Origin of the sequence: Chitinophaga ginsengisoli (assembly GCF_003014595.1) — a bacterium.
Classification (GTDB): domain Bacteria; phylum Bacteroidota; class Bacteroidia; order Chitinophagales; family Chitinophagaceae; genus Chitinophaga; species Chitinophaga ginsengisoli.
Map to the genome: position 1 here is coordinate 1 of NZ_PYGK01000028.1, position 44,532 is coordinate 44,532.

Annotated in this window: 23 protein-coding genes and 1 tRNA gene; 14 read left to right on the forward strand and 10 right to left on the reverse strand. The window is 45.9% G+C overall.

What is annotated here, in order from left to right; translation table 11 throughout:
- Positions 1–304: 304 nt before the first annotated feature.
- A complete protein-coding gene (gene eat / locus CLV42_RS33160; protein WP_106606250.1) occupies positions 305–1,633 on the reverse strand; it encodes an ethanolamine permease in 1,329 nt (442 codons plus the stop codon).
- A 101-nt stretch (positions 1,634–1,734) separates the two neighbouring features.
- On the reverse strand, positions 1,735–2,739 hold the full coding sequence (locus CLV42_RS33165) for a GlxA family transcriptional regulator (RefSeq protein WP_106606251.1): 1,005 nt from the start codon (positions 2,737–2,739) through the stop codon (positions 1,735–1,737).
- 402 nt (positions 2,740–3,141) lie between these two features.
- On the opposite strand from CLV42_RS33165, the gene CLV42_RS33170 reads away from it, so the two are divergent.
- The 4 genes from CLV42_RS33170 to CLV42_RS33185 all read left to right on the forward strand — a co-directional run bounded on the left by CLV42_RS33170 (position 3,142) and on the right by CLV42_RS33185 (position 7,667).
- Positions 3,142–4,302 carry an alginate lyase family protein gene (locus CLV42_RS33170; protein ID WP_106606252.1) on the forward strand — a complete coding sequence of 387 codons (1,161 nt, stop codon included), beginning with the start codon at positions 3,142–3,144 and terminating at the stop codon, positions 4,300–4,302.
- A gap of 128 nt (positions 4,303–4,430) precedes the next feature.
- Positions 4,431–4,832, forward strand: coding sequence for a BlaI/MecI/CopY family transcriptional regulator (locus CLV42_RS33175; protein ID WP_106606253.1), 402 nt, complete (start codon positions 4,431–4,433; stop codon positions 4,830–4,832).
- A gap of 15 nt (positions 4,833–4,847) precedes the next feature.
- Positions 4,848–6,521, forward strand: a complete 1,674-nt coding sequence (locus CLV42_RS33180; RefSeq protein ID WP_106606254.1) for a M56 family metallopeptidase — start codon at positions 4,848–4,850, stop codon at positions 6,519–6,521.
- Between the two features lie 258 nt (positions 6,522–6,779).
- Positions 6,780–7,667 carry a cell envelope integrity protein TolA gene (locus tag CLV42_RS33185; protein WP_106606255.1) on the forward strand — a complete coding sequence of 296 codons (888 nt, stop codon included), beginning with the start codon at positions 6,780–6,782 and terminating at the stop codon, positions 7,665–7,667.
- A gap of 144 nt (positions 7,668–7,811) precedes the next feature.
- On the opposite strand, the gene CLV42_RS33190 is transcribed toward CLV42_RS33185, so the two are convergent.
- On the reverse strand, positions 7,812–11,051 hold the full coding sequence (locus CLV42_RS33190) for a S41 family peptidase (RefSeq protein WP_106606256.1): 3,240 nt from the start codon (positions 11,049–11,051) through the stop codon (positions 7,812–7,814).
- 105 nt (positions 11,052–11,156) lie between these two features.
- The gene (locus tag CLV42_RS33195) at positions 11,157–12,593 is read right to left on the reverse strand and encodes an amino acid permease (RefSeq protein ID WP_106606257.1); all 1,437 of its coding nucleotides are present in this window, start codon (positions 12,591–12,593) and stop codon (positions 11,157–11,159) included.
- 637 nt (positions 12,594–13,230) lie between these two features.
- On the opposite strand from CLV42_RS33195, the gene CLV42_RS33200 reads away from it, so the two are divergent.
- From CLV42_RS33200 to CLV42_RS33220, 5 genes are all read left to right on the forward strand, one after another.
- Entirely contained in the window at positions 13,231–15,579 is a 2,349-nt protein-coding gene (locus tag CLV42_RS33200; RefSeq protein WP_106606258.1) for an ABC transporter permease, read from the forward strand.
- A 22-nt stretch (positions 15,580–15,601) separates the two neighbouring features.
- A complete protein-coding gene (locus CLV42_RS33205) occupies positions 15,602–16,591 on the forward strand; it encodes a hypothetical protein (RefSeq protein ID WP_106606259.1) in 990 nt (329 codons plus the stop codon).
- Between the two features lie 45 nt (positions 16,592–16,636).
- The gene (locus tag CLV42_RS33210) at positions 16,637–17,077 is read left to right on the forward strand and encodes a winged helix-turn-helix transcriptional regulator (RefSeq protein ID WP_245901801.1); all 441 of its coding nucleotides are present in this window, start codon (positions 16,637–16,639) and stop codon (positions 17,075–17,077) included.
- A gap of 13 nt (positions 17,078–17,090) precedes the next feature.
- Positions 17,091–17,885 carry a helix-turn-helix transcriptional regulator gene (locus CLV42_RS33215; protein ID WP_106606260.1) on the forward strand — a complete coding sequence of 265 codons (795 nt, stop codon included), beginning with the start codon at positions 17,091–17,093 and terminating at the stop codon, positions 17,883–17,885.
- Between the two features lie 63 nt (positions 17,886–17,948).
- Positions 17,949–19,784, forward strand: coding sequence for a tetratricopeptide repeat protein (locus tag CLV42_RS33220; RefSeq protein WP_106606261.1), 1,836 nt, complete (start codon positions 17,949–17,951; stop codon positions 19,782–19,784).
- A gap of 6 nt (positions 19,785–19,790) precedes the next feature.
- Here CLV42_RS33220 and CLV42_RS33225 read toward each other — a convergent pair whose 3' ends face one another.
- On the reverse strand, positions 19,791–22,187 hold the full coding sequence (locus tag CLV42_RS33225) for an ABC transporter permease (RefSeq protein ID WP_106606262.1): 2,397 nt from the start codon (positions 22,185–22,187) through the stop codon (positions 19,791–19,793).
- Between the two features lie 245 nt (positions 22,188–22,432).
- Positions 22,433–25,663, reverse strand: a complete 3,231-nt coding sequence (locus tag CLV42_RS33230) for a TonB-dependent receptor (protein ID WP_106606263.1) — start codon at positions 25,661–25,663, stop codon at positions 22,433–22,435.
- An 892-nt stretch (positions 25,664–26,555) separates the two neighbouring features.
- On the opposite strand from CLV42_RS33230, the gene CLV42_RS33235 reads away from it, so the two are divergent.
- The 3 genes from CLV42_RS33235 to CLV42_RS33245 all read left to right on the forward strand — a co-directional run bounded on the left by CLV42_RS33235 (position 26,556) and on the right by CLV42_RS33245 (position 32,524).
- The gene (locus tag CLV42_RS33235; RefSeq protein ID WP_146154554.1) at positions 26,556–26,933 is read left to right on the forward strand and encodes a hypothetical protein; all 378 of its coding nucleotides are present in this window, start codon (positions 26,556–26,558) and stop codon (positions 26,931–26,933) included.
- A 102-nt stretch (positions 26,934–27,035) separates the two neighbouring features.
- A complete protein-coding gene (locus tag CLV42_RS33240; RefSeq protein WP_106606265.1) occupies positions 27,036–31,385 on the forward strand; it encodes a CusA/CzcA family heavy metal efflux RND transporter in 4,350 nt (1,449 codons plus the stop codon).
- Positions 31,386–31,396: 11 nt separating this feature from the next.
- The gene (locus tag CLV42_RS33245; protein ID WP_106606266.1) at positions 31,397–32,524 is read left to right on the forward strand and encodes an efflux RND transporter periplasmic adaptor subunit; all 1,128 of its coding nucleotides are present in this window, start codon (positions 31,397–31,399) and stop codon (positions 32,522–32,524) included.
- Positions 32,525–32,590: 66 nt separating this feature from the next.
- On the opposite strand, the gene ung is transcribed toward CLV42_RS33245, so the two are convergent.
- Positions 32,591–33,265 carry a uracil-DNA glycosylase gene (gene ung, locus CLV42_RS33250; RefSeq protein WP_106606267.1) on the reverse strand — a complete coding sequence of 225 codons (675 nt, stop codon included), beginning with the start codon at positions 33,263–33,265 and terminating at the stop codon, positions 32,591–32,593.
- Between the two features lie 100 nt (positions 33,266–33,365).
- Between ung and CLV42_RS33255 the strand changes: the two genes are divergently transcribed.
- Together CLV42_RS33255 and CLV42_RS33260 are read left to right on the forward strand one after the other, a co-directional pair.
- Positions 33,366–33,439, forward strand: a tRNA-Arg gene (locus CLV42_RS33255).
- A gap of 217 nt (positions 33,440–33,656) precedes the next feature.
- Positions 33,657–35,225 carry a site-specific integrase gene (locus CLV42_RS33260; RefSeq protein WP_106606268.1) on the forward strand — a complete coding sequence of 523 codons (1,569 nt, stop codon included), beginning with the start codon at positions 33,657–33,659 and terminating at the stop codon, positions 35,223–35,225.
- A gap of 245 nt (positions 35,226–35,470) precedes the next feature.
- On the opposite strand, the gene CLV42_RS33265 is transcribed toward CLV42_RS33260, so the two are convergent.
- The 3 genes from CLV42_RS33265 to CLV42_RS33275 are packed head-to-tail and all read right to left on the reverse strand — an operon-like array spanning position 35,471 to position 44,271.
- Entirely contained in the window at positions 35,471–36,220 is a 750-nt protein-coding gene (locus CLV42_RS33265; RefSeq protein ID WP_106606269.1) for a hypothetical protein, read from the reverse strand.
- Between the two features lie 3 nt (positions 36,221–36,223).
- Positions 36,224–40,705 (reverse strand): DUF6443 domain-containing protein, encoded by a 4,482-nt coding sequence (locus CLV42_RS33270; protein ID WP_106606270.1) that lies wholly within the window; start codon positions 40,703–40,705, stop codon positions 36,224–36,226.
- 23 nt (positions 40,706–40,728) lie between these two features.
- Positions 40,729–44,271: a hypothetical protein gene (locus CLV42_RS33275; RefSeq protein WP_146154555.1), complete on the reverse strand. Its 3,543-nt coding sequence runs from the start codon at positions 44,269–44,271 to the stop codon at positions 40,729–40,731.
- Positions 44,272–44,532: the final 261 nt, after the last annotated feature.

Sequence of the window (44,532 nt, forward strand, 5' to 3'; positions counted from 1 at the left end):
CAGTGATTGCCTTATATGCGGTTTCTGTTCGTCAGACCGGGATTTTGCCGCCGACTTCCTTCAGATTCCACCTCACGGTGGACACCCTTGTCTTGAGCTAGCGATTCCTACTATCAAGGCTCGCGGAGGACTTACACCTCCTAGTTTATGAACATGCCAGGCGCACAACAAGGGGACTCCTAACGGAGTCCTATTGTGTTTTGTTATTACGTTCACGTTGTTCCGGCCATATCGTTTGTTCACATTTCCCGAGGTCGTCGCGGTCTGTATTACGAAAGCCCTAACGGAGTCCTATTGTGTTTTGTTATAAAACCATTTTTTGTTGGGCGACGGTGACCGGTTCTCGGTGTTTTCCCATCGCGACGAAAATAACCACTGCGATGATCAATCCCGAAAAGAACAATAGCGCCAGTAGTTGATTGTAATAGACGATTGCTATTAATGATACGATCGATAATATCAGTGCGATAGCAGGGAACCAGGGATAGAGCGGCGCTTTAAATGGACGTTCTAATGCGGGTTCTTTTTTTCGCAGAATGAACAGGCTGATCATACTGAGGATATACATCACAACTGCACCCATTACAGATAAGATCACCAGCTGATCTGTTTTACCAAGATAGAGGGCAATTACGCCGAGCAGTCCTCCCGCTATCAATGCAATGTAAGGTACCTGTCTTTTAGGACTGAGTGCCGCCAGTGCACCGGGCAGATAGCCGGCGCGAGCCAGCGCAAAAAGCTGACGGGAATAACTGATAATGATACCATTGAAAGATGCGATCAATCCGAAGAGACCAATGCCTGCAAAGACCTTTGTGATACCATTCTGTTTGCCCAATACGATGCCGATCGCTTCCGGTAAAGGATAATCGATGCCGGATAATGCTTTCCAGTCGGTAATCCCACCTGTTAATACCATTACGCCCACTGCCAGTAGTGCCAGTGTTAACATGGCAGAGATATATCCCTTGGGGATATTCCGGGAGGGGTCTTTTACTTCCTCCGCTACCATGGCAATTCCCTCAATACAGACATACAGCCAGATCGCAAAAGGAAGGGCTGCAAATACGCCGAGCCATCCGGCAGGCATGGCATTGTGCATGAAGTTGGAAGCTTTGAAAGAAGGCCCTACAATGCCCATATATATTAGCAGTTCTACTACTGCCAGTAAGGTGATGATGAGTGAGAAAAGGGCTGATTCTTTAATCCCCAGCAGGTTGATGACGGTTAGCAGTACATAAAAAGCGATACCACTTCCCAATATCGGTAGCGAAGGATGGAGGAAATGCAGGTAATTCCCCAAAGCGAAGGCAATGGCGGGCGTAGCCAGCAGGAATTCCACAGCAGTGGCATACCCGGCTACCAGTCCGCCAAAAGGGCCCATGGCCCTGTGTGTATACGTAAACGGACCTCCTGCCTGTGGTATGGAGGTAGTCAGTTCTGTAAAGCTGAAAATGAAGGTGATGTACAGAAGCGTGATGACGAGTGTGGCCACGAGAAAGCCGATGGTACCAGCTACCCCCCAGCCGTAGTTCCAGCCGAAATATTCACCTGAGATGACTAATCCGACGCCGATGGCCCAAAGGTGTATGGGCCTGATCACTTTCTTTAAAACTGTTTCCTGAGCAGACATATATATACGGGATTGCTGGTAATGCCTGAATCATTACCATTGGTTGATTAAAGTATATTCCCGTTTCCCTCCGTGAAATGTTGTCAAGATACACAAAAAGATCACATCTCAAGCGCCAGCGAAGTATTCGCATTACGGCTGCCTGCAAATTTGAGCCTGTATTCTGTAGGTGTCAGCCCTACCTCCTTTCTGAATACTTTGCGGAAGGCTTTGATGTCGTTGTAACCACAGTCGAGCATTACCGTCAGGATGCTGTTACTGGTCTGTTCCAGCATCTTTTTGGCTGCCTCTATACGGGTCTTCTGCAGGTATTCTATGGGGGTGATACCTGTAGCCAGTTTAAAACGGCGTACGAAGTTGCGGCGACTGGCGGGAATATTCTCCATGAATGATTCCACGTTGCGCGCTTCCTGGAAGCAGGACTCCATGCGTTGCTGTACTTCGGAGATCAGCGGGTCTGCATGTTTCTTTTCCGGCAGGAACATACCGAAGTAGGATTGTGTTTCACGGTCCATATCGATAGCGAATAGTTTTGCGGCCTTTACGGACATGTCCTGTCCGCAGTATTTTTCTACCAGGTACAGCAGCAGGTGGAAGGTGCTGGTAGCGCCTCCGCTTGTATAGACACCCGCTGAAGAGGTCAGCACTTTGTCTGGTTGCAGCAGTACATCGGGGAAATGACCTGCAAATGCGCGGCAGGCATTCATATGCGTAGTAGCGGGCTTACCATCCAGCAGTCCTGTAGCTGCCAGCAGGAAAGCGCCGGTACAGAAACTCGCTATTTCGGTCCCTCCGTGGTGTTGTTGCCGTAGCCAGGGAATAAAGGTGCTGTTAGCGGCAATAGCCATATCCACATCTCCTGCAATAAAAGCAGGGATCAGCACTAAATCCGGTTTGGCAGCTTCCTTTAATGCTACCGTAGTATGACGGCCGTAATGGGGGAACATGTCCACTTCCTTCTGATCAGGCAGCACCAGCTGTATATTGAAGATAGGGGCCTGCTGGCTGGTAATATACATACTGTTTACTGATTCGAATACATCCAAAATGGCGGCCGTGCTTATCAGCCGATGGTTGTAGGTGAGCAACAGTGCCAGGTTCATCATGATTTCAGGTTTTTAAACAAAGTACCGGTCAAGTTACGACATTCGGCTCAAATACAGCCTACCGGCTTCTTCTTCAGTTATGCTAGAAAAGAATACAACTGTGTATCTTCGGGACCAATCCCACTTAAGCTATAAATTTCCGTTATTAATTCTTTATCATTCATTTAGACCGGCATTCCTTTTATAGCAATACCGGTATGTCTACCCTTCCAAAAAATTCTCCGCAATAATGCTTTAAAAGAGTCAGAAATATTATAATTTAACGAGATAATATTAAGTGCATTTTCCACGTTTAGAGTTCCACTGGAACCATATTCCCTCATACCTAATAACATAAATAGCCATATACGTCTATCAGACTACAATACATTCCGCTATAGCCTGATAAAAATCCCTCTTAACATGAAGAAGACCATAAATTCCCTCCTCCTTTGCATGACCACGTTTGCCATGGCAACTTTGTTGCTGATGTGCAAAAAACAAGACGCAAACAGTATGAAGCCGTTATCAGACAAAAGTCTGGTGGCCGCTGCTGCTGCGCCACAGATCGTTACTTTCGTACATCCTGGTGTGCTGAACACACAGGCAAGCCTGGACCTTGTTGGTTCCCAGGTAAACGGTGGTGAAGCAGTGCGTTCTGCTGCCTACCAGAAAGTACTGGATTATGTCAATAACAATGCGCTTCCAACAAAATTCTGGGAAACAGTAACTGTAGGCTCCAACGGAGCCACTACAGAATCAAAAAGCCAGATCAGGAAGGACGCTATACTGGCGTATGCACTGGCGCTGCGCTGGGCAAAAACCGGTACTGCTACCTACGCACAACAGTGTATCGCTATCCTGAACGGCTGGTCCTACACGTTTAAACAGTACGCTGTACTGTCCGGTTCTAACCAGTACCAGCCATCGCTGGAGGCTTCCTGGACCACTCCCAGCTTCGTTGCCGCTGCTGAGATCATCCGTTATTACAAGGCCTTCGGACAATCAGCCGGCTGGTCTGACGCTGATATCAACCAGTTCAACAACTACCTGAACCTGGTGAAGAACAACTACATCAACAATACGCCGGCGTACAACAACAACTGGAATGCTTCTGCCGGTTATGCTAAAATGGCCATCGGTATTTTCCTGAACAGCACTACTGTGTACCAGAATGGTTATAATATCATTACACAGCATCTGCCGATCATTATCAAATCTGACGGCACCATTCCGGAGTATTGCGACAGGAACGACTGCGTACATTACCAGTATTCACTGACTGCATTTGCATATGCGGCCGAGCTGGCAAATATACAGGGCGATAATTCCCTGTGGACATTCAACTCCAACCTGCTGAGCAAAGGCTATGATTATATGAGAAAAGCCTACGCCAGGACCACTTCCTGTACTACCTGTTCTACTTCCAGCCCTGTATTCCCGGGTACCGAAGTGGCTTACAATTATTACAAAACAGCTAATCTGCAGTACCTGCGGGAACTGCAGGATCCGCTGTATGTGCCTAATGACAGAACATTCTTAGGCTTCACTTCATATACACACTTTAACGTACCTGGCCTGTAATAAGCCGTAAACAGACGTCACGGCTATAGCGGATAAAAGACCGTCCCGGATATTCCAGGGCGGTCTTTTTTTTAAAAAAAGACACCCTAGCTATTGTAACGTACGTTTTTAATGCATACCTTTGATTCATGAGCTTATTTAAGAAAGATACATCCCCTGAGATGGTGCCGACGAAAACTGAAATGGACGTGCTGCAGATACTCTGGCAGTACGGTCCTTCTACTGTACGCTTTGTGCATGATAAACTAAATGAGCAGAAAGAAGCGGTGATCTATACCAGCACGCTGAAACTGATGCAGGTAATGAAGGAAAAAGGGATGCTGGACCGTGATGAAAGTAGCATGAAACACGTTTATAGCGCAGCTGTGGAGGAGAGAAAGGTGAAGGGTACGTTGCTGAGCCGTTTTATGGACGCTATGTATAATGGCTCTCCGAGTGACCTGATGGTGGCATTGCTGGGCAACGACAAGACCTCGCCGGAAGAGTTAAAGAAGATCAAGGAGTTATTGAAAAATATGGATGGTAAATAACCAAATTCTACACCCATGTACCCGGACCTCAACTTATATTCAGGCGGCGAACGGTTTCTGCAGGCATTTAGCTGGATGCTCGTCCATTCCCTCTGGCAGGGATTGCTGCTGGCCGTTATAACGGCGATGTTGCTGCAATTCACCAAAAGAGCGTCTGCACGATGGCGGTACAATATTATATTTATTCAGTTTGTATTGTTTATACTGGCCTGTATATGGACCTTCTTCCGTGGCATGAACGGGCCTTCAGAAAGTATTGTACCACTAGCTGGCACCATCGGACAGAATGCGTCACAATTGCTGCAACTCAACGCGATTAACATACAGCAGTTTGCCGACGCAGGTGCGGCTTATATTTCCACCCATGCCTCATTGCTGGTACTCATATGGGCTATCTTTTTCACTTTTCGTTCCTTCAGGATGGTGCAGGGACTGATCTATCTGCAAAAGACAAAACAGCAATACACGCCTGTTACGGCCGACTGGCAGGAACGGCTTGCCCTGCTTTGCAACAAACTACATATCAGTAAACACATCCGGTTATTGGAATCTGCCCGTGTAAAAGTGCCTATGATAATAGGACATCTGAAACCGGTGATACTGATGCCTGCAGGGTTGTTAACCGGTTTACCGGTTGAACAGTTAGAAGCGGTATTACTACATGAACTGGCCCATATACGCCGGCATGATTATATCGTGAACCTGTTGCAAACCCTTTGTGAAACTGTTTACTTCTTTAATCCCGGTCTCTTATGGATCTCCGGATTACTGCGGGATGAAAGAGAACATTGTTGCGATGATATTGCCCTCGGACAAACCGGTAACAAAAAAGAGTTTATACAGGCACTGATCAGTTTCAAGGAACACGCCATGTACAGCCATACCATTGCTGTTGCATTTCCCGGCAAGAAGAACCAGTTGTTACAAAGGGTCAGCCGTATTATCAATAACAAAAATCAACCGCTGGGAACAGCAGAAAAGGTATTCTTCATGGCGGGTGTACTACTACTGACGGCCATCTTATCCACAGCTGCTATCACGCAATTGCGGAGTATGGAACGTACTGTTTCCAGCAAACAACATAACACTGCCAGGAATTATGTGCCACCTAAGCAGCCACAGTTGCCCGTGATTGTCTTGAAGGATAGCACTGCACCATCTGTCGCTCCTTCCCGGCAGAAGGAACAGATAAATGATGTAAAGCCTGCTCCACCCGTCATTATACACCAGGTAACGATAACAAAAGATCCTGTGGATGAGCATTACGAGGAAAAGTTACTGGCTGATGATATGCAGACCTCTCAGCTCCGCCTTATTGCCGATGGCAAAGAGGTAACACTGACAGCATCTGAAGTAACACTACAGAATCGTCAGAAGGGCGAAGCAAGACTGGCCCGCATACAGGCGGATAAAGACAAACAGCAGGCAGACAGGGACAGGGAACAGAGCAGCAGGGACCGCATACAGGCAGATAAAGATCGTGCACAGGCTGACAGAGATCGTCAGCAGGCGCAAAGAGACCGTGAACAGGCCATTCAGGATCACCTGCAGGCAGACAAGGACAGAGAGCAGGCAAGGCTGGACCGTTTACAGGCAGAAAAAGACAGGATGCAGGCAAACCTTGATCGCATACAGGCTGATAAAGACCGGGCCAGAGCAGAGGCGGAAAAAAGACTGCAAACACAATAATCCAATTATATAATAATTCATCGTTTTAAAAAGCCGTGCTGCTGCGCGGATGGCATTGTATTGCCACTACCATTCTAAAAACAATAATATGACCTAAGATTTTTTCGCAGTCCTTACTGCGACAGGACTTTTATTTCCCGCTCATTTCCGGGCATTATTTACAAACATGCATCATTTTTTAACAGCTACGGCTGTAACAGGATATTTATTGCCTGTACATACCAGACGCTATTTACAAACTTTTAAATTCATCAGAAAATGAGAACACATTATTTCAAAAGCAACATACTGCTTGCAATATTCCTGGTACTGGCAGTTTCCCTGAACGCACAGAAGACTACTTCCCAATATAGCAGCAGTCAGAAAAACGGGAAGGAACGTATTGTTACCGACCGCGATGATAAGACCTATCAATTAGAATTTACGGATGGTAAAATGACCTTTCTTTCAGTGGATGGTGTAAGTGTGCCGGAGGAGAAATGGGGCGATTATAAGACCATTATTGACGAGATCCGTGAACAGATGAAGAAAGATAAGGAACAGGCAAGACTGGACCGCATACAGGCGGATAAAGACAGAGAACAGGCTAAACTGGATCGTATACAGGCAGATCGCGACCGCCTGCAGGCGCAGAAAGACAGGGAACAGGCCCAACTGGATCGCATACGGGCAGATAAGGACAGAGGGCAGTCAGACCATGACCGTCTGCAGGCACAGAAGGATCGCACACAGGCTGAATTAGACCGGCAGCAATCTATCAAAGACAAGCAACAGGCGGATAGGGATCGTGAGCAGGCTGAGAGAGACAGAGAACAGGCTGTAAGAGATCGCGCACAAGCAGAGAAAGACAGGGAGCAAGCCGTGAGAGACCGCGCACAAGCGGAGAAAGACCGCGCACAGGCAGAAGCTGACAGGAAACTACTGGCCGACCTGACCGTCGATCTTGTGAACGATAAACTGATCACTGATGCCAGTGACCTGCGTATGCTGACAATGTCTCCCGTTGAAATGACAGTGAATGGTATTAAACAACCTGATGCTGTACACAAAAAGTACCAGGATAAATATAGCCGCTTTGCCAAAGGCAATTTCTCATACATGTCTGATGGCTCGGGCAAACGTATACAGATGCACAGAGACAACTAAAACAACCTGCTTATAAGATAGTTACTTTCTACTATGAGAAAAGCCGTCCCTGTTCTGGGACGGCCATCTTTTATCCTTTGCTGACAATGAAAAGCGGGTGTATCATTGCTGACACACCCGCTTTCATTGTAACATTATCCTGATTTATTTAATCTCCTTCAACATCTCTGTCACCGCTGCTTCCAGCTGATCATCCTTACCACTCAGCGCGTCTTCATAACGCAGCGGCACGCGGATATCCGGCTCCAGCTGCATGTTCTCCAGCGGGTGATCCCCTGTTCTTCCAAACGTTGCTACCATCGGAATACCAAAAACCAATGTAGGATCTATCTGCCGTTCCCACCAGACTGCCGTACCTGTTCCTGCTACCGGCATACCAATCAGTTTACCCAGGTTATCCTGTTTGTAGATGAAAGGGAAGATATGTGCGTCACTGTAGTTTCCCTCTCCTACCAGTACACAGCTAGGCCTTGCCCATCGGGTCTGTGGTTCCCATGCTTTTGTTCTGCGGCTCTGTGGTGCGAAGTTCATATATGCTTTTCCGCTGAGGAAGTTGTACAGGTCATCGTGCAGCCATCCACCGCCGTTGAAGCGGGTGTCTACGATCAGGGCCTGTTTCTCCCTGTTCTTACCCATTACTTCATCGTATACAGAACGGAAGCTGGCATCGTTCATGCCCTGTACATGCACATATCCTACTTTACCACCACTCAGTTTATCCACCATCTTCCGCATGCTGGTCACCCAACGTTTGTACATCAGGTTACCTTCTTCCTGACCGGAGATAGGTTTTACAGATTCATCCCAGCGTTTCTGTGTAGCCGGATCATAGATGCTTACCAGTATGTTATTACCTGTTTTACGGTTCAGCAGGATGGCCCAATCCTGTTGTGCCGTGATCTCTTCTCCGTTTATGCGCTCGATGATATTGCCTTTCTTCAGTTTGCTGAAGGCTTTGTCGAATGGTCCTCCTGCTATTACTTCGTCTATTTTCAGGCCATTGCCGGTGTATGTTTCATCATACAGTAAACCCAGTGCTGATGTATTATCACCATCGGCACGATTTGCGTAGAAGCGGCCACCGGTATGGGAAGCATTCAGCTCTCCCAGCAGTTCGCTGAGCAGCTCCTGGAAGTCGTAGTTGTTACTGATATGCGGCAGGAAACGTGCATAGTTCTTTGCATACATTTCCCAGTCTATCTGTTTTAATTCAGCCGGATTATAGAACTTGTCTTCCACCTGTTTCCAGGCATGTTCATAGATATAACTGCGCTCCGCTTCCTGGTCCAGCAGGAACTCTGTACTAATAGCAATAGGTGTGATCTTGCCGGAGGTGGCATCTACTTTCACCACGCTGCCACGGTTGCTGACAAACAGGGTGTTACCATCCTTGCTCAGTTCAATACTACCCGGACTACCGCCTAATTTGGCCAGTATCTTTGTTTCCCCTGTTCTCGGTTCTGTTACCCAGAGATCATAGCCTTTTTCAAAAGCGGCCATGTAATATACTTTGCTGGCATCGTTGTTCAGCACATAATCGCTGATAGAGGCGCTGTTGATGGTCATGCGGATGATCCTGCTATCCAGGTTGTCGAAGTCCGGATTAAAAGGCTTTTTAGGCGCAGTAACAGTATCTTTTTTCGTGGTAGCGGAATCCTTACCGGATTTCTTTGCGTTGTCTTCTTTCTCTTTCAGGAGATTGAATTCATCTTTGGATAATTTGAACCTGTCGAATGCTTCCTGGTCAAAGAACACACCGAAGATGTCCACTTCAGTGGCGCCTTGTCTTGCCAATCCACGACGACCATCACGGTCACTCAGCCAGGTCATTACCTTACCATCTGCCGCCCATTTGTTGTTATTTTCTCCGAAGCCACTCAGCACAGGATAGATGTTCTGTCCTTTGCCGTCAGCAGCAATGATAGCTGCATTACTTACATTGAAATAACCCTGGTGATCATCGGTCACGATCCACTTCCCGTCGGGGCTCCAGGCAAACTGCCAGTCGCCGTCAGAGTAGGACGAGTTATGACCTGCAGGCAATAGCGTACGGCTCTTTTTAGAGGCGATATTGTATACACGCAATACATTCCTGTCTTCCGTATAGGCAATCTCCTTACCGTCAGGAGAGAACAGGGGCTGGAATTCCTCTGCACCGGTAGCGATAAGCGGTTCTTCCTTCAGAATAGTAGATGCGAAGAAGTAGGGCTCTTCAGAACGGACGATCGAAGCCTGGTAGATATCCCAGTTGCCTTTCCTTTCAGCCGCATAAACGATATGTTTTCCATCAGGCGCCCAGGTTACAGATCTTTCCTGCTGGGGTGTGTTGGTGATACGTTTGGTCATATTACCTTCCACGCTGGTCACAAAGATCTCACCACGGGCTACGAAGGCCATTTCCTTCCCGTTAGGGCTCATGGCAAACTCCGTTACATTACCACTGATGGGCAATGGTTTAGCCACAGAAGAACGGCCGTCGTTAAAGATCTGGACAGGCACCTTCTTTGGCTGCTGACCTTCTTTTAATGTATAGATTTCCCCGTTCCAGGTAAAGCAAAGCAGGTTGTCATCAGATTTGGACAGATGACGTACCGGATGCTTTTCAAAGCGGGTAAGCTGCTGCATTTTATTCTTATCTGTTACAGAACCTTTGAAGAGGTTCTGAGAGATGCCTCCTTTTTCACTCAGGTAAAATACCTGCTCGTTATCTGCAAACAGGGGTTCACGGTCTTCACCTTCATAGCCGGATACCTGTTTGTAGGTTTTAGTGGCCAGGTCGTACACCCAGATGTCCCTCGTTACAGATGATGTATGGTGTTTACGCCAGGGATCTTCATATCCTTTGATGTCCTGGAAGATGATCTGGTTACCTTTCCCGTTGTAGTGGGCCGACTCGGCGCCAGCTGCACTCACGAGGAGAGAGCGGCCACCGGTGACGGACACGGTATACAGGTTGTCAAACAGGCCGGAGCTGAAACGCACGCTGTTGGCCGGTGCATTGCGGGCACTGCCGAAGAGCACCTGTTTATTATCAGGCGTAAAATCGTACGGCACATCGGCGGCACTGTTGTAAGTCAGACGGGCAGGTGTACCTCCCGTGGCCGGCATTACAAATACGTCGAAATTGCCGTAGCGATCGCTGGCAAAAGCGATGGATTTACCGTCATGGCTCCATACGGGCATCATATCATGGGCTTCATGAATAGTGATGGGAATGGCCACACCACCATTGACATCCACCCGGTAGATGTCTCCTTTGTAACCAAAAGCGATGGTCTTGCCATCAGGGGAAATAGCGGGGTATCTGAGCCATAAGGCGTTTTCCTGTGCATAGCCTGTTGTAGCAGCATAGCACATTGTAAGAACGAGTAATAGTTTTCTCATAAATAAAGGCTGCTGTTAGATTCACCATCCAAGATAGTAAATGCAACAACGTCTTTATTCCGGAAATGATAAGTGGCGTTCTTTCCTGATGGCGATTCCCTGCTGTCAGCTATTCCGCAGTTTGCTATGCTTGCGGCCATACCCGAAGTAGATAGCAAAACCGATCAGCAGCCATACAATCAATCTTATCCAGGTATCCAGTGGTAAAGAGAACATCATCAGCAGGCAGGTGAGGATACCGAGTATCGGTACTACCGGCACAAAGGGTGTTTTGAAGGACCTTGGGATATCCGGCTGTTTGACACGCAGGATGATGACACCCAGGCAGACCATTACAAAGGCCAGCAGGGTACCAATGCTGGTCATCTCGCCCACTACATGAATGGGTACGAGTCCGGCGAAAAGACTGATGAAGATACAGAGAACGATATTTGACTTATAAGGAGTGGCAAAGCGGGGATGCAGTGTGGCGAATACGGATGGCAGTAAACCGTCTTTACTCATGGAATAGAATACCCTTGACTGACCCAGTAGGTCTACCAGGATCACGGAAGTATATCCTATCAGGATAGCGGCTATTACCGCCAGGAACAACCACTCATATGGCGTATGTGCAATGGCTACGGCCACGGGCGCAGCATTGTCTTTGAACTCGGTATAGTGTGCCAGTCCGGTCATCACATAACCAAAGAGAACGAATAGAATGGTACAGATGATCAGGGAACCCAGGATGCCTATGGGCATATTCTTTTTGGGATTCTTCGTTTCCTGTGCCATGGTGGCCACGATATCAAAACCAATGAATACAAAGAATACGACACCGGCTCCCCGCAGAATGCCACTCACACCGAAATGCCCGAATTCGCCTGTATTCTGCGGAATAAAGGGCTTATAGTTCTCCGGATTGATATAGTGCCAGCCAAGGGCGATAAAGACCAATACAACGCCTATTTTCAAAGCTACCACGATAGCATTGAACAATGCAGAACCCTTGGTACCGAAGATGATAATGGAAGTAATAAAAACGATGATCAATACAGCAGGCAGGTTGATATAACCATGTATCAGTGTACCATCCGCCAGTTTAACCAGCTCAAACGGAGAGGTGACCAGTTGGGCCGGCAAGTGGATATTAAACCTATCCAGAAAGGTAATAAGGTATTTAGACCAGCTGATACCCACGGTGGCGGCGCCTACGGAGTATTCCAGCACCAGGTCCCAGCCGATGATCCAGGCAAATAGTTCACCCAGGGTGGCATAGGCATACGTATAAGCACTACCGGCAACAGGCACCATAGAGGCCATTTCTGCGTAACACAGCGCACTAAAGGCGCAACCAACAGCTGCAAGAATGAAGGACAATATAACGGCAGGACCGGTATTATTGGCAGCAGCAATGCCTGTCAGGGAGAAAAGACCGGCGCCTATGATCACGCCAATGCCTATAGCAATGAGATTGATACCCCCGAGATTACGTCTTAGTGTGTTGGCCCCACTCTGAGCAGCTTCCTGCTGGAGACTTTCAATTGATTTTTTTATCACAGGTAAAGTTGGTTTGGGGGCAAAGGTACACCTCTTCCTATTACCCTACAAAATTAATAGGTTTTCCGTTTTCCCAGGGACGTAATGAACTATTTTAATTCTGTTAACATCTCATTAACGAGATCATTCATCCTCTTTTATAACTTAGACAATATATTTCATAGGTATAGGGATATCAGACAGCTGCTCTTTATAGGGCGGCTTATTTTTTAAATCTCTTTTTAGCGTGGATTTATCACGTTTTGATGGTGGGAAAACGACTATGCCAGTTCCCGATATACCGATAGAAGGCCCACGGGGCCTACATTAGCAAAATTACCAGTAACAATGATGATATAAATGTGTCTTTGCGGCGCGCAGGAGGAAATGATCAACGCATTTTCATTTTCCGGGAAGCAGGAAAATGGTGTGTGATGATGTGAAGGGAACTGCATCCGTTAAAGGTGCAATTTTGCAATGCGTAATATGCGGAGAAGTACATGGGGCTATAACGGAAGTTTTCTCTCCTGCCCACATATGAACAGCCCTTGTTCCAAAAACGAACACTTTATTAATTATCATCAATCATAAATTACAACTAATTAATATAATACAATACTGGCACTCCCTTAGTAGCTTGTTCTGCAAAATTGCGTTCATGCTTCAGCATTACTTAAAGATCACTTCCAGAAGTTTTGTAAAGAACAGGCTTGCCGCGTTGATCAACATTTGTGGGCTGGCAATAGGTTTGACTGCAGGGATGCTGATCATACTTCTCATCAAAAGTGAATTTGAACAGGACCGGTTCCACAAGAACATCGATCATATTTATATGCTGCTCGCAAACTCCAGGCAGGAAGGCAATATCAGGACAGGTAGCTCAACGCCCGCGCTATTGACAGGAGCTATGCGCAACAGCATACCGGAAGTAAATTACGCAGCTCACTGCAGCTCCAACTCGCAACAGTTACTGACCTATGGTGGAAAGAGTATTTATGAGGATGGCATATATGCGGAACCTGATCTGCTGAACATTATGCACTTCCCCGCAGTACAGGGCAATCCCATTACCACTCTGGGAGATGTCGGATCTATTGTACTTACTGTATCGACTGCAAAAAAACTCTTTGGCGACGAAGATCCGATCGGCAAGATCATCCGGCACAACAACCAGCACGATCTGAAAGTCGGCGCCATTATGCAGGATCTGCCGTCAAACAGCTCTGTGAACTTCCACGTGGCACTGCCTTTCCGGATCTGGGAACAGGAGAATGCAGGAACGTTCAGAAATTGGGACGCCTATGTGCTGGCAACTTATGTAGAACTGAAACCGGGCGCAAATCTCACAGCCGTCAATAAGAAGATAAATGCATTATTTCCTACTCCTCCAACCGATATCAATACCGGAATATTTGTCTATCCTTTTAAAGACAGATACCTCTATAGCAGCTTCAAAAATGGCAAGCCAAACGGCGGAAGGATAGAGCTCGTATTGCTGTTCGCAGTCATCGGCGTATGCATATTGCTGGTTGCCTGTATCAATTTTATGAACCTGTCCACCGCCCGTTCTGCTATGCGATCACGTGAGGTAGGTGTCAGGAAAACGCTGGGCGCCACGAAAAAACAGGTGATTGTTCAGTTCCTGGGCGAAGCTTTGATGATGACCACTCTCGCACTGCTCATCGCCGTTATACTGGCCGTGCTATTATTGCCAAGCGTCAATTATTTTACAGGAAAGAATGTCACTATCAGTTTATCCGACTGGAAACTCTGGCTATTGGTAACAGGTATGACCATACTTACGGGGTTGATCGCCGGCAGCTATCCTGCCTTTTTCATGAGCGCCTTTCAGCCGGTACGTGTGTTGAAGGGAGTGATCACTAACAAAAAAAGCAGCAGCTTGCTACGTAAAGGGCTTGTTACTTTTCAGTTCATTATTTCCATTTTCCTGATCATCACTACCATCGTTATATACAGGCAACAATCATATATACAGCAGCTCCCTATCGGCTATGAACAAAGCAATCTCATAGATATTCCTGCCAGAGGTGATATGAGCACAAAGCTCGGGGTCATGAAAAATGATCTGTTACAATTGCCTGGCGTCATGGCAGTATCTGCCGGCGCTGATGACCTGGTAAGGTTTGGCGGTGCTACGGATGGCATCAGCTGGCCCGGAAAAACAGCCGATCAGAATTTCTATATCAATGTTTCTGATGTAGCATATGACTGGGTGAAAACCGCAGGATTACAGCTGCTTGAAGGAAGGGATTTTAACCCGGCTTTTGGCGCGGACTCCACTGGTTGTATACTCAATGCAGCTGCCGTAAAGAAAATGGGGCTTAAAGACCCCGTAGTGGGCACTAAACTGGGTAACAACACCATTGTGGGTGTGGTAGCAGATTTTTCCTTCAATGATGCCTTTAACGCGCCCGGGCCTTTAATCGTCTATTTGAATCACGGACCTTTGAGCCATTTGTTTGTCCGCCTCCGGAATGATGCCGACTGGCAGAAAAGGCTGACACAGATAGAGCAGATTGTCAAAAAGCGCAACCCGGATTACCCCTTTGAGTTCCACTTTACAAAAGATGTCTACCAGCGGCAATTCAAGGGTATCCGCTCCACCGGTCAGATGGTGAGCCTTACCGGTATACTCGCCATTTTCATATCGTGTATGGGGCTGTTTGGGCTCTCTGCTTTCCTGGCAGAACGACGGAACAAGGAGATAGGTATCCGCAAGGTATTCGGCGCCAATGTCACAAAGATCTGGCTGATGCTGTCGCAGGACTTCCTGAAACCTGTATTGATTGCCTTCCTGATAGCAGCCCCGCTGGCTGGCTTCGCGATGCATTTACTGCTTTCCTCCTTCGATCATCATATCAGCCTTTCCTGGTGGATCTTTGTACTGGCAGGCATACTGGTCTTACTGGTGGCGCTTTTTACCGTCAGCTACCAGGGCATAAAGGCCGCGTTGACCAATCCTGTAGAGAGCTTGCGGGCGGAATAACGTTTTTCTCTACCTTAGATACATGATACAGGAAGAAACCCCTCTTACCAATGAAGACATCCGGCTCCTCAAAACCGCCGGAAGGATTACGGGAATACGGTGGTTACTGCTATTATTGTTCACCGCCATTACACTGGTCCTCGCTGCCCTCTTGCTCATGGCCGCCTGTGGCCGGCAGGCAACACTTTATATTCCTGTTTCCGCTGCCTGGGGAATAGTGATGGGCATCTGCTTCTTTATGTGGCGCAGTGCCCTGAAACAGCGTCATTTGATCAGGGCCGGCCTGCATACCGGAAAAAAACGCATACTACGCCTACGGATAAGATTACTCCATGTCACTCCCAGGGGGGAACTACAGTATATCAGCGCTACTAATGACATCGTTGATGTGAAACCTGCCCTGCCAGATAAAAGCTTCTTTTACGAACAACAAAACACGTATCATCCGGCGATTGTCAAAAGCATCAATGGTCAGCCCGGGCAAGAGGTGGTGCTGCACGTCAGCACATCAGGCAATATCCTGCTGAAAGCAGAATACCCCCATACCCCTTTCAGGGAAAGTACCGCCCGGATCTCCAACGATGACCAATTGCTGATGAAAGAGAAACAGTCCACACTCGTGAAACTGTTTCTGACCAGCTGTACCGGCCTGGCCCTGATATTATTGCTGGGGGGTATTGCCAGGGGATATTATTCCAACCTGTACATCGTCATCGGCGTTATATACCTCGTCTTCTTTTTACTGGCCACTCCCGCTTATTACGTCTATAACAGCTACAGCCAGGCGGAGAGCAAAGTTGTGATCCGCGGTAAGGTCACCGAGATCATCTCCACCATGCGGCCTAACCGGGGTACCGGCGACGTCTATTACAGGGTCGGTGACAAGCTATACCTCGTCCGGCCTATTGAGAACCTGGGTACCAGCGTTCAGGCCGGCAATGAGGTAGAATTACATTTTATACGCAAAAGGAACGGACAGCCCGGCAGGATGTTGTATGACATAAAATGCTAGCCACTAATAAAAAGTTAGTACCTTTAGCTGACTTAAACGTGAAATATGGCTGAAACAGATGTTCAGGAGATACAGCAAACAGCGGAATGCGCTGCAAAGTCAACACCGGTGGGCAGGGCCGTGATGGGCAGGTCGGAATGCTCAGCAGCCTTAACAGCAGTAGGTGATGCCCTGTATGTAATAGGCGGGAAATGGAAGTTAAGGATCATCATCGCCCTCACCGAAGGATTTACCAGGTTCAATGAACTGCAACGCCGGGTAGATGGCATTTCCGCCCGGGTACTGTCCAACGAACTGAAAGACCTTGAACTGAATGGTTTTCTCGTCCGTACGGTACAGGCAGGATCTCCTGTGGCAGTGGAATATATACTAACAGATTATGCCGATACCCTGAAAGATGTACTGCAATCATTACGTGAATGGGGTACTATGCACAGGACCAACATCAAAAACCGTATGAGAGCCGCTTCACAGGCAACATCCTAAACACCATCGCATCATGTTGTTAACCGACGGAAAATTCTATGGCAATACTGTTCGCCGGCTTGAGTTGGAACATTTCAATCTCACCCTGACCGTATATGCCCCCGATGCGGCCATCCCAAGACATCATCACGAAAATCCTTATCTCAGCCTGCTGCTGGAAGGTAACTATATCGAAAAAGACAGCAAAGAAGATACTATTATCGCCGGTGGGTACTCCATCTTCCGGCCAGACGATCATGAACATGCCAACATCTTTGATGAGCAGCCAGGAAAATGTTTCAATCTTGAGCTTAAGAATAACGTCAATGATCTATTCAACCGGCAACGGAAAGCACAGCATACAATGATCTTCAAACAGTCATTCCTCGATCTCTTCCTGCTGCATTACCGTTTCCTCAAAGGACATGCTGCTGATACGCTGGATATGCTGTCTTTTGAGATCGTTACCAATCTGTTTGAGCAGGATCCTCTTTCCAGGTATGGTCAGGCGACATGGATCAAAACAATTACAGACCGTATCAATGATATGCCCGACGATCCCCACCTGGTGGACGTACTCGCGGCGGAAGTGAATATTCACCCAATTTACCTGCTGCGGAAGTTCAAGGAAAAAACAGGCCTGCGCCTGTCAGAATATATTACCCGGGTAAGACTGGAAAAGGCCGCCAACAGCATTGTATCGGGTCAGGAGAAACTGACTGGCATCGGCTACAGCAGCGGATTTTACGATCAAAGTCATTTCAGTCGCAGCTTCAAAAATTACTTCGGTGCTTCCCCCCGCGATTTCAGCAAAACGCTGAAAGGTTAGTTCTGTACAATTTTGTCCTTTACGGGAGTGCTTACTTTGTCAGCAAGTAAGATTCCGTAACATATGAAACGTATCATCACATTATTTTTACTCCTTTACCTGATACCCTCCCCTTCCCGGGCACAACAAACCAATATGCTATGGGAGAAGGCCGCCCGCGCATTCTTCACCTTTGATATGAACGGTGCTGCCGCCATTCTCAGAGACATGCTACGTGACCCGCATACCAATGCGAGCGACAGCGCTAAAGTATACCGCACGCTGGCACTGCGCGACTGGCAATTCCAGCACAACTATGCGCTTGCCACCAAACGCCTTGACAGTGCACTGGCTATCCGGGCAAGCGGCAATGCTGCTCTTGTGGCGCTCAGCAACATCGCTGCGGAAGCGCAACGTTATGCTGTTTCGCTGGAAGCTGCAGAAAAGGCCTTACAGCTTGCCGCTACTCCGGCTGAACGTAGAGATGCTGCCATCGCCTATGCCAACACTGTTTACCTTTCTTCCAAAAGCAGTACACATCCCGATGTACACCAGTTAAACAAAGCAGGCCAGTTACTGATGGAAGTACTGCAACAGATGCCAGGGCATCCGCAGGCTGCAAAACTGCTGGTGGGAACAGGTATCCTTCAAAAGGATGGCCGCTTACTGCTGAATGGCTGGAACGCTTATTTTCATTTTGTAACGGCAGACAGTGCCTATGCCTATCTGAAGGAACCCGCAAAGGTATTAGCCTCAATATTGCCGTATTGGAAAGGCAATACGCTTTCTGCTACGGAGCGGAAACAGATAGCCCAGGCACTGGCAAGATCTGGCTTTTATGAGCATGCTGCATTACTGGCAATACCTTCACAGAAAGACATTCTCATTTATGCACGGTACCTGCAGGCATTAGGTACACTCACAGATAACTATTATCGTCAGATAGCTGTGCATACTGCCAAGGACAGTCTGTTTGAACAACAGGTGATGGCACTATCTGCGGGGGTGCTGAAAGACCTCCATCTATCCGCAGGAAAAGATTCCCTCACCTATGAAAAGTTCCTGGAAGTGATGCAACCACGATTCGGGACGATGGGGTTCCTGGGCGTTACATCCAGTTTCCATGCAAAAGAAGTATGCCTGGGACATATCGTCAATGTTACCCGTAAGGATGTATTGCAATACGGGTATAAGGCATCACTTACTTTTATTGAGATAGACCTGATGACCTCCAATGGATTCATCAGCTGGTTTTCCAACAAAAGATTCGGCAACGGCGGCTGGTCTGTGAATGATACGATTTACAGGGTCAGGGAAGCGTACATGACGGAACCTGTGGAGGCATGGACGCTCATTACCGACAGTACGGTGCGCAAAGAGCAGTTATCCGTTTTTGAAAAGGCCATTGCCAACACCACATCTGACACTGCCACACTGCTTAACGGTATCAATATACGCTTACGGATTAATGCGATGGACAGCGTGTATGCTACCTTATACAATCAGGGATTACGCGGCAGCGAGCTGCAGTTACAGTTCATGAATGCCCTCGAAAGAAAACAGGAAGATGCTTCTATTTTCGCACATGAGGGCCGGCATAGTATTGACCAGATCTATTTTGCGAAAGACTTTGAAAAAGCGCCCAGCAGCGAACGGGAATACCGCGCCAAACTATCTGAAATTGCCTGTGCAGATTTTCCGCAATACATATTCGGTAAGCTTGTTGCCACCGTTGGTCCTTCAGGCCACGGTATGGCCAACAGGATGATACTGGAGAATGCCCTGACCTGGATGGGGCAACATCAACCAGAGATCAGCGGATATGATACAACACTGCCTGCCATAAAACAACTGCATCTCCTTTCCGCCAGCCAGATACAAACATGTTTCCGGGATGTCGATCCTTTGAGTAAACAGTAGATCACTCTACTCTGCTCTCAAACTCTTCACCGGATCAGCTACAGCTGCTTTCACTGCGTGGAAACTTACTGTTGCCAATGCAATAGCAGACACCAGGAAGGCGGCTGTAGCAAACAGCCACCAGTTGAGCGTAATACGGTATGGATAGTTCTCCAGCCATTTGTTACCCGCATACCATGCCACCGGCATCGCCAATACCAGGGAGATAATGACGAGCTTCAAAAAATCCTTCGATAAAATAGTGACCACCGAGGCCACAGAAGCACCCAGTACCTTGCGGATACCGATCTCTTTTGTTCTTCTCTCCGCAGATAATACGGAAAGACCAAACAAACCGATACAGGACACGAAGATCGTCAGCAAGGCGCTCAACAGGATAATCTGCTTCCACCTCGCTTCTGCTTCATACCGCTGCCGGTTCTCAACATCTTTAAATGTATACTCGTAGGGACTCAGCGGAAAGACCTGCTTAAATATCTTTTCTATGTGTGTCAATGCAGCAGTCTCACTATTTGAATGTAATTTGATAAAAGTACTGCCGTATTGGTTAGCATGCTTCATCGTGAACAACTGCGGCCCTATCTTTTGCGCCATTCCGGCGTAGTGATAATCTTTGACCACTCCTATGACTGTATATTTCTCCTGATTGTACCAGAAATTCACCTCCTGCCCTATCGCATTCTTCCAGCCTGCCTCCTTTACAAAGGCCTCATTCACCATCACAGAATGTGTTGAGTCGGACGGAAATGCCTTTGAAAAATTACGGCCCTTAATGATAGGTACCTTCAACATAGGCAAATAGCTTTCATCGACTGTTTCATATACAAAGTCCATAGACGTTTCTCCGCTCACCTTTGCAGATGTAGTCCAGTCGCCACTACTCCTAAAAGAAACATCTGCTACTGCCGGACTTTTCATCAATTCAGCCCTGATATGTTCCGTTTGCTCGTAAGGTATCCTGCTATGGCGGACCGTTACAAGATGTGTATCATCATAGCCCAGTTTCTCATTTGTCAGGTAACTGAACTGACTATAGATAGTGATAGTACCAATGATTAAAAAGGAGGCCAGTGTGAATTGCAAAACGATCAATCCTTTCTGCAGATAGTTCTTTCCGGATAAAGTAAAGCGGTTATACAACACGTTCACCGGATTGTAACCTGATAATATCAGCGAAGGATAAAAGCCAGCCAGCAGACTAGTGGCCAGAAACAACAGGATGTATCCCATTACCAGTCTGCCATCAAATAAATATTGCAGTGCCAATGCCTTATTGGCCAGTTCATTGAAAACAGGTAATGACAACTTTACCATAATCAGCGCCAGCAGGAAAGCAGCAAAACTGAGGATAAAAGATTCTCCCATAAACTGCATCATCAGTTGTCTCCTGTCTCCACCCACTACTTTGCGGATGCCGATTTCTTTTGCACGTTTCAACAAACGCGCTATCGTCAGATTTACAAAATTGATACAGGCTATCAACAGCACAAATAATGCGATACCAGAAAGAATGTAAGAGTAAAGAGGATCACTCGCATTCGTCAATCCATTGTCTGCCCGGTAATCACGACTAAGATGCAGATCTGGCAGGGATTGCAGGTGATATTCAACCGTACCTAAAGGTCCATATTTTTCCGTTTGCCTTTTTAAGGCTTCAGCAGCATCCTTTGCATAAAATTGCCTGATCTTTTGCTCCACCTTTGCAGCATCTGTGCCGGGCTGCAATAAAATGAAAGTATTGAGAAAGAAGTTGAACCAGTTATCATCATTTGCCTCCTCAGCTGCAGAGGGTTTTATCGGCATTAAAACATTGAACTTCAAAGAGGAATTCTGCGGACTTCTTTTCGCTACCCCTGTTACTGTATAGGGCTTAAACGCCTCATCCCCACTTTTCATCATAATGGTTTTACCCAGCGCATCAGTAGTGCTGAATTGTCTCTTTGCCATGTCTTCACTGATCACAATCCCATCGGGAGATGTCAGTGCTGTTGCCGGATTACCACTTAGCAGGGGAAAGGAAAAAACGGAAAAGAAAGCGGAGTCCACACGATGTACACTTTCTGCCTTAATAGCTGTACCCGTTTTTACATCCTGCATATCACTCTGCACACGTACAAAGGTTTTGATACCAGGAATATTTGCGGCAAAGCGCGGCCCCTGCAAATAACCGGTGTATCCACCCTTACCATCCATCTTTCCGTCTTTATCAAAGGTCTTTATACCAATACGGTAAATGCTGCTCAGGTTTTCGTGAAACCTGTCATAACTCACCTCATCCTTCACATATAAAATGATCAGCATCCCGCAGGCCAAACCTATGCTTAATCCGAGCACATTGATAACAGAATAGACCTTATTACGTAAGAGGTTCCTGATAGCGGTCTTAAGGTAGTTTTTGATCATAGCGGATGGACTTATTGTGCTAGCGGTACAAAAATAATGACAGTTTCATTTACATATGATTATCAATCAGTTTCAGATAATCGGGCATAATGATATTGTCCGCTTTTGATACACGGGTTGTCCGTTTTCAATAAGGTCATAAATCCCCTCCGGGAGACCGTTAAGCGATCTGCTGCTGATCACAAAAAAAAAGATGGCGTCTTTCCTGTAAGAAAAACGCCATCTCTATCATCACAATCAGATCATCAGAAAATATATCTTGCGCCTACCTGCAACTGCCATCTCGATATCAGGTCAGGACTGGTGGTAAATGTTTGTTTCTGTGAAGGATCGAATTGATAAATAGCTTTACCAGTGCCATCTTTACCTGCAAAACCGACTGGCTGATAATAACCGGTGGTACTTGCATATTTACGCAATCCCCATTTGCTGCTGATCAGGTTACCGAGATTCACGACGTCGAGGCTTAACTGTATGGTGCTGGTCTTTTCTTTACCGCGGAAGTTAAAGTCCTGTAACACGCGCATATCTACCTGGCTAAACCAGGGCGTAGTACCAGCGTATTTCTGTGTAAACTGACCACGGTGTTTGCTCAGGTATTTATCCTGATTGATGAATGCTTCCAGTGCAGCACCCTGTGCGGCAGCATCCTGGTTATGACCTTCCGCATCCAGCAGCGGTGAGAAGTTCATGTTCCTGATCTCTCCTGCTGTAGGCACGTACATCAGGTCATTAGCGGCAGAACCATCGTTGTTTAAGTCTCCGCCGTATACATAAGAGAAACGGTTACCACTTGTCCAGTTGCTGAAGAATGATACAGTGGTGGCATACTTACCTTTACCATATTCAAACTTCTTGATACCGGCGAATGTGATACGGTGGGTATTACCATACAGTGAGTGAGAATTCACTGCCTTATTGGCGTTGCCGAGAACAGGGTTACGGTCAAATGCATCACCGGAGATCTCTGCGGAAATAGAGCTGGCGTCTTTTGCGATCAGGTAGTTATATCCCAGCATCAGGAAATATCCTTTACCAAAAGTCTGCTGTGCCTGGAAAGTACCGTTGAAAGAGTAACCTACTTTCACATTGGTGAATACATAGGTAGATGTATTTCCTTTGTCAGACGCCTGGTAGATGGCACGGTTGTCGCCGGTACCGGAATTCAGTACACCTGTAGGTGTAGCCAGACCATAGTCGCGCACCATCATAGCGTTGATATCTTTTGAATAGGCGATATCGCCACTCAGCACTGTACCGATAGGCAGTTTATAATCCAGTCCGATGTTGGAGCGCCAGATCTGTGGCCATTTGAAGTTATGCGCTGTTACGTTGTAATAACCGGTAAATGGATTACCGATGGCATTACCTAACCATACAAAAGGAAAGCGACCGGTGAACAGCCCCGTACCACCGCGCAATTGCAGGGTCTTATCACCTCTGATATCCCAGTTAAAACCTAAACGTGGAGACACCAGTACTTTACCGCTTGGCATGCGGGTGTTGTCTATCTGCTGACCAGGGCCATTTTTCACCGGGTTTCCGTTTTCATCGAACAGCTTCAGGTTGTCACTGTTAGGAACAGTAGGTGAACCGGTTACGAATGTACCGGCGAAAGTACCATCCTGATTAACGTTAGGACTGCTGTAACTGGCCTTGTCTGTAAAGTACAGGGCCTTGTCGAAACGTACGCCATAGGTTACCTTGAAATGATCAGTTACACTGAACTCGTCCTGCAGATAAGCGGAGATCTGGCCTACAGTGAGGTAGTACCATGTCCACTGATCGGCCGCAACACGGTTCTTCGCATACGTTACATTGGCGTCGTATGTTCCTGCAGCTACGTTAGCCAGGAAGGTACTGATATCCACACCGGAGAATACAGTAAATCCAAAACCTGTCAGGTTAAAGGAGTTACCGAACTTGAACTGTTCATAGGATGCTCCAATGGTAAGGGTATGTTTGGGGAGGATGATATTGAAGTTGTCGGTCAACTGCAATGCATCCTGGTTGAGGCGGTTATTAATGGAGAAAGGCTCGTATCCTGCTACTATGTAAGGCACATTGTATTTCGTGATATTCAGTACAGGGAACGGCGATGAGAAAGGATCGCGTTTATCCCTGAATGTGGTGAACACTGCACGGAACTTGTTGGAGTAGGTGTCGTTGAAGTTAGACTTCAGCTCTAGTCCGAAGGAGTGCAGTTTGTTGATCATCTTATACCCTGAGTTACGGAACTGCAGGGTGATGGCGTCCGGACCACGGCGGTTAATGGCGTTGGGGTGTGCGGTCTTTTCCTGCGAAGCATCCAACCCGTTGTAGGTGAATGACAGGTTATGTTTACTGTTGATCACCCAGTCTATTTTCGCCAGCCATTTATAGTTCCTACGTTGCAGGTCAAAGTCCTGGTAAGGGCCGGTTACATAACCATAACGCTGGGCCAGTGCTGCGCTGACCGTATTCAGGTCTGATTCCAGTACGCGGGAGGTGGTTACATCCCCTGCATTACTGTTGTTCCTGGCCACATAGGCGCTGGCGCCATCTTTGCGTTGTTCCGTTTCAAAGTTGACGAAATAATACAGTTTATTCTTTTTGACAGCGCCGCCTAATGAGAAACCTCCCTGGAAGTGATCGAGTGTAGGCACTTTTAGTTTATGCCCATCCACTTTATCGCCCGAGATAGCGTCGTTGCGGTAAAAGCCATATACGGTACCACCAAATTTATTGCTACCGCTTTTCGTAACGGTATTGATACCGGCGCCGGTAAATCCTGACTGCGTAACATCATAGGGCGCGATGTTGATCTGGATCTGATCTATCGCATCCAATGAGATAGGCTGTGCGTTTGTTTGTCCGCCGGGAGCCGGTGCATCCAGTCCGAAGGGATTATTGAACACCGCTCCATCCAGTGAGAAGTTATTATACTGCCCATTCCTTCCTGCAAAGGAGATACCGTTGTAGGTAGGTGAAGCAGACGGTGTGATACGCAGGTAATCGTCCGCAGAGCGGGAGATGGTCGGCAATTGCCGGATCTGCGTACTACTGATGTTGGTCGAAGCCCCCGTACGCTGGTCATTGAAAATGGTGGAGCGACCACTGATCACCACTTCATTGAGTTTACCGGCTTCTTCGACCAGGCGGAGGTCGAGGGCCGTGTTTTGTCCCAGGGTGAGATAGATACCGGTAGCCGTTTCCGTAGCATAACCGGTAAACGAAACAGTCACCGTATAGGGGCCACCTACACGAAGGTTGGGTACAACGAAACTACCATCCGATTTAGTGACCAGTCCTTTGTTGATACCGGCATCGGTGAAGGCGACTCTGACGGTAGCACCGGGCAGGGGTTCCCCCTTCTGGTTTTTAACGATACCACTTAATGTTGCGGTAGTTACCTGGGCTTGAACATTAACACTAATAAGTAGAAAACAGGCAATGAATAAGCTCCCTAAAAGCTTAGTTAGACTTGGTTGATGCATCTTGGTATAAATTGGGTAAGTAATTGCTACAATCCTTGAACATAAAAAAGCACACTTATCGTCCCCAACGCCACTATACAATTTACTCAAAAATCTGCGTATTTCCCGGGGTCATGCTGCAAAAATTTCACTTGGGAGGGTTTAAAAGTAACATATGTAAGTATATTTAAAGTGTAACGTGCAGTGGATTGGGAAGAAAGTGGGATGTGAGGGTTTGGGGAAGTGTTGCGCTATAGTGGAGGTTCGGTGGAGGTTATATCCTATAGGCTCTCTAGTCCTACATTACAGGCACTATTGTATAGCCGTGGCTATAGAAAGTGCCTGTAATGCTATAGTAATGGGCCTATAGGATATAGCCTCCACTGGAACTTGAGGCTATCCTGAGCGAAGGGGTATAAACAATATGAGTTGTAGCAGGGCCGGTTTGACAATGGGACTAAAATGGCATTTTCGGGCCCAATCGGGTCATGGGGCACATCAATATCGCTCACAAAGATTAACGGCCTGTATCGGGCTTAAAATGCTTATTTTTAACCATCCGGGGATTCACTCCCATCACTCTCCCTTTTAATACCGATTCAAACAGGAATTAACGATGTTTCACCTATGTTCATCTTACGTTAATCTTACGTTCCGGAACGTAAGATTAACGTAAGATGAACATAGGTGAAACATCGTTTGTACGGGATTACATCGACGATTCATCGGCTTAAGAACAGCCATACGCGCATATCGCGACTACCTCTGTTGGCGCCGGAAGAGGCTGTGTAAATATCAGCTGCATAGGTACCGCGTAAATAAACAGCCACTATTTAGATACGATACCCATCTATGGGTTATATTTTTTTATATAGTAGCTTGCTTAAACCGGCTTATGCCGTATTTTTGCCCTGTGAGAAAAGTATGCCTTTACATACTGATTATTTTTATCTGGGCCGAGAGTACCTCATTCGATCAGTTGCTGAAGCTGCCCGTGTTATTTGAACATTTCAAAGAACACCAGCTCAAGAACCGGAATGTGGACTTGCTGGAATTCCTGGCTATGCACTACTGGGGGCAGGATATGGACGACACAGATAATGACCGTGATATGCAGCTTCCCTTTAAGAAGGTGAATATCAATACGCACTATATACTTTTCGCACGTTTCACCCAGGCGCCCCGCATCATTGCTGCTGAACAAACTGTATCAAGGACTTTCACTATTTATAAGGACCAATATCATCCTGACCCGAATCTGACCTCCCCTTTCAGACCTCCCTGTGCGTGAGTTGCACCCACTTATTTATTGATCTGTGTTGACATGGCAACGGTATTCCGCTGCGCGTATGTCATTTCATAGGTCTTTCCTGCAATTCATTCAACAGATATCATGCTTGATAAGATTATTCAATTCTCAGTTAGAAATAAACTGGTGATTGGCCTGTTCATGTTGCTATGGGTTATCTATGGCATCTTTGAAGTGACGCGTCTGCCTATTGACGCCGTGCCAGACATCACCAACAACCAGGTACAGATTATTACCACCGCCCCGGCATTAGGTGCACAGGATGTGGAGCGGCTGATCACCTTTCCTATTGAACAGGCCCTCAGCAATGTGCCGCATCTGAAGGAAAGCCGGAGTATGTCGCGTTTCGGACTATCCATCATCACCGTCGTATTTGAAGATGATGCTGATATCTATTGGGCCCGTCAGCAGGTAAGCGAACGGCTGCAACAGGTGGAGATAAATGAAAATGCCAGTAAACCAGAGCTGGCGGCCGTTTCTACCGGTCTGGGGGAGATTTACCAGTATGTACTCAGGCCGCTGAAAGGCTATGAGGGTAAGTATAGTCTGGCTGATCTGCGTACTATCCAGGACTGGATCGTCAGACGGCAACTGCTGGGGACCAAAGGCGTAGCGGAGGTCTCTACGTTCGGCGGAGAGCTGAAGCAGTATGAGGTAGCGATCAATCCGTACCAGTTAAAGTCGTTGGGATTAACGATCAATGATGTTTTCACTGCTTTACAGAACAACAACCAGAATACCGGCGGGGCTTATATTGAAAAGGGACCGACGGTTATGTACATCCGCAGTGAGGGCCTGGCAGGGAGTATTACAGATATAGAAAATATTGTGGTAAAAAATACCGCGTCAGGAGTGCCTGTATTGATCAGGCATGTTGCCAATGTGAGAATGGGCGCGGCTACGCGCTATGGCGCCTTGAACTATAACAACACCGGAGAGGTGGCAGGAGCTATTGTGCTGATGCTGAAGGGAGAAAACTCCTCTCAGGTTATCAGGAATATCAAACAACGTATTGCAGAGATACAAAAAACATTGCCAGAAGGCTTGCTGATAGAGCCTTTCCTTGACCGTACCAAAATGGTGAATAATGCTATTGGCACGGTAGAGCATAATCTGCTGGAAGGTGCGTTGATTGTCGTTTTTGTGTTAGTGATCTTCCTCGGGAATCTGCGTGCGGGGCTGATTGTTGCGTCAGTTATTCCGCTATCGATGCTTTTCGCCATTATTATGATGAATACTTTCGGCGTAAGTGGTAACCTGATGAGCCTTGGTGCGCTTGATTTTGGGCTGATCGTGGATGGTGCGGTTATTATTGTGGAAGCAATCCTGCATCATTTGCATTTCTCCAGGGAGTATCAGCAGAAAGACAGGCTTTCTCAGGAGGATATGAACGCCGAAGTAGCGGGGTCTTCCTCCCGCATGATGAATGCTGCTGTATTTGGGCAGATCATTATCCTGATCGTTTACCTACCTATTCTTTCACTGGAAGGTATTGAGGGTAAGATGTTCAAGCCGATGGCACAGACGGTGGCTTTCGCTATTATGGGAGCCTTTATCCTCTCACTTACTTATGTACCGATGGTGAGTTCATTATTCATCAGCAAGAAGATCTCGCATAAGCGCAATCTTTCTGATCGTGTCATGGATAAGATTGAACACTTTTATCAGCGGGTGCTGGGCCGTGCTTTGCGCTTCCGCAGAAGTGTGGTGGCCCTTGCTTTTGGATTGTTTGCCGTAGCGGTATTCATGTTTAGCCGGATGGGCGGAGAATTCATTCCGCAGCTGGAAGAAGGAGATTTTGCGGTAGAGACACGATTGCTGATTGGTACGAACCTGAGTACGACCATTGCGACTTTTCATCAGATCTCAGGGATTCTGAAAGATAAATTCCCTGAGGTGGAGCGGATCGTATCCCGTATTGGCAGTTCAGAGATCCCGACAGATCCGATGCCTATAGATGCGGGAGACATGATTATTGTGCTAAAGGATAAATCTGAATGGACAAGTGGGGAAAGTTTTGAGGAGCTGGCATCGAAAATGTCAGCCGTTGTGCAGCAGGCCATACCAGGCGTGACACTAAGTTTCCAGTTCCCGGTACAGATGCGTTTCAATGAACTGATGACCGGTGCCAAACAGGATGTGGTATGTAAGATCTTTGGCGAGGACCTGGACCTGCTGGCGAAGTATGCAGAACAGATCGGCGCTATCAGTAAAACGGTATCCGGTACGGCTGACTGGTATGTGGAGAAGATGACGGGGATGCCGCAGGTGGTGATCCGTTATAACAGGAATGAGATCGCGAAATACGGGCTGAATATCAATGAGATCAACCGTACGGTGAATGCCGCCTTTGCAGGCGCTGCTGCGGGCAAGGTATATGAGGGCGAGAAACGTTTTGACCTGGTAGTCAGGGTCGGTAATGAAGGCAGGCGGAATATAGAAGATGTACGCAACCTGATGATCGCCACTTCCACCGGTAGTCAGATACCGCTGTACCAGGTAGCCGCCATTGATGAAGTAGAAGGCCCTAACCAGATACAGCGGGAAGACGCCAAACGCAGGATCACTGTCGGCTTCAATGTAAGAGGACGTGATGTACAGTCGATCGTTGAAGAATTGCAGCAAAAGATCCAACGGAAAATAAAACTCGAACCGGGATATACCATTACTTATGGTGGTACATTCGAAAACCTGCAGCAGGCGAAAAAGCGCTTGAGCATTGCGGTGCCAGTGGCATTACTGCTCATTTTTGTTATGCTGTATTTTGCCTTTTCATCTGTGAAAGAGGGCGCGTTGATCTATACAGCGATCCCGCTATCTGCGATAGGCGGCGTCTTTGCATTGGCGCTGCGGGGCATGCCATTCAGTATATCTGCCGGTGTTGGTTTTATTGCCTTGTTTGGCGTAGCGGTATTGAATGGTATTGTGCTTATTTCAGAATTCAATCGTATCAAAAAAGAAGGAAAAGTAACTGATGCACTGCAACTGGTGATGATGGGTACGCGTAACCGTTTGCGGCCGGTATTGATGACAGCTGCGGTGGCATCACTGGGATTCCTACCTATGGCCCTAAGCAACGGCGCCGGTGCGGAAGTACAACGCCCGCTGGCGACCGTTGTAATCGGAGGATTACTGACCGCTACCCTGCTGACTTTATTTGTGCTGCCGGCCCTTTATCTCTTATTCGAAGGAAAGGCTAAAATAGGACTCAATAAAGCGGCAATAATTGCGGGACTGGTATTTATCTCCATTCCTTCCGTTAAGGCCCAGAACAGCCCTGTAAATCTCAACAAGGCTATCAACGTTGCACTGAGTCATAATCTGCAGGCCAAGAGCGCCCGCTTAAACGAACAGGCGGAGAACCTGCGGCAGAAGACGGGCGTCGACATTCCGAAAACGCAGTTCAGCGCCGACTATGGGCAGATCAACAGTATCCAGAAAGATAACCGTTTTGGCATTACGCAGTCACTGAGTTTTCCGACGGTGTATAGTCACCAGAAAAAGACACTACGGGAGAACTACCTGGCGGCACAGGCCAGAACGCAGGTGATGGAGCAGGATATCAGGGCTGAAGTACGGCGCCTGTTCTACGACTGGATCTGGCTGCATGAGAAACAGCAGTTGTTGCGGTATGCGGACAGCATCTACGGCTTATTCGAAGAAAAGACCAATCTCCGTTTCAAAACCGGGGAGACCAATATACTGGAGAAAACCACTGCGGAATCTCACCGGCAGCAGATTGCCAATCAGCTGGAGATGCTTTCTGCAGACATGCAGATCACACTGAAGCAGTTTAATGTATTGCTGGGAGATAGTGTGTTTTATGAGCCGCAAACGGATAGTATCCGTATTGCTTATTCCACACTGGATACGGCATTGGGACAACTGCCCCGCATACGTTCCCTGCAGCATGAATCTGCCGCAGCCCACTGGCGCTGGCGTACGGAGAAATCGAAGTTATTGCCCGACTTCTTCATCGGGTATAATAACCAGAGTATTTCAGGGATGCAGAATGTGGATGGTCAGGAGACTTATTTCAATAACAGTAAGCGGTTCAACTATGTCAACGCAGGGATCAGTATTCCCTTATTCTTTGGGGCGCAGCGTTCCCGGGCTTCAGCAGCACAATTAGACTGGCAGCTGTCGCAGCAACGAGCTGATTATGCGCTGCTGCAAACACGTACGGAATGGCAGAATGCATTGACACAGGTGCAGAAGTATGCTGCCAGCCTGCAATACTATCAGGGGAAAGGACTGGAAAATGCTGCGGCCATCATCTTTACCGCCGATAAACAGTTTGTTGGCGGAGAGATCGACTATCTGCAGTGGGTTATCCTCGTTGATCAGGCGATAGGTATCCGGAACGAATACCTTGATATGTTGAACAATTACAATCAGGCCGCTATCCAGGTGCTGAAATTGCAAAACCTTTAATTCAATCATTCATGCGACAATATCTTTTCTTATATCTGCTGTTCGTTGCCTGTAACAGTCATACGCCTGTCCAGGAGCCAGCGGCGGAAGCATCCACCGACAGCAGCATGGTAACGCTTACCAGCGATCAGATTAAAAATGCCGGTATTGAAACCGGATATCCCTCCACTATGGCCGTGAGTGGTGCGCTGCGTTTACAGGGGACCATTGACGTACCACCACAGAGCACCGTGAGTGTGAGTTTTCCACTGGGGGGCTACCTGAAAAGAACAGACCTCCTGCCGGGTGCTCATATCAGCAAAGGACAGGTATTAGGCGTTCTGGAAGATATGCAGTTCATCCAGCTGCAACAGGATTACCTGCTGGCCAAAGAGAAATTCACCTTCGCTGATACGGAATATAAGCGGCAGCAGGAATTGAATGCCAGTAAGGCGAGTAGTGATAAAGTGCTACAGCAGAGTAAGACTGAGATGGAGAGTCAGCGTATCACCATGCAGGCATTGGCGCGAAAGTTAGAGCTGATCGGGATTAATCCGGAGCACTTGCATGCGGGTAATATATCCAAGAGTGTGAATATCCTATCGCCTATCAGTGGGTTTGTGTCTAAGGTGAATGTCAATATCGGCAAATACACCTCTCCTACTGATGTGCTGTTCGAACTGGTGAATCCCAGTGATATTCACCTGGCCCTGAGTGTGTTCGAGAAGGATGTGAACCAGTTGTCCGTTGGACAGAAGGTAGTCGCCTACAATAACGAGCATCCGGAGAAGAAATATAATGCCGAAATCCTGCTGATAAGCAAGAACCTGAATGAAGACAGGATGGCGACGGTACATTGTCATTTCCACCAGTTTGACGCTTCCCTCCTGCCGGGGATGTTTATGAATGCGGAGGTAGCGGTCAACAATGCGACTGCCCTTACTGTTAATGAAGCGGCGATCGTTCGCTGGCAGAATAATTTTTATGTGTTTGCAGATAAGGGGGGTAATAGTTTTCAAATGGTGCAGGTTACTCCCGGGAATGTGAATAATGGACAGGAACAGTTTTCGGCACCTGGGGTGGATACCAGTACAAAATTAGTGACTAAAAATGCTTATGCGTTGTTGATGAAGATGAAAAACAGCGCCGAAGAGGAATAAGCCTAACTATACCAGATCGTAAACAGCAAGCAAAGGCCCCGATTATTCCGGGGCCTTTGTAATTTCTTATTGCAGGCTCCAGTCGACCGGTTCTATGCCGGCTTTTGCCAGTAATTCGTTGGTTTTTGAGAAATGTTTGCACCCGAAGAAGCCTTTGTCCGCACTGAAGGGTGATGGGTGAGCAGCTTTTAATATATGATGCCTTGTAGCGTCGATCAGGACCTGCTTATCCTGCGCAAAACGGCCCCATAAGATGAAAACCACGTCCTTTTTCAGTTCAGACACCTTTCTGATCACGGCATCGGTGAAGTTCTCCCAGCCTATTTTGCTGTGGGAAGCCGGTTCATTGGCCCTTACCGTCAGCATGGCGTTGAGTAACAACACCCCATGATCTGCCCATTTTGTCAGGTTGCCACCCTGCGGGATGGGTAGTCCCAGGTCTGCCTTCATTTCCTTATAGATATTTACCAGGGAGGGCGGGGGTTTTACGCCATCCTGTACGGAAAAACACAATCCATGTGCTTGTCCGGCGCCATGATAAGGGTCCTGACCTAGCAATACGACCTTTACCTTGTCGAAGGGGGTTTTATCAAAGGCGTTGAATATCAGGTTTCCGGGGGGGTAAATGGTATTTCCGACGGCTTTTTCATGTTTGAGGGCCATGACAACCTGTTCGAAATAGCCTTTGTGAAACTCGTCTTTGAGGACTTCCTTCCAGGTAGGCTCGATTTGTACCTCCATAGCGTTTTATTTTTTTTGATTTATTTTGAATTATTAAGGGAATTTTCCATAGATTTGCACTCCCAAATTAAACGTTAAATATAGGAAAATTTGGGGATATGGATCGGTAGCTCAGCTGGATAGAGCAGCTGCCTTCTAAGCAGCAGGTCATTGGTTCGAATCCAATCCGGTTCACGAAAGCGCGATGTAAGTCGCGCTTTTTTTATGCAAGAAAGTTTGACTGGTGCGGGTTTCGGGGGATTTTGGATACTAAAGTAGCTTAAATGAAATCAAGTGAAATGGTGCCCCATTCGGTGACCCTTTCGGTGCCTATCTTTGTGGGGCACGCGGCAAAATGATATGCTTGTAGTGGGTTTGAAGAGCGATTTTTTTAACGCTTAAATGTGACAAAATGAACGTAAAGCAGAATTTGTCGGTATTAGTCTACCGCAAGAAGAAGAATCCCGCAAGCGGGATGGTATTTATTTATCTCCGGGTTACTATTGATGGGATTTCAGATGAAATAACCTCGGGGATTAAGGTCAAAGATGAACACTGGGATAAAGAACGAAAACAGGTCACCGCCGGTGACCCGGACTACAAGAAGTATAACAAAACCCTGGAACTAATGAAGGCCGATCTCCAGCGGCATTTTGACCTCGTACAGGCGCTACATGGCCTGGCAACCCCGAAATTGGTATTGGACTCCTACCGCTCCCCTATTAACGGTAAAGATCAACAGCAACAGAAAATTGCCAATCTGGCTTTTAGTGAACGGCTGGATGCCCTGATATGCGATTATATCAAATACTGCAGGTTTGAGAAGAAGGCGTATGAATTTGATGCGGTGCCTTCATCAGAGAAAAGGATCATTCTTGAAGATCGACGGAATGGTATTAAAAAAAGACTGGACGCTATTACCAAAGAGGCAAATACCATCTTTGATAACAAGAGCCATCACAAGACACTCGTTTTGGCCATCGATGAGTATCTGCTGAATTTTCTGTTGCTGGCGTTCAGCGGCAATCGTTCTCCGAATAGCCTGGAGAAAATGATCGGCAGGAAAAATCGGTATCTCTCCTTTATTAGATACCGATATAAAGCGGATGATCTCGCTATTGAAAAGTTGGAGTATAAATTCATTGCTGACCTGTTTAATTATCTATTGGTTCAATGGGGAGTGAACGAGAATTCGGCGACCAAATACTGTCAATGCCTGAAGGAGATTATTGACCGGGCAGTGGCAAATGGTTGGCTACAGGCAAATATTTTCGGTCTGTTCAGGTGTAGTTATGTTGAGCCGGATAAGTTATGGCCAAGTATGGATGATTTTGTGACACTGCTGAACGCGGATCTGTCTAAACAAAGCTTACGGGAGATACGGGACATTAATATATTTTGCGGAATGACAGGGCTGGCCTACCAGGAAGTATTTGATCTTAGCCCTAGGGACATTGTGAAAGGCTCAGATGGGGAACTGTGGATTGAGAAAAAGCGACAGAAGACAGATGGAGATGTAAGTTTGCCTCTCCTACCGCTCGCACTAGAGATTATTGAGCAATACAAAGATCATCCATTATGTCTACGCAGGAACCGTCTCCTGCCTGTACCTACTAATCAGGCGTACAACCGAGGGATTAAAGAGATTGCGACCGAAACAGGGATTAATATCATTAACCACAGCCATCAGTGGCGATATTTCTTTGCTAATGAAGTTGTGTTTAATAATGGGGTGGATATTAAGACCACTGGGAAGATGCTGTCGCATAAGTCGGTGAAGACGACGGAGATTTATGTTAAGGCGAATAAGAGGAAAATTAGTGAGAGTATGGGGATGGTGAAGGAGAAGCTGTTTGGAAAGGGGACAGAGTTGACTAGGAAGGAGCGGATTTTTCAATCCGATAAATTGCCTGGAAACAAAAAAACTTCAGCATTTCCAGTTCCGACTTTGCGGATAGCCTATGTTGCGAATGACAAATAGCCGTTTGTTATTACAAGCCAATTTGACAATAAGATGACTCCGTTTTCTGAAGATAGCCACCGGAGAAAATTGGTCTTCGCTATTCAGATCGTAGACTAACGCAACAAGGTCCCTCAATGCTGTCGCTATGCGATACACTGAGGGACCTTCCCCGGAAAGCTTGTCAGACACAACTATTCTTCTAATGGAAAAATCTCATAATAGCCAGCCCTTCTTGCTTATATTAGAACATTTTATCTAATATGCTACCTTAAGTCCTGAAACTTTTTAACATCTTCTTTATTAACCAATTCCAAACAACAAGACCTATCAAAAAGATATATCTTCCCGTCTTCTCTATTTAGAAAACTAACAGACTCTTCACTTACATTACATTTGGAGGTACTTTTATATATTATTTTTGAACCATTATTTAGCGTCACTATATACATGCCATTCCCATCTTTCTTTATATTACATTCCATGTCTGTATCTGCAATGTACTCACCATATTGATCACGCGAAACCGTTGAAATATCTTTAAACTTAATGCCTCTATGCATTCTTTCTAATTCATCATTCCCCAAAACATGAAACATCGGTAAGGTATCCTTTCCGCTTGCGAGATGAATATTAGCTTCTCCAGGATATTCCAGAACCTTACTTGTTTTAAAATTGAATTTTCTAGCGCCATTTCGCAGGTTCAGGTTTTCATAATATTCAGTGTACGATTTCCTTGGTTTAACATAAGTAAACTTTATTCCCCGGATATGTGAATATTCTTTTCCATCAGCTATTAGGGGGCCAACAGCTTCAACCCAAACAAATACAGGTAAATCGTCGCCACCAAAATTTATAAGGGTAGCCTGCCTCGATACATTAGCAGGTCTCTGGGTCGTATCTGGAGTCAATACCTTTTTATTTTCATCTTGTCCATTGCCACTTAGGCAGCTCATGTTTAATAATGCAATCAACAATAACGAGTTAATCATTATGGTAGAAATTTTAATATTCATAATTTACTTTTTTGACGGTATTTGAATGCGCTCAACATCATATTCATCCTCAATATCCGATATATTTCCTATTCCATACAGTGTACCGAACTCCCAATCTACACCTCCTGCCGCTCCAACCGCTCTTGCAAACTTGGCACAGTAAGTAGCGCTATTACAAACGTTATAACCAGTTGTATACCCTCCAAATGGTAAATATCCCTCGCTCTCAGCACTTCGGGCATAATTTAACATGGCACTGTAGTCGAGGTTTTTAGCAAGTGCTCCAACAATCTTCCCGTACCCGGCTAATAATGGAGATTGATGTAACTTCAGTAGAATAGCTGTTACATTATCATTATCAGTCTTTGCAAAATCCCAACGGGGAACCATTAATGCTCTTCCATAATTTTTGCTTGAACGCACAGATCCTTCATTTTGTCCCCTGGTCTTCTTTCGCTTAAGGTCTGGCCTATCATATCTGCCGAAATCGAAATAATTAGAATTGCCCTCCTCATCTATTATTACAACACCGGCATGGCCACCATTGATCTTACCATCTCCATCGCTGAAAGTTTTTTCAAACCATCTTGCAAATCCTTGATTACTAGGTATTTCCGGATTAGCATCTGGATAGGATACAAATATTGCCATACCTTTCTTCTCAATATCCCCATTCTTTTCAAGATTCTCATTAACTGTTTCCCACGCTACTTCCTGGCCATTTTCGTCTTCATAACGTTTCGTTTCCCAATTATAAATATAGGGAGCCATTCCCTCTGGATCAACAAACTTTATTGGATTGTCAAATGCATAACTATATACAGACCATCTCCTCATTTTATCAGCTAGAGGGTCTACATGTAACCATCTTCCAATCTGGTGATCATACATTCTTGCACCATAATCGGACCATTCTAATCCACTACCATCTCCAAACTCTTTATTCTGCAATTCCTTCCCATTATACTTAACTCTATTCTCAGCATAATCTGTTCCTTTCAATGCATTTGTGGATATCCCAGCCATCGCTAACCCAAACGGATAATAATGCGTCTCCTCCAGCAATGGCCCACTACCCAAGGCTAAAACAACATTATCAAAGAACACGTCTTGCTGGCTTTCGTTACTCGTATATACGTAAAGGAAGCCGCTCTTTTCAATCGCCATTTTATCTACTCCCAGCTCCTGCAGCTCATCTGGATTCTGTTTTACCTGCCTTACTCCGCTGTTCTCCTCCACTAATTTAAATTCGTCATCGAATAAAACAAAGTTTAAATAAGCTTTTGGACGGTCCTGTTGACCGTTATCCTGGCTTTTCTCCTTCAAATGTTGATATGTATTGTTATAGAAATCCAGATCGAAAGGAGTATTCTTAGTGTTCACGTCAGAAGCATGCGATCCTTTTTCTTGGCTTGCACCGCCAAATGCCTGCACCAGTCCTGCTATAATATCCTCTACGGGAGTCTTTTGACTATTGTCAGTTGGGCCCTGAGATTTATAGAACGCCTTTGCATTGATTTGTATAGTATCTCCTGCCATCACTCTTAACACTATTGAGGGGCCTATCTTTTTCCCTCCTTCTTTTGCATTTAACCTTGCAACAAACTTATTTCCTTTAGTAGTCTGATCTTCGGGATAGCCAGTCGGCCTATCGGTACGGGTTTCCTCTACATTGCTGAATAACGCTACTTCCTTCTCTGCCACCTCGGTTTCCATAGTGGCCGCATACATGGTAAAATCACTCTGATCAGTCAGTACCGTCCTTATGTTGCCTAGGTGGTCTTTTTCAAAATAATCATAAGCATATTGCACCGGTTGCCCGCCTTTATAAACCGGGCGGATACGGCCCTCTTCATGGCTTATTAATTCCAGACTATCCTGTTTATATACAAAGGCTCCGTCGTAATCAGTTACCGTTGTTTTAGGAATGCCGCCTGTGTTATCTGAAACAGTTTTACTCAACTTATTGCCCACAGCATCATATTTATAGGTAATGGTACTCTTATCTGTAATGGTGATCAAAGATGGAAGGTTCAGATGATTGTAAGTAATGGAACTAATATTCTTGTTTAAATCAGTTACCAAATTACCGTTACCATCATAGGCATAATCATTTCCTGTATTGGTACCATCTCTAAAATCACCTAGCTTGGCAGTGGCCGTTTTATTTGATTTCCCATCAGTCACAGACAACAGTTTATTGCTGCTGGCGCCATAAGAATAGGTCAATTGGTCAATTGTATCACTTACTACTCCAATCATCCCCTTTTGCCACATTGATTTGATGTTGCCATTGGCATCATAGCTTAGGTTACTTACCGTGAAGTCTTTTTTATCCTGCGCCCAGCTTCCGCCATTTTTTTGGGTAAAGTCTGCTCCTGCAAGCCGGTTAGCCATATCATAACTGTAACCATATGCCCGGACACTATCTACCCTCGTTTTCCACTTAATACCGGCAATATTTCCGTTGAACTGGTTATTAACAAAGCCATAGTCGTAGCTGAACTCCATGCCAAACCAGTTAGAGGTATTACTTCCACCGTTTACAAAGTTCTTATTGATGCCCTGCAGCCAGCCACGAATGTTATAGGTATAGCTCAAGCTGTCCAAGACTGTTCCCCCAGCACTTACTCCTAAACGCTTAAGTCTTAATTGCCCTAATTCATCATAACTATTTGCTGCTATCAACTTTTCCTGTTCAATATTATCATTTAAACGTTTCCGTAAGGTAAGTAACCGGCCTGCATGGTCATAGGTCATAGTCGTGAGAAGGGTGCTTTGCGAGGCCGTGCTTTTGGGATTCTGATGGCGAAGATAAGTAGCCAGGATAGCACCCTTAAAACTATACAGCGTCGTCATTACATCCTTCCCCCCCAGATTATTCTCACTGATTATCTGTATAGCCCGGCCCTTATCATTATAATAAGTAGTTGTTGTCAACCACTTATCGGTTCCTAACACCCTTACTCTATTTCCTGTCACTAAACCAGCCGTCATGTTGCTTATTGGCCGCTTTTCTGGATATAAAGTATCCGCAGCCTGTAATTTTCCCGTATCTGTACCCACGAAGGCCAGCTTGCCGGCATAGTTGTAGTTATCGTAAAAGGTATACGTCAGCGGGGTTAAAGCCGATGCTGGTATGTTGGGTAATGGGTTACTGGCTATAATAACAGTAGTATCACCTGAGCCAGAAGCATCAATTTTGGCTTCAGTCTGACCGCCTGGACCGGAATCAAATCCCTCCAATATGGTTATACTGTTGGTAGCAGTATATGAAGGGCTACCGTCATGATCATATAATGCCAAATCAGCTTTGGCAGGTGCTATATAAGAAATGGATTGCAACGCGGGCGCGGAATTCAAACTCGTTTGCAAAGCCTCCCTGGTGGCTGTACCTTTATATATTGCCGTCATAGTTGGCCGGTTCAACCCGTCATAAAAGGTTACCATCCACTCCATAAGTGATTTCGTCCGCTGAACAGAGTCTTGCGTAAATACAAGCCGATCCCGAATATCATACACCATAAACACCCTTCCAGCACCAGGTACTTTCTTTACCACCATTCGCTGTCGTTCGTCATATTGATACTGGAAACACAGCTCATTGGCAACAGTTGTACTGATAACCCAAGCACCCTTAATCGACTCTACAGCCAGAGGAGGAATTACAAAGCGTAAGCTGCCAATATCGTCATATACATAATAAGTACACAACCAACCTGCATGACCATTGCCTGGCGTAGGCGATAGCTGAACCTTTTTCAACACAATTCGTCCTTCCTTATCCCGGTATTGAATAGTCTGGCTACCTTGTTCATCTATAGATGTAGTTTTCCTCAATTGTCCTGCAGCATAGGTAGCCGTACTAGAGGGAATACCTGCGCCTACATTCCAGACCCTTACAGAATCAGCAACCAAATTGGCCTGATAACGGGTTTGGACCGGTTTGCTCGCCCAGCTATTTCCGGGAGCGTAGCTTTTTACCGCCCTGTTAAGTGGAGAGAATTCAAACTCCGTTTTGCCATAAAAAATATTTTCGCCCTCTACTCCTGGATTAAGCACCTGATTTCTGTAAAAGGAATCTTGTGCATTGAAAGGATTTAGTTTAAACTTCCCGTCTGCAGAAGATTGATGTACATAAGGGAGGTATTTATATTGTTCCCTCCCATGATCATCATATTTTACGGGCAACACAAAATCACGTCGGTTAGGGCTCACTCCCTTTGAAACTGCCTGAACGGGACGACCCAAACCATCCATGTATTCCGTCTTCTGCTTTACCTCCCTAACTAACCTGCTTGCTGCTGAAACCGCACCGGTATCTGTAAAAGGGCTATCGGGTTCCCAGGTTCTCACAAAGTTGATCACCGGGTTATTGTAGGGCCGGGGAATGGAATCAGCCGTGGCTGTAAGTCGGGTACCCCCAGGTTTATTTTGTGCAAATAAGGTAAATGGCAGGATCAAGAATGCAAAAACCACCCTTGAAATTATTTGAAATTTCATAATTCTGATAGAGATCTATGTTATTAATTGTTGGAGGTCTGAAACTGGTAATCATACTGTTTCAATATCCTCCCCAAGGCATCTTTCACCACCTTTAGCCTTCCGAAACCATCATATAGATAATACACAGAGTTACCGTTATGATCAGAGCTGGATATCATGCCGTACAGAGGTTGATATGTATAGGTAGCCATCGTAGCATCTAAAGGATAAAGCCGTAGATCATCAATGATAACCGCACCCTGAACTGTGGCACTAGTGGCCCCTGATGGCAAAAAATGCTCAAAATACGTCCAGCCGTTTCTTACATCTCCCTTAATAGTAGCAGTGCCGTTAATACTTGCCGCAACGGCGGATTTACTCCAGTAAGATACTTTATATAACCTGCCAGCATCTAATCCACTTACTGAAATGGCCCCCGTTGAAAGGTTATACACTTTGTTGCCAGACAAAGCCGCTGCATCAGTTACGGGCGCACCGGCGTAAGACCAGTTACCTTTACCATCTTCATCAAAACCGCTATAAGCAATTTCGTTGACGCCTGCATTAATAGATTCTGCTATTACATAGTTTCCTTTATAACCGTAGATATAGGCGTGTTTCGCATCTCCAAGTTTACTTTGTTCATTTAAGTATCCCTTAGATGTATACTGACTGAAAGAAATCAGATTTTTAAAAAGTGAAGTGTCTCTATTAAACGATGCGGGGTTAAATGCCACCACCGACGTAGATGTTATGGCATTTGTACTGTTAAACGCAGCAATGCCACTATTTCTTATGCCAGACGCGTGCTGAATGTATTGATTACTATAACCGCCAACAAGATACTTTACTGCTCCCTTTGTTCTCCAGTTCTCAGCCGCAATCTCTAGAGCAATCATATTCTGGGCCTTCATGGCATTTGCGACGGTGGTATTATATTCGTATGGATAATAGTTCACTTTTTCCATCTTATCCCCCACACTATTAAAACCAGTAACTACTTTAATATTAAACGCTGTGTCATAAGTATAGCTTACTTCAGTAACAAGGGACTGTCCACTCAGATTTTCTGTAACAGTCGTTTTAATAAGATCTCTTCTTCCTGAAGCGGGTGTAAAGACTCGGGATGCATAATACCAAACATCTTTGATGTTTCCCCAACCGAAAGAGGTACCTCTATATATCTGGTATTTAACCGGACCAAGGGCTACTGCTGTAAAATTCTGAACACGTTGCTGGCTGCTGTAATAGTCATTAATGGTACTTACGTAAACATTTTCCGTGGTTTTCAACAGGTTGTTTAAATTATCGAACACCAACTCCTTTTCCAGTTCACCGTACCCCCATTCTGTATTGGTAGGCGGTGTAAACGGAAAGACGTTATACCCCCCCAGGCTTCCAGGCGGATACGAACTGAAGTACCGGACGATACGACCATTATTTACTCCATTATTTAGCTGCTTTTCCACTACCCTACTATAAGTAACTGGACTACCATTAATGGACGCCAATGTTTGAGTAGGTGAACTGCACCTTACAATAGCATTGGTTAGACCATAGCTGCTATAAGAGGGATGATAATTTGGCGGTATAGACGTTTCTTCCTCGGATTCATAGAATACATCGTGCTCGTATTCGGGAATGACACCCAATGCCCCTGAAGAAGTAGTACTATCATCTTTAAGATACTCAAACTCTTTGGCTGTTACCGGTGAGGTATTGATACCATCGTAATTTTTTATAGATTTCACCCTTAACCCACCAATGTAAAGCTGCTTATTGATAGTCTTGATTGTATCAGGATTTTGATTATGCAACTCTTTCCAGCTCAACGTTATATAATTATGATAGTTCATTCCCACCGTATATACATAAAAATTATAGGACGCGCCTTTGGTGAGGTTTGCAACCACGAATGGATAGTCAAGATAGTTATAAGAACCGTCGTTGTTAATTGTTTGGGTGGTAAGTACCTGGTTAGAGCTATTTCTTACCTGTATAACAAAATAACAATCGTTTGAAGAGAGGTCACAGTCAGCGGAAAGAATGATCTGCGCGTTGAATGTGGTGGTAACACTAGGGTCACCGTTATAGGTGAACGGTTCTGTAGCTGGCGTGCCGCTACTACAGTAAATTGAACTACTAAAACTCTTTTCCCTGATATAGGTTATTGTACTATCAGTTAATCGTGCATCTGCCGAGGTGTTTGATTCCATTTCAAAGTCGGTATAACCTCCTGTAGGATACGTCATCCTTTTCAGGCTGCCAGCTCTTGCCCTGACAGGATCAGTATTGCGATTGCCTCCCGGTATGATGTCACCAGAAGTTTTTTCCCGATATACTGGCAACATATCATTTGCTGCATTCGTATTATAAAATCCCCAATGGTCCTGATTGTTATCTAATCTATTGGGCAATACTCCATTATAATCAAACAAATATCCCTTCTCTTCGCCCACCATGCTATACGGGAGAACCTTTTTTAATGTTAATCGGTTAAGAGAATAATCATGGTAAAGATTGTATCCTCGGGTATATGTGCCGTCACTAACATTAATCTGCTTCAATCTTACGAGTCCGTAGCTTGATTGCATATCTTGCCGGTCTGCTGTGTCGTAGATAAAAGTCGTAAATACCCCATCAGGAAAGCTTATCTTTTTTATACGCTTGCCGTTAGAAATAATATTGGAATAAGAAGTTTCCTGCGTCTTTGAGGGAAAGGTCCCTAACCCATAGGTCATGGTAACAAACTTACCCGCAGTATAAGTAGTATATTCATCGTCATATTCTAATACAATACTATCCCTTGAAGAAGGCGATACTATTTTAGTAAGATACCAAGCAGAAGTCCACACATGGTAATTCTGGGCTGAACCATCATCACTCAACTCTACAGCATCAAACACATATTTTATTCCATTCTCGTCTGTTATAGTAAATCTGCCTATTCTATCAGATGGAGAGCCATTCACTAGAGCGCCATATTCCTTTACAATTTTCAGTTTATTGGAAGTCAGCATCAGGAAGTCATTGTTCTTTCCATAGATAAATTTTCCACTTCTGCCAGCAAAATTGAAGCTGAATATATCATATTGACCATCCGCATTATGAGTGGCCATAGCATTAAAAAGGCTGGTAGAGGTTCCAAAACCTCCGCGCGCATTCCCTTCGTATTCCGTTGGAACAGGAACTGAATTTAAGTAGCCCCAACCAGTCGCCTCGTCATAAATATCTCTTACAGTTCGGGTAATTACTCCACCAGCTCCCAGCGCCCATCCGCTTCCTACATTTGATGCTACCTCATCTACCTTTATTCCTCCTGCATGGTAGTCTAGCGAGATATCTAACTTGAGCGTGCTATTGGCATTTTTATAGCTATAAATAGGAACGTTTATCTGTGGAATGCCAGTCGACGGGCCAATTTGTATGTCTCCGAATTTGCCCAAAGAAGCAGCATTCGGGCTGGGTGGTGTTATATTCATTAACGCAGGCTGGTTGGTTGCATTCTGCGCATACAAACTTCCAATACCGCATAAACACAGTATGCCCGCCAAATAACTTTTTATTATATTATGATTCTTCATATTCTTATAAAGGAGCATTATACTTGTTAACATCCTTTAAGGTCAATACTTCAGGCCCAATTTAGATATAACGCCAACTAGTTGGTAAACCTGTAAAAGGAATCTAAGCTAATCATTAGTCGATTAACTTTCTTTTCTTCACTGATCGTTGTTCATATAAATCATTTACTCTGCTCATTAAAAAAAATCAGGTACGATGAAATAGATTTTGCAAACGGTCTTTCAAGGTTGCTCAATATTACAGAGTGGCATATTTCCTTT

What these genes read in the sequence shown, in the direction of transcription:
- CLV42_RS33190 (WP_106606256.1), bottom strand. Translation starts at nt 11,051, where the DNA reads ATGAGAAAACTATTACTCGTTCTTACAATGTGCTATGCTGCTACAACA.
- CLV42_RS33230 (WP_106606263.1), bottom strand. Translation starts at nt 25,663, where the DNA reads ATGCATCAACCAAGTCTAACTAAGCTTTTAGGGAGCTTATTCATTGCC.
- CLV42_RS33185 (WP_106606255.1), top strand. Translation starts at nt 6,780, where the DNA reads ATGAGAACACATTATTTCAAAAGCAACATACTGCTTGCAATATTCCTG.
- CLV42_RS33265 (WP_106606269.1), bottom strand. Translation starts at nt 36,220, where the DNA reads ATGAATATTAAAATTTCTACCATAATGATTAACTCGTTATTGTTGATT.
- CLV42_RS33180 (WP_106606254.1), top strand. Translation starts at nt 4,848, where the DNA reads ATGTACCCGGACCTCAACTTATATTCAGGCGGCGAACGGTTTCTGCAG.
- CLV42_RS33200 (WP_106606258.1), top strand. Translation starts at nt 13,231, where the DNA reads ATGCTTCAGCATTACTTAAAGATCACTTCCAGAAGTTTTGTAAAGAAC.
- eat (WP_106606250.1), bottom strand. Translation starts at nt 1,633, where the DNA reads ATGTCTGCTCAGGAAACAGTTTTAAAGAAAGTGATCAGGCCCATACAC.
- CLV42_RS33240 (WP_106606265.1), top strand. Translation starts at nt 27,036, where the DNA reads ATGCTTGATAAGATTATTCAATTCTCAGTTAGAAATAAACTGGTGATT.
- CLV42_RS33245 (WP_106606266.1), top strand. Translation starts at nt 31,397, where the DNA reads ATGCGACAATATCTTTTCTTATATCTGCTGTTCGTTGCCTGTAACAGT.
- CLV42_RS33275 (WP_146154555.1), bottom strand. Translation starts at nt 44,271, where the DNA reads ATGAAGAATCATAATATAATAAAAAGTTATTTGGCGGGCATACTGTGT.
- CLV42_RS33215 (WP_106606260.1), top strand. Translation starts at nt 17,091, where the DNA reads ATGTTGTTAACCGACGGAAAATTCTATGGCAATACTGTTCGCCGGCTT.
- CLV42_RS33170 (WP_106606252.1), top strand. Translation starts at nt 3,142, where the DNA reads ATGAAGAAGACCATAAATTCCCTCCTCCTTTGCATGACCACGTTTGCC.
- CLV42_RS33165 (WP_106606251.1), bottom strand. Translation starts at nt 2,739, where the DNA reads ATGATGAACCTGGCACTGTTGCTCACCTACAACCATCGGCTGATAAGC.
- CLV42_RS33225 (WP_106606262.1), bottom strand. Translation starts at nt 22,187, where the DNA reads ATGATCAAAAACTACCTTAAGACCGCTATCAGGAACCTCTTACGTAAT.
- ung (WP_106606267.1), bottom strand. Translation starts at nt 33,265, where the DNA reads ATGGAGGTACAAATCGAGCCTACCTGGAAGGAAGTCCTCAAAGACGAG.
- CLV42_RS33220 (WP_106606261.1), top strand. Translation starts at nt 17,949, where the DNA reads ATGAAACGTATCATCACATTATTTTTACTCCTTTACCTGATACCCTCC.
- CLV42_RS33175 (WP_106606253.1), top strand. Translation starts at nt 4,431, where the DNA reads ATGAGCTTATTTAAGAAAGATACATCCCCTGAGATGGTGCCGACGAAA.
- CLV42_RS33270 (WP_106606270.1), bottom strand. Translation starts at nt 40,705, where the DNA reads ATGAAATTTCAAATAATTTCAAGGGTGGTTTTTGCATTCTTGATCCTG.
- CLV42_RS33210 (WP_245901801.1), top strand. Translation starts at nt 16,637, where the DNA reads ATGGCTGAAACAGATGTTCAGGAGATACAGCAAACAGCGGAATGCGCT.
- CLV42_RS33260 (WP_106606268.1), top strand. Translation starts at nt 33,657, where the DNA reads ATGAACGTAAAGCAGAATTTGTCGGTATTAGTCTACCGCAAGAAGAAG.
- CLV42_RS33205 (WP_106606259.1), top strand. Translation starts at nt 15,602, where the DNA reads ATGATACAGGAAGAAACCCCTCTTACCAATGAAGACATCCGGCTCCTC.